A 56,021-nucleotide genomic window follows, 5' to 3' on the forward strand; every position below is an offset into this window, starting at 1 on the left:
CGCCCAGCGAGGCGCCACCCTTGGCCACCGGAGCGACGCCGGCAGGTAACGGTGCCGACCTCGAGCTGGCGCTCGACGTTCCGGGCGCCGCCTGGTGCGCCGTCGACCTCGTCTCGGAAGCCGGCGAGCACTATCTCGGCTTCGGCGAGCGCTTCGACGGCATCGACAAGCGTGGCCGCGAGGTGCGCGTGGAGGTCGTCAACGGCGCCTCGGGGAACCTGGCCTACAAGCCGGTCCCGTTCTTCATCTCGAGTCGCGGCTACGGCGTCCACGTGGTGACCGACGCGCGCCTTGACGCGCGCATGGCCGTGCCGGACTCGCCGGCGAGCGCCTCGCTGCGCGTGGCGCATTCGTCTGTGGCGCTGCGCTTCTACCACGGCACGCCGAGCGAGGTCCTCGCGGCCTACACGGCGGAGGCCGGCCGGCCGGCCCTGCCGCCCGCTTGGGTGTTCGGTCCGTGGAAGTCCCGCGACTGGACCCTCGAGGACCAGTCGACGGTGCTCGAGGACGTGCGCGAGTCGCGACGGTGTGACCTGGCGAACAGCGTCAAGCTCATCGACGCCAAATGGGAGACCGCCGAGCACACGTTCGCCTTCGACGAGGCGAAGTACCCGGACGCGGCGTCCATGGTGCGCGAGATCCGGGAGTCGGGCATGCGCCTGGTCCTCTGGCTCTCGCCGTGGCTGGTGCTGAACGACGACACCGCGGCGGTCCACGCGGCCGCGGCCGCGAAGGGCTACCTGATCAAGGACCGGCGCGGCGAGACGTACGTCCACCGCCTCGGCAACAGCCCGGACTTCGTGGGGAGCTGCGTCGACTTCACCAACCCGGCCGCCGTGACCTGGTGGCAGGAGAACGTGCGCAAGCTCGTCGAGCTCGGCGTGGACGGCTTCAAGACGGACTTCGGCGAGCAGGTGCCCGAGGACGCGGTCTTCTTCGACGGCAGCACCGGCGCGCAGATGCATAACGTCTTCCCCCGGCTCTACAACGCCGTGACCTACGAGGCCATGCAGTCGCGGACGAACGGCGTGCTTCTCGCCCGCTCGGCCTGGCACGGCTCGCAAGGGATCTCGGCCATCTGGGCCGGCGACCAGTCCTCCGACTTCGGTCCTGCCACCGGCCTGCAGAGCGTCATCAGGGCGGGCCAGAACGCCGGCGCCTCCGGCTTCCCCTACTGGGCGAGCGACATCGGCGGTTACTTCAGCCCCCCGACCGACGAGGTCTTCGCGCGCTGGGCGCAGTTCGGGGCGTTCTCGCCCATCATGCAGATCCACGGCATGGGCAAGCATGAACCGTGGCGTTTCGAGCCGCGCACCCTCGAGATCTACCGCGCGTACGCGCAGCTCCACACCGACCTCTTCCCGTACCTCTACGCCGCCGCCCAGGCGGCGAGCGCGGACGGCGTACCCATCATGCGCCCCATGGCCTTCGCGTTCCCCGGCGCCGACGAATGGGGCGACACGCAGGAGCACCAGTACCTGTTCGGCGACTCGCTCCTCGTCGCGCCCGTCTACGTCGGCTTCAACAAGCGCAAGGGCGTATGGCTCCCGCGCGGCGCGGACTGGTTCGAGCTGTGGACGGGTCGACGCTACGCGGGCGGGCAGACCGCCGTCGTCGACGTGCCCCTCGAACGCATCCCCGTGTTCGCCAGGGCCGGCTCGCTGGTGCCGCTGCTCGCCGCGTCGCCTAGGACCCTCGACTGTGAAGGCGACGACCCCCTCGCCGCCTGGCCTGACCTCGACGTCCTCGTCTACCCTGGGAAGGACGCGCGGTTCCGCCTCACCGACGGCACCGAGCTGCGCTGGGACGACGCCGGGCGGCGGCTCGAGGTGACCGGTTCTCCAAGGTCGCGTCGCGTCGCCGTCCACCTGATGGCCGGCGCGGGCCTGGCCATCTTCGACCGCACGCCCGGCACCAGGGCGGTTGCCGGTGGACCGCCGGCCGCCCTGGGAGTAGCGCAACCAGATCGTGTTACCAGCATCCGGTTCGACCACGAGAAGGAGGAGTGAACCGAAGGTAGGCGCGAGAGCCCCAGCCCGGCCCCAGTACCCCTGGCCGCCGGAGACCCTCTAGACGGGAGACTCCAGGAAGATGAAGAAGAAGTCGACGAAGTTGCTGCTCATGGCCGCCGCGTTCCTCACGCTGGCGGTCGCCCACGCCCAGACGCGCGTCAACGTCTGGATCTACGAGACGTTCGCCGGCAACGACTCGCCCATCTCCAAGGCGGCCGCGGAGTTCATGGCGCAGAACCCCGACATCGAGATCAACCTCATCCCCACGGCGGGCACCTCGTCCGCCTACCGCGACCCGTTCATGGTCGCCGCCCAGGGCGGCGGCGGCCCGGACGTGCTCATGGCCGACATCGCCTGGTCGCCGGAGTTCGCCGCCATGGGCATCGTCAAGGACCTGAGCGAGCGCATGGCCGGCAAGGAGGACGAGTTCTTCCCCGGGCCCCTCGACACCCTGCGCTACGAGGGCGGCATCTACGGCGTGCCCTTCTACACGAACGCGCTCGGCATGTTCTACAACAAGACCGCCTTCGAGGAGGCCGGCCTGCCGCTGCCGGACGACGACTGGACGTGGTACGACTTCCGCACGGCCGTCGACACGCTTTCCGACGGCGAGATGTACGGCTTCGGCCTTGAGGGGGCCTGGGGCGGCACGTTCGAGTGGTACCCCTGGTTCTGGCAGGCCGGCGGGCAGCTCCTGAGCGACGACGGCACGACGCCGACGTTCAACTCCGAGGCCGGCCTGGAGGCCACGCGCTTCTTCCTCGACATCGTCACTAACCCGCGCTACGTGCCCGAGGCGGCCAAGACGTGGAAGGGCTGGGCCGAGCTGGCCGCCGCCTTCTCCAACAAGGTCATCGCCATGTACGAGGTCGGCGACTGGGGCATCGCGATGGTCGATGGCATGAACCCGCCGTTCGAGTGGGGCGTCGCGCCCCTCCCGGCCAACGGTCAGCGCGCCAGCCTCGTCGGCGGCGCCAACTGGGTCGTGAACGCCAACACCAAGGTGGAGGACGCCGCCTGGCGCTGGCTCGAGTACATCACGGGCCCGGCCGTGTTCCCCCTGATGGACGGCTACAACCGCGTGGCCGCCCGCCGCGGGGCCGCCGAGGCGCAGGAGATCGTCAAGTCGGACCCGCGCATGCAGGTCCTGACCGCGAGCCTCGAGTTCGCCAAGGCCCGCCCGACCGTGCCCCTCTGGACCACGGTCGACTACGACTGTCTGCAGCCGGCGTTCGTGCGCGTCATCCTCGAGGGCGCCGACGTGACCACCGAGATGGCCAACGCCGAGATGTGCGCTCTGGACGTGCTGAGGTAACGAGCCCGTGCTGAAGCGCGGCGAGCAGGAAGGGTCGGTGGCGCCCCGCGCCACCGACCGCCGCCCGGGCCGGCTGCACCGCAGCTGGCCCGGCTACGTCCTCGTGTTTCCGGCCATGCTCGCGCTCGTAGGGGTGATCGGCTACCCGCTCGTGCGCGCGTTCGTCATGAGCCTCCACAAGATCATCCTGATCAGGCCCCAGCTCGGCCAACCGTTCGTGGGCCTGGAGAACTACGCGACCGTCCTCAAGTCGCCCTATTTTGCCAACGCTATCTGGCAGACGTTCGTATGGACCTCAGTGAACCTCGTGGGGCAGATCGTGCTCGGGCTGCTCATCGCGCTCCTACTCAACTCGGCGTTCTCCGGCAGGGGCATAGCGCGCAGCGTGATGCTCATCCCCTGGGTCATCCCCTCCGTCGTCGCCGTGCTGACCTGGAAGTGGATGTACGACGGCCAGTTCGGCATCGTCAACTCCTTCCTCGTCCGCCTCGGCCTGATCGAGAAGGGGGTCGCGTGGCTCGGCAACACGGGGACGGCCATGGGGGCCGTGCTAATCGAGAGCATCTGGAAGGGCACGCCGTTCGTGCTCATCATGCTCCTGGCGGGGCTGCAGGCCATCCCGGCCGAGCTCACCGACTCGGCGAGCGTGGACGGCGCCAACGTCTGGCAGCGCTTCCGCTACGTCACCTTCCCGTTCCTCAAGCCCACCATCGTCATCGCCGCCACCCTCACGACCATCTACTCCTACAACAACTTCAACTCCATCTGGCTCATGACCGAGGGCGGCCCCCTGCGCGCCACCGAGACCCTGACGATCCTCACCTACAAGCTCGCCTTCCGTAACTTCGACATGGGCAGCGCCACGGCGGCCGGCGTGCTCACCTTCTTCGTGCTCCTCGTGTTCGTGGTCATCTTCGGGCGCCAGTACGTGAAGTCGCAGATGGAGTTCTGACGTGGCCGCCACGAGCCTGCGCCGCCGCACCAGGCAGCTGCCCGCCATGCTGGCGGCGTTCTTCGTCTGCTTCGTGTTCGCCATCCCGTTCCTGTGGATGATCCTGACGTCCTTGAAGCTCCCCTCGGAGCTCTTCACGAGCCCCGTGCAGGTCTTCCCGCGCTCCGGGGTCTACTGGGAGGCGTACACGCGGATCTGGACGGCCGGCCAGTTCGGCCGCTACTTCTGGAACAGCACGCTCGTGGCGAGCATCGCGACCGGCGCGTCCGTGGCGCTGTCCGTCTTCGCGGCGATCGGCTTCGCGCGCTACAAGCTCAGGGGCGGCAACTACCTGCTGCTCGGCGTGCTCCTCAGTCAGCTCTTCCCGCTCGTGCTCCTGGTGCCGCCGTTCTACGCGGTGATGCGCGAGCTGCGCATCCTCGACACGCACTTGGCCCTCGTGATCGCGTACACGAGCTTCTCGCTGCCCTTCAGCATCTGGATGCTGACCGGCTACTTCCGCTCCATCCCGGCCGAGCTCGAGGAGTCCGCCATGATCGACGGCGCGACCCGCCTCGGCGCCCAGCTCAGGGTGATCCTGCCGCTGGCGGGTCCGGGCATCGCCGCCACCGTCATCTACAGCTTCATCCTCGCGTGGAACGAGTTCCTCTTCGCCACGACCTTCATCAGCTCGCCCGAGCTGAGGACTTTGCCGATCGGCCTGCAGTCGTTCATCGGGCAGTACAGCACCGACTGGAACCTGCTCATGGCCGGCGCGGTCGTCACGACCGTGCCCGTCATCGTCCTGTTCGTCTTCCTGCAACGCTACCTGGTGGCAGGGCTCACGGCCGGGGCGGTGAAGGGGTGATCACGAGGCTCTCGCCGCCCGACTGGCGCGCGGCCCTCGCCGTGACCGGGAAGGTCGTCGGCACGTCCCAGAGCGAGCACGCGCACAACACCCTCTTCCAGGCGATCGTGCAGGGTCGCGTGGGGCCGGCCTGCCACCTCGCGGAGCAGCCGATCGCCGACACCATCGGCGTGAGCCGCATCTCCGTGCGCGACGCCATCCGGCAGCTCGAGTCGGCCGGCCTCGTGAGCATCTACCCGCATCGGGGCGCGTTCACCGTCAGCTTCACGCCGCAGGACATCGAGGAGATCTTCAGCCTGCGCGCCGCGCTCGAGTCCCTCGCGATAAGGCTCGTGGCCCAGGCCGCCAAGCGCACGGACATCGCGCGGCTCGAGGACGTCATCGACGAGATGGCGGCCGTCGAGGCGCGCGGCGACCGCTACGCGGGGGCGCAGGCGGACGCCAAGTTCCACGGCATCCTGATGGAGGTGTCCGGCCACGGGCGCGCCTTCGCGTCCTGGAAGCGCATGAGCGCGCAGATCACGATGGCCGTCTACAGCGCGGCCTCCTACTACGACGCCATCGGCAACCTGGCCGGGCGCCACGTGACGATCATCGAAGGCCTCAAGTCCGGCGATGCCGACCGCTGCGAGCGGCTCATCGTCGAGCACATCATCAGCGGGAGCCACCTCCTCCTGGAGGCCGTGGGCCGCCAGAAGCTGCTCGAGGACCGGACCCGCCGCCGTGAGCACGCGGCCAGCGAGGAAGACGCATGAGAATCGACCGCATCACCGCCTCCGTCATCCGCTACCCGCTTCCGCGACCCCTGCGGCCGTCGTGGGCGCCGGGTCGGGAGTTCGGCAGCACCACCTGCACGCTCCTGGAGGTCACGACCGGCGACGGCATGGTCGGCTACGGGGCCGCGCCGGACACGGGTCGGATCGGCCTCGCGACCATCTCCGACATGGTCGCGCCGTACGTGCTCGGCAAGGACCCGTTCCAGGTGGAGGAGATCAGCCCGATCCTGCGCAACGCCGCGCGCGACGGCAGCTACCCATGGGGCTTCGAGACGGCCCTGTGGGACATCATCGGCAAGGCCGCCGGTATGCCCGTGTACCGGCTGTGGGGGGCGCACAAGCGGCGCATCCGAGCGTACGCGAGCCTCGCCGAGCTCACGAGCGTGGAGGAGCAGGTCGAGCGCTTGAGCGCGCTGAAGGCGCTCGGCTTCACGGCCGCCAAGCTGCGCCTGCGGCGCCCGAGCATCCGCGAGGACATCGCCTTCGTGGAAGGGGTGCGCTCCGCCATCGGCGACTCCATGGAGCTCATGGTCGACGCCAACCAGGCGCACGTCATGCCGAGCCCCGGCCCGCACAACTTCTGGCGCTTCGAGGACGCGCTCGCAGTCGCCAGGGCCATGCAGGACCTCGGCATCCTGTGGCTCGAGGAGCCGCTCCACCGCTACGACTACGGGGGCTTGGCGCGCCTATGCGACGCCGTCGACATCCCCATCGCTGGCGGCGAGCTCAACCTCGGCCTGCACGAGTACAAGCTCCTCATCGACCGCGGCTGCTACGACATCATCCAGGCCGACTGCGCCTTCTCCGAGGGCGTGTTCCAGCTGCGCAAGGTGGCCGCGCTGGCCGAGCTCGCCTACAAGCGCTTCATCCCGCACACCTGGTCGAACGGCGTCGGGCTGGCCGCCAACCTCCAGCTCGCCGCCGCCACGCCCAACTGCGACTGGTTCGAGTTCCCCATCGACCCGCCCGCCTGGACGCCGGCCGCGCGCGACTTCATGCTCGACCGGCCGTTCGAGGTGGACGCCGACGGCTACATCACCGTTGGCGACGCGCCCGGCATGGGCATGGAGTTCGACCGCGAGGCCGTGGCGCCGTACGTCGTCGCGACCTGGGATAGCCGGGCGGCGAGTTGAACGGCCGTATGGCCCTGCAGCAGGCGGCGTACGCCGTGGCCGCCGCGCCGGCCTCCGAGGCGGCCGGGCTCGCGGCCGGGCTGCTCGCGGAGTGCGCCCGCCTGGGCGTGGCGCCCGCGCCGGTCGGCACCGTCTACCGCGCCCTGGCCGAGGGGCGGATCGCGCCCCTCACGGTTCCCGCCTTCAACGTGCGGGGCCTCACCTTCGACGTGGTGAGCGCCATCTACCGGCGTGCCACCGAGCAGGACGCGGCCGGTGTGATGTTCGAGCTGGCCCCGTCCGAGGCCGCCGTGGCCGACCAGTCCTTCGCCCAGTACGCCGCCCTCGTGTGCGCGGCGGCGGCCGTCACCGGCTACCGCGGCCCCGTGCTCGTGCAGGGCGACCACTTCTCGGTCGAGGAGGCCGCGGACGCCGTTCGCGTCGAGTCGTTGGCCCGCGACGCGCTGGCGAGCGGCTTCCTCCAGATCGACCTCGACGCGGCCGCCCTCGCCGAGGAGGGCGCGAGCGCGGCGGCGCGCCAGGGCCGCAACGCGGCCGTCACGGCCGGCCTGATGGCGCGGCTCGCGCCGCACGCCCCCGCCGGGACGATCTTCGGCGGCGAGGTGGGGGAGATCGGCGGGGCGAACACCACGCCGGAGGAGTTGGACGTGTTCGTCGACCTCGTGCGGCGCCATGCGGGGGCGGCCGCAGGGCTCTTCGGCAAGGTGAGCGTGCAGACGGGCACGCGTCACGGCGGCGTGACCGACGCGGCGGGCAGGAAAGCGCGCATGCCGCTCGACACGGGCCTGGCGCGCGAGCTGGCCGACGTCGCCCGCGCGAAGGGCCTGCCCGGCATCGTCCAGCACGGCGCCTCGACGCTCCAGAGAGACCAGTTCGCCGCCCTGCCCGGCTGCGGCGTCGTCGAGGTGCACCTGGCCACGAACCTACAGGACCTCGTGTTCGATTCGCCCGCCTTCCCGCCCGAGCTGCGCGCCGAGCTGGTCGCGGCCGCGCTCGGCAGCTCCGTCGGCGCGGCCGAGCGCGGCGCGGACACCTCGGGTGTCGGCGACCAGCTCTTCAGGCAGCGCCGCTGGAGCCTCTGGGGGCCGTTCAAGCGCCGCCTCCTCGACCTCCCGGCCGAGACCCGCGCGAGCCTCGCCGCGGGCGTGGCCGACTGGGCCGGCGAGCTGCTGGTCGCGTTCGGCCTCGCCGGGCGCGCGGCGGAGATACGCGGCCTTTACGCCGACGCCGCGGCCTCGGACGGGTGAGCAGGCGCATGAGGGCTCTCGTGCGCGTATGCGTGCTGACCGACGGCCCGGGGCGAGCGTGACCCCGCGCATGGATGCTCCTATCCTCTTCCTGGGCATGGCCACGCTGGACTTCGTGACCGTCGTCCCGCACCTGCCGGTATCGGACGAGGTGTTCGAGGTCCGCTCGTTGAGCATGCACGGCGGCGGGCCCGCCGCCACCGCCGCCGTGGCCTGCGCCCGGCTTGGCGGCCGCGCGAGCTTCGCCGGCGCCCTCGGCCAAGACTCGGTGGCGGAGACCGTCGCGGCGGAGTTGGTCCGCGAGGGGGTGGACACGAGGCTCCTTGGGCGCGCGCGCAACGCTGCCACGCCTTCCGCCGTGATCCTAGTGGAGGAAGGCCTTGGCCACCGCGCGATCCTCTACTCGAAGGGGACCGCGCCAGAGCCCGAGTGGACAGCGGAACTCGAAGCGTCCGTGCGGGGCGCGGCCATGCTGCACATCGACGGCTTCCATCCGCTCACCGCCATCCGCGCCGCCCGGGCGGCGCGCGCCGCCGGGGTGAGCGTGTCGTTCGACGGCGGCGCCGGCATCCGCTGGCCCCACCTCGACGAGTTGCTGCCCCTCGTCGACCTGCTCGTCGTGGCCCGGTCGTTCGCCGAACGCGAGGCCGGCGAGGGCGACCCTGCCGCGGCCGCGCGGGCGTTGGCGCGGGCGTACGGTGCACGCGAGGTCGTGGTCACCGACGGGGCGCGCGGCGCTTGGTACTTCGTGGCCGGTGAGGGTGTTCGCGGGGGCGGTGCGGCCAGTGGTGGCGCGGCCAGTGGTGGCGCGGCCAGCGACGGTGCTGCGGGCGCCGGTGCGGTCGGTGCCGGCGGTGCCGGTCGCGGTGCGGGCGGTGAGCCCGGCGAGGGCCACGTGCCCGCCTACGCGGTGGACGTCGTCGACACCACGGGCGCCGGCGACGTCTTCCACGGCGCCTACGCGCTGGCGAGGTCCGAAGGGGCGGGGGTGCCGGACGCCGTGCGCTTCGCCTCGGCGGCCGCTGCCCTCAAGTGCCGCGCGCCTGGCGGCAGGGCGGGCATACCGGGCCGGGCCGAGGTCGAGGCGCTGATCGCCGGCCGCGCGCCGGGCGAAGGGAACGGGAGAACATGACCAAGAGCAAGGTCGGACTCGTGTCCGTTGGCGTGCCGTGGTTCGACGTGGCTCGCGCCGACGAGATGGTCGGCGCCACCCGCGCGGCACTGACGCGGGAGTTCGCCGTCGTCGGGCCCGAGCGGACCGTCACGGACGGCGCGGAGCTCACCAGCGCGCTCGCCGCCATGCGGCAGGCCGACGTGAGCGCGGCCGTGTTCCAGCTCGGGACCTTCCCGGACGGCAACACGCCCGCCCAGGTAGCCGAGACCCTCGGCGTGCCCGTCGTGCTGAGCGGCTTCCCCGAGCCCATCGCGGACGGCCGCGTGCCGAACAACAGCCTGTGCGGCCTCAACATGGCTACTTACACGCTGGCGGAGCTCGGGCACCGCTACTCGCACGTCTTCGGCGACCCCCGCGAGGCGCGCGCCGCCGCGCGGCTCGTGCAGCACGCCCGCGCGGCCGCCACGTTGCAGGGCCTGCGCGGCAGCGTGGTCGGCCTCATCGGTTACCGCGCGCCTGGCTTCTACCCCGCGACGTTCGACGAGCTCCTGCTGCGGCGCACGTTCGGCGTGCGGGTGGAGCACCTGGGCATCCAGGAGGTCACGGACCGGGTGAGGGCAGGGTCGTTCAAGGAGCCGCCCGTCGCCGCGTTCCCCACCATCGAGGGTGGCGAGCTCGGGCCGGAGGCCGTCCGGTGGCTGGGGAGGTACTACGGCGCGCTGGCCGACGCCGTCGCGGCCAGCGGGCTGGGGACCGTGGCCATCAAGGACTGGCCCGAGATGGCGCCGTTCGTGCCCGAGATACCGGCCGGCATCTGGCCCGCCCTGAGCTGGCTGCAGGACGACGGCGTGAACGTGGCGCCCGAGGGCGACGTCAACGGCGCCGTGACCATGGAGCTCCTCGCGCGCCTGACGGGCGGCGGGACTCCGTTCTTCGCCGACATCAGCGCGTTCGACGAGGACGCCTCCACGCTCGTCCTCTGGCATTACGGCGGCGGCACCAGGCTGGCGCGCTCCCCGAGCGAGGTCCGGTTCGGCGCCGACGGGCGCGAGCTCGAGTTCTCCCTCAAGCCGGGGGCGGGTGTCCTGGCGCGCCTAGGCTACAGCCGAGGGGCCTACCGGCTACTGCTCATCGAGGTCGAGGTCCTCGGCGAGCGCCTGACCCTGCGGCGGGCCGCGGGCCGCGTGAGGACCACGCGCACGAACGCCGCCGCCGTGGTGGAGGAGCTGCTCGGCGGCGGGTGGGAGCACCACGTGTCGTTCGTGCACGGCGAGGTGGCCGAGGCGCTCGTCGCGTTCGCGAAGCAGGCAGGGTTGCCCGTCACGCGGCTTTAGCGGCCGTCACTTCGGTATGACCCTGGCGGATGCGCGCTAGGGCGGCGTGGCGAGGGCGCAGCCGCCGCTCACTGGCTGCACGCCTGGCTGTACCCTGGCCGCATGATCGAAGGCGCCCGCTACGCACACACTAACCTCGTCGCCCGCGACTGGCGGGTGTTGGCCGCGTTCTACACGGACCTCTTCGGCTGCCGCTTCGTGCCGCCCGAGCGCGACGACGCCGGTCCGCTCCTCGAGGCCGGCACGGGCGTGCCGGGAGCAAGGATGGCCGGAGTCCACCTGCGCCTTCCCGGGCACGGCGACACGGGGCCGACGCTGGAGATATACGCGTACTCGCCGGTTCTCGAGGCGCCCGGTACGGCGGTCAACCGCCCGGGCTACGGGCACCTCGCGTTCGAGGTGGCGTCCGTGGCTGGCGCGCGAGAGCAGGTCCTGGCGGCGGGCGGGTCGCCCGTCGGCGAGATCGTCACGCTGGCGCGCGGCAACGGTACGAAGGTCACGTGGTGTTACGTGACCGACCCCGAGGGGAACATCATCGAGCTGCAGTCTTGGAGCTAGGGCTACGCTCCATTTCTAGAGCAGGCTAGGTCCAACGAAGGAGGTCGGCGATGGCTGGTACCATGTTCGTTCCTACCCGCTCGGCGCCCCCCGTGCTTGGCGTGCGCACCCTCGGCCTCCAGGCCGCCAACGAGTTCGAGGTCGCGGCCCGTATCAAGGCAGGGCTACCAAGCTAAGCCGTCCACGCTCTGGCCAAGGAGCTCGATCGCCCGAGTAAGTACGTTCTGGAGGTCACCGGCATCCCTGAGAGCACCTTCCACAATCACCAGAAGGCGCGCAAACCGCTCTCGCCCGACGCGTCGAGTCGGGTGTACCAGGTGGCCAGAGCGGTGGAGGCGGCCGAGGAGTACTTCGACGGTGACAAGGACACGGCGCAACGCTGGCTCACCCACCCGAAGGTCGCCCTTGGCGGTGAGGTCCCTCTCGAGTTCGCCGCTACCCCACAAGGTAGGGACTACGTCGTCAAGCTCCTGAGCCGCATGGCGCACGGGATCATAAGCTGAGCCGCACGACCTACAGGATCAGCAAAGCGAAGTACCGGGACGGCACCATGATGGACGTCGGAGCGCGCCTCTACGGCGGGCGTTGGAACTCGCCTGGTCACGACGCGATCTACACCAGCGGCAACCTCACTCTCGCGATGCTCGAGGTGCTCGTGCATGTCGACGACGCGGAGGCGTTCGGAAGGATCCCGTACGTCTTCCACGCGGTGAGCTTCGCGGACATCGCCGTCGCCACCCTGGCATCGGCCGACCTTCCCGCGAACTGGAACGCAAGACCTGAGGCCGGCGCCACACAGGTCGCAGGCGACGAGTGGCTCGAGAGCCTCATCACGCCGGTGCTCGCTGTCCCAAGCGTCATCGTCCCGCTCGAGCTCCGGTACGATCCCGCCTACCTCAACTACGTCATCAACCCCAAGCACCCTGACTTCGCGACCCGGGTCGTGTCAGGACCCATCCACGATCTCGTGTGGGATCCACGGTTCCTGGTTCGGGCATCCGAGCCGCGATCAGGGCGGTGAAACGAGTAGGGTCGTGCTAGAGATCACGTAGGACGCCGCGGAGGCGGCTCGTGTTCGGGAGGCTTAGGGTCTATGGAGCGGATCGAGGAGTACTACCCCCACGCGCTGCTGCAACGGTTCGGTGACACCGTCGCGGCAGCAGGGAAGCAGGCCGTGGCAGCGGTGGAGGACGTGATCGGAAGGCTCGATGTGCTCGACCCCGAGATGCTGAACACCCCGGTGGCGCCAGGCAAGTGGACCGCACTGGAGGTTGCCGATCACCTGCAGCGCGTCACCGAGCTGTACGTGCATGGCTTGGCGCGGGTGCGGCGCGGTCAAGAACCGTTCAGGACGGAGAAGGGTTTCATCGCCGAAGACGGCGGTCTAGTGGTGAACCTCCCGGAAGTGGAGCCCGGCGAGGACCTGACGTTGGAAGGGGTGACGGTGGCCCTCAGGCGGTCGACGCTGAGGCTGATCGAGGCAGCCGATGCCGCCGAAGCGGAAGGCCTCAAGGACGCGGTCGTCAACATGAACCCGTTCTTCGGCGAGCTGACGCCACTCGGTAGCGTGCAGATGGCGGCGCTGCACGCTCGACATCACATCAGACGGCACCTGGCGCGCGCCTCGTGACGGTTCGAGTGGGCCGGCGGCAGTTGGCGCCCACCCTTCACCGGGCCGGCATGAACGTTGACACCCCGTCGGAGGTGTCGGTACACTGACCGTCGCCCCGTTAGCCGGGTGGCTGTTTCGCATAAGGCTAGGGGTAGCAAGACCTTCGTCGTGGGGCTGTGGCGCAGTTGGGAGCGCGTCTGAATGGCATTCAGAAGGTCAGGGGTTCGAATCCCCTCAGCTCCACCAAGGAAAGTACGACGGGAACGGCGCTTCTACGGAGGCGCCGTTCGACATTTGGCCGGTTGGTAGCAGGTTGGTAGCAGGATGCACCGCGAACGGGCTCCGGCAGCACATCCCGGAGCTTGATCACGAGCCCTTCGTCATCCGCTCTGGCCTTGAGGATTTTGAACCCGCGAACGGGTTCTAGACCCCGGAAGACCTCAGGAGCTGGGACCACAGTCCGCGTGCTGGCGGCCTCGCCGACGCTCCCGACTAACACGCCCTCCACGCCCAAATCGAGTCGGCCATGTCCACAGTCGAATTTCTGTCAATCGAGTTACCATGTGCAATCGATTCTGGCGGAGGTCTCTTGTTGGGGGAAGATCCAGCAGTTCGCAAACCCGAAGCGACAGGCCCCATCGGTCGCGCTGAAGCCACCGCCACGGCCATCACCTGCCTCGTAGTCGAAGTCATCGTAGTCATCCTCGCCGTCGTCATCTTTGTACTGCTATGAGTTATACGGTAAGGTCTTGCACCGACTACTCAAAGGGTAAGAACGCCGTGATGGGACAAGGTATAGGGTCCAAGAATCAACAACTAGCGGAAGGCTCGGGGAGCCCTAGGCGTACTTCAAGTCGGAACCAGAGGAGAACATATGCGATACCACAGGGGATTCCTTCTCACCCAGCATCCGCGGCTCTGCTTGCTGGAACGGCCCGCACACAGAGCATCAACTTGCTAGCAGGGACGATCGACACCCAGGCCATCTGCGGTCTCACACTCTATGACCTGACGGCAAGCCTGGGACGCCCCTCAGCCGTAGAGGCTCCCAACGCGCTGGTCGCCAAATACATCGGCCCAACCGTGTCCTACCACCAACGAGGCCTCAAGGTTCTCTTCCAACCTGGAGCAACAGGATCAGAGAAGGTCTGGTCCCTATCCGTGTATATGAGCCGCACCTGGGATGAGGACAACCTCCAGACGTTCGAAATCTTCAACGACGCCCTAGAACCACCGCTCTCCGCCGATTGGCGAATTGAGAGAACGTCAGCCACGATCGCTGGAGCCGGGTACGAAGCGATTGATGAAACTCCCGAGTACAAGCAAGAGGAATGGAAGAAGCTGGGCATCCCTGGCTCTGCTAACCCAAGCCACGACCTGCACATTCATCTCATGAATGGCTCGGACGTTGTATTCGTCCATGAACCGGTAACCAGGTGCCTGGAGAGAGCGGCATTTACATGTCCCTGACTTGGCTACCGCAAGCTCGTTGTTAAACGGTATCGGGTTGAGCGGGAGGGCATCGTCCTGTACCCTCTTGCGGCCACCGCCCCGGTGCTTGTGCTGCCGCACGAGGACGACGTGAACATCCTCGGCGTCGTCATCTGGAGAGAAGGGTAAGGCCATGCTCAGGCGTCGCAATCAACCAGGCCAAGAAGCCAAGCCCGTCACGCCGCAAGAACCTGCAGTAGACGGCCTCATCGCGTACTAAGGCCTCACGGACTGGTGGCTCGCAGCCTTCACCCCGGAAGAACGCGACTACATGGAAGCCAGATACCAGCCAATGGGAAGCAGCGGTCTCGTCACGCTCACCAAAGGCCACGCCCAGAACATTGACACCCCCAACGGACAAGCATCGACCCCCACGCACTTCCTCAACGGCCTCGCAACCTGGTTCCGGACCAAGAAGGACGCCTCCATCGGCCTTCGTATAGCAGACCGTGCAAGCAAGGAATCGGGCGTTAAGGCTTGCGATGAGCACTTCCGACTCATCAACTACATACAGACCAGGTACAAGCAGCGCGACACCGACCCAGCCGCGCTCGACGACGTCATCCAGGCATGCAGACGAGCCATCGCTATCGCTCCGAAAGTAATCATTGGATTCAAAGAGCAGCATCGACTCGAAGAGGACCAAGCAGCCGACCTGTACGCGAAGATGGGCGAGCGCTATAAGCGCACACCGTTCCCTGGAGTGCCCAACTCGCCGTTCTACAAGCGGCTGGCCATCATCCTGCGTAAGCAGGGTCGCAAGAAAGAAGCCGCCGCCATCGAGGCCCGGTATGAGACCGAGTGGCTACCCCACACGATTGATCACCGCAGAGCAAAGCAGGGAGCTTCCCGTGGCTAGCGACCGCCAACTGAGCTCGGGAGCGGAGCGCACTGGCGTGCCCATAGGCCAGCGGGAACGCAAGACCAGGTTCGCATCGTCGGAGAGGTCTACGGCCGCATGGATTGTGAGGCCATTCACTAGGGCGGTCAGAACGCTGTGATGGGGCAAGGCGCATAGTGAGAGGATCATAAGAACACACCGCGATTAGCGGCTAGGAGGGGGATGGAATGAAGAAGGTGATTACAGTTCTAGCGGTGGCAGCGGTCGCCGTTCCCGTAACCTACTTCATCATCCAGACGCAAGGCCAAGAACGAGCCAGGCTAGCCGCAGCAGCTGGGCTGCCAGAGAAAGCCGTCTTCACCACCGTCGGGGGAACACCCGTGAACATCACCATCACGAGCGATCCCACTAACGCCATGGTTATAGTCTCCGACCGCACTGTCGGCAGGACCCCGGTCACCGTCCAGGTCGATGCCGGAACCTCCCATACCTACAAGGTCTCAGCCGACGAACCATACGCCGACTACAAGCTGTACAAGCTATTCATCGGCCAGTTCACGGCCTCGGAGCCGACCACCATCAGCGTATGGATCGACAGGACTACTGCCGAGGAACAAGCCGCTGAACGCCAAGCCGCAGAGGACAAGCGCCGCGCAGCTGAAGCAACGAGGCAGGCAGAGGAACAGGCGCGCAAGGCCGCGGCTGAACGCGCTGAAGCCGAGCGGCAACGCCGTATCGAAGCCGAGCGTCTCTACTACAGAATCGAGACCAACTGCCGCTACGGCGCAGACCTCACTTACTCGAACGCCTACGGGGACACCACCCAGCAGTCCAACCAAGGCAACGACTGGTATTACTACTTCGTCCCGACCAAGGGTCAGTTCCTCTACCTATCCGCCCAGAACCAGTGCGACAGCGGGTACGTCCGAGTGAAGCTCGTAAAGGACGGCACGACCATCCGTGAGAACACGTCCAATGGCGCTTACGTGATTGCCACTGTTAGCGGTCAATGGTGAGGTGTACGGACGTGTCGACTACGAGGCGATCCACTAGGCAATCAAAGGCACCCGCTTAGGCATCAGCCCGTTTACGGGTAGATGGAACAATAGGAGAATCAAGAACCCAAGCGCCATCTAGCGACTCTGCCAGCAAGAAGGGAGGCCCGAGTGCACTCGGGGGTTACGGAGCATCACTGCACAATCCCCACCCCCGACGTGCCGCCCGCAATCGAGGAAGGCCTTGTCCCCAACTCAAGGGGGACACCGGATTTCGGGAAGGATTAAGGGGCTGTTAGATGTCAAGAGGTAGAGCGAGGAGAGCCTGTGCAGCTGCCACCACTCAAGCTGAATGAAGGGGGAGTGTCGCCGACATGAGGCTGAAGACACATCACATGCCAACAATCGAGTACTAAAGTGAAGCCGGTTACAAGGAAGGAGCCCACCGAGGGGATGCCAGGAGACCCACAGCCAATGAGCCCGAATCAGCCCACCGACACGGGCGACATCCATGCCCCTTTCATCTATGCAAATGCCGTCAGCATCGCCGTTGGCGTATATGACATCCAACTCGACTTCGCCGTTGAGATCGATCAGAAGCGGACGCGAACCGCGCGCGTTGCCATGAGTCCACAGCATGCAAGGTCGCTGCAGTTGCTCCTCGAGCGGGTCCTATCCGACTACGAAGACAACGTCGGGCGCATAGCACTGCCCCGGGACTTAGAGTCCCGGCTGCGCGAAAAAGCCCCCGCGAACGAGAATAGCAACGAGGATCCATCATGAAGCCGCCGACATTCAGATTGACTGTCGACAACGTCGAGTCGTCTCCACCTGTCTCTTACTGGTACATCCTAGACTTACCCTCTGTCGTGATGGTGGAGACCGAGGGTTATGAATCCGTCGCGTCGCTCGTTATGGGGGATGTCGACGACATCTTCGGTGCTGGCTCGAACCCCGCTGAAGCCATCGAGGATCTGCGCATCACGCTGCGCGAAGCCCGGACCCAACTGTCCGGTATGCGAGACCGGCTTACTCCGCGGCTGTTAAGGCAACTCAGCGCGCTTGAAACGATGGCTACCTTCACCGGCTTCTACGGACCCACTAGTTCTGCCCAAGATAGCCGCGAGCGAGCGGCCGCCCCGATCACCTCGAACTCAGCTGACTATATTCGTCGATTCAAAGGCTAAACGCGCCATGCCATTAGATGCACGGAGGGTGAGGTCGTGCCTCGAGAACAAGCTGAAGTGCGACGTTAAGGACACCGACCATACGTACTTCAACTTGGTAGAGAATGGCACGGTCATTGCGTGGACGAAGATGTCTCATGGTTCCAAGGAGATCGGCAAGCCACTTGAGTCCAAGATGGCTAAGCAGCTAGGGGTCAGCGTCCAGACCTTCCGCGACTGCGTCTCATGCATGTTAGACCGCGACAACTTCATCGCTGCTCGCCAGGAAAACCCAAACGAGTCTGCATAACTTAACGAAGCGCACAGGCACGTTATGTGGGTGGTCCGGGCGCGCCCATACAGGCGCAATTCAGAGGAGGGATAATCGCCATGCCTCGCAAGCGCAACCGTCGCGCCCCCGGCGAAGGCGCCATCTACGAACGCCCCGAACGCGGCACGTGGATGGCGGCCATCGTCCCAGGGCAAGCTAGGGCAACGACTCGAGCGTCCATGGCATTCAGAAGGTCAGGGGTTCGGATCCCTCAGCTCCACCGTCGTTGTGAGTCGCGGTGTGATTCGCGACATAAGTGACTAAGTAGGCCTCGGCCATCGGCCGGGGCTTCTTAGTTGATTGCCACAGTAGTTCTTGTTGGGGTCGATGACGGTTGCGGTGTCGTTGTCGACGAGGACCTTGACGTGCCTGCCGGATAAGCGCGGACGCGTGTCTCGGGCGGTGCTTTTCCGGCTGTCTATGACCACCAAGGCGAGTTCCAATCTGGCTTACCGAGCGCATGTAAGCCAGGGCCAAGAGCCTAAGGCGGTGGCCCAATCAACTTGGACTCGAAGGTTGACTTTATTCTCGACCGATGAAACACTGCCAGTGAACTACAATCACGTGGGGCGATTCCGTGAATCGGGTGTTTATACCTGGTAATAGAAAACCGTTCACAATCACTCGATTAGGGGCTGCGTCACTGCTTCTGATTGCCCTATCCTCCTGCGTCATCGGTGGGGAAGTGACTCTCCACTTGGTGAACAAACTCGTCACGACGGACGTCGCGACCGCCCCTACGGGCGCCCCTGTCACAGCCACCCTGGAGGTGCGCGGTAGTTGGCGGTTCGGGGCCACGGCGGCCTATGCTGTGGCCGATGGCCGTATCGAGCTATGCGCAGTGCCGTCGCCTAACGATCCTAGCGACTATTGTCGTGAAGCACCATCGGGTCATCTGCCGCCTGACGTCACGTTGCTTCCGGGAGAGACGTTGGGTAAGGACGTGCGCATGCGGGTCGACAGGAAGAACAGAGGTGAGATGCCCGTCGACACGCACACGGTCGCGTTCACGAGTAGCGCGCCGCAAGATCTGATCCTCATCACCAGGTTCAAGGGCGCCGAGGCTGACAACTGGACCTTCCACTTCGAAGGACGACAGGCTACCGTGACCTTCGATCCAGACGACTAGCTCGACGCGATGACCGAAGCAGGAGCCTCGGTCATCGGGCGGGGGCTGAACGGCAACCCGTGGGCGTACCACCCTCGCAAGGTGGTCCGGGATGGGTAACGCAGCGTCCTCAGGCCAACTTGTCCAGCACGGCGGCGATCTCTTCCCACAACACCTCGGTAGGCTCGCAGCCCACGGACAGTCGCACGTAGCCTTCCGGGACGTCGTCGCCCCACCGGGCGCGCCGCTCGGCCGAGCTATGCGTGCCGCCGAAGCTCGTGGCCGGCACGATCAGGCTCGTGCCCCCGATGAACCGTTCGGCCGCGTTCGCGTCGGCGAACGTCAGCCCGATGATTGTTCCGAAGCTCGTCATCTGCCGCTTCGCGACCTCGTGGCCCGGGTGCGATACCAGGCCCGGATAAGTGACGGACCTGGTCGCGGGGTGCTGTGAGAACCGCTCGGCCAGGACGGCGGCCGTTGCGGACATCCGCTCGTAGCGGACCTCGAAGCTCTCGAGCCCGCGATGCACGAGCCAAGCCTCGAACGGACCGGGGATGACCCCGACGAACTTCCGCCAATCCCGGATGGGCTCCAGCAAGCGCGTGTCGCGCGCGGCGACGTGCCCGAACAGGACGTCCGAATGGCCGTTCGTCGCCTTGGTGTCCGACGCGACCACTAGGTCCGCGCCGAGGTCGAGCGGTCGCTGGCCGAGCGGCGTCATCGTGGTGTTGTCGGCGACGACGAGCGCCCCCGCCGCCTTGGCCCGGCCGGCTACGTCTGCAATATCGCAGATGTTCAGCGTCGGGTTGGAGGGCGTCTCCAGGTAGACGAGCTTGAAGCCCGAGAGGTCGCGCGTGGCGTAGTCCGCCGTTGCGCACTGCTCCACCCGTATGCCGTGCGGCGCGAGGTACTTCTCGGCCAGGACGCGGGTCGTGTAGTAGCCGTCGCTCGGTAACAGCATGCGGTCGCCCGCTTCGAGGTGCGTCATGAACACGGCGGCGATGGCGGCCATCCCCGATGGGAAAACCGTGACTTCCGCGTCTTCGAGGACGGAGAGCGCGTCTTCCAGGGCCTGCCAGGTGGGGTTGCTCCACCGGCCGTACTGGTGCTCGGCGCTGGGCATGCCGGGGAGGAAGTAGATGCTGGCGAGCGCCAGCGGCGCGGGAACGGGCTGGCCCGGCTCCAGGTTCCCGGTGCGGCGATGGAGCATCCGCGCGGCGATCCGATCGTTGTGTGAGCTCATGGTCTGGTCCTTCTCCTGCCGAGACGCCGACATATCGCGTTCGAGAGAGTGAGCGTACTCCTAACTTCTCACGACCTTGAAGGGGCGGTTGACGATCGACATGTCGAGGATGGCGTCCCCGCTTCCCGCTTCCTCGAGGGACGCGCTCTCGGGCTTGTAGGGCGGGGAGAAGCTCCTCTCGACCACGAGAGCCATTCTAGTGCCCCTCTCCGAGCTGCCGGGGCGGGCGTCATAGTCAGTTAGGCAAGTGATGGGGAGGTCTTTGCAGCTGTCGTGGTCGTGGACTTCTCGTGTGGTGGATGTAGTTAGATGGGTTATGGCGTCTTCGTTCGAAGGGCTCTCGTGCCATATCGCGATGCCGGAGGGAGTGGTCATGAGAAGCGAGGCGGAAGAACCGGTCCCGATAGCAATGGACGCTAGCGCTTCCAAGGCGACTGAACCGGGCTGTGAACGAGCGAGCCGGATGTCTGCCGGCGGTTCGGGCGCGGATACGGCTTGGCTCGAGGCCTCGGCTGTCGAACTGGGTCGCTCCCTACGAGAGCTGGAAAGTGACCTGCCCGAAGAGGCGATTAGCGAGTGGCTCGCTGCCTTCGAAGAGTAGGCGATGTTCCAGACGGGAGACATCGTCATAGTCGACCTACTGCCGGTCGTCGGCCACGAGCAAGGCTCGCTCGACGCCCGCCCGTGTCTGGTTGTTGCCACGTCCCCGGAAAGATGCGGCCGCTACTATGAACTGCTGACTATCGTGCCCTTCACGACAACACTTACGAGGGGCTGCGGTGCCTTGACGCCGGTCCTGGCGACCCCGACCAAGAGAGATCCGGACCGCCGAAGCAGGGTACTAGTCCCACAGTTAAGATCCATCGATCCTCAACGCGTCAAGCGCAAGGTTTCGTCGGCACCTGTTAGCGATGTGGACACGGTTAGGAAGGCGATGAAGGACTACCTACAGGTCTAGAGTTCTCGGGCACTCAGTGCGCGAGACGATCTCGCCTATCGCGAAGACCCTGACTAGAAGCCCGAGGCTCCCAGCAACTCACCGAGCTCCGCGAACGTTGCCTCCACGTCGTCCACCGGACACGTGCGCCCGAGGACCTGCCTGAGCGTCATGTGGTTGAGCGCCGCGCTGTGGCAGCGCTGCAGCGGGTCGACGCCGCGACGCCGCAGGACCGAGCGCGCCTCGGGGACTTCGGCCAGGAGTCGGCCCATCTTCATCGAGGTCAGGTCCTTGGTCACGGAAGCAGGGTCGCACTGCCGAGGGCGGGGCGCCAGGACCTCGGTCAAGCTGGCTGCAGCTCAGCCGTACCAGGGCAGGTAGCTGCTGTATGCGTTGATGGCCGACACCTTGCCTATAAGCACGTAACGGACGCGGGAACCGGCGTGGAAGTAGCCCTTGCGCATCAGGTCGATGAGGCCCCGCATCGACCTGCCCTCGTACACGGAGTCCGTCATCATCTGTCACGCGCGTGTCAGCCCCCTGCGCCAAGGCCTCGGGCGTGGCGGCATCGGTGGGACCCTGGGATCAGTCGCTGAAGGCGAACCAACAGATCGAGTTGCGCCTCTGCTGGCCCGCCATGCGGAAGCGCTCGACGAAGCCCAGGCGGAGATAGAGTTCCGCCACTCGCTCGACGTTACTCGCGTACAGGAGCGGGAACGCGCGTAGAGCCATGCGCTATCCTGAAACCGCTCGGACGCCTGACGCGGTGCTCGTCGCGCCCTTCCTCTACTCGGTCTCTCTCGCAAGTCCGGTCGCGAGCTCCGTCGTCCCGGGCTGGCGCCGACTGGTGGCGGAGACCCGCTGCCCCTAGGAGGAACCACGTGGGCAAGGTGTACTGCGACATCGCGGTATCGGCGGACGGCTTCGCGACGGGTCTGAACCAGCGCGAGGAGGCGCCTTTCGGCGACATCGACGACGGTTGGTTGCACCGCTGGATGTTCGACACCTACGAGGAGAACCGCGCCGAGGTTGACGCGATCCTCGACTCGGGCGCTACCATCATGGGGCGCAACATGTTCGGCCCCGTCCGCGGCGAATGGGACCGCGACTGGCGCGGGTGGTGGGGCAAGGAGCCGCCGTACCAGGGGCCAGTCTTCGTGCTCACGCACTACGCGCACGCGCCTATCGAGATGCTGGGTGGCACTACGTTCTACTTCGTCACGGACGGCATCCATTCGGCACTCGAGCAGGCGCGCGCGGCCGCCGGTGAGCGGAAAATCTCCATCGCCGGCGGCGCCCGCACCGTCAATCAGTACCTCGCGGCCGGCCTGCTGGACGAACTGCGGCTCCATGTCACAGCTTGCGTCCTTGGTGCGGGAGAGCGGGTGTTCGACGGCGTGCCGCCGCAGCAACTCGAGCGCGTGTCCGTGAGGGCCGCTTCGCTCGTGACGCACGTCACGTATCGGCCGGTGAGGCGTTAGGCAGGCCGGACTCGGGCGGCGTTCATCTGGGCCTTGGTGAAGCCGGTCGGCGACATCACCGCGCCGGGTAGATCATGGTCATCCCCGCGACGGTCGCCCGGTCGAACCGCGGCAACAGCTCGGCGGCCTCGGCGAGACCGATGGTGCGTTCTATCAGTCGCTGCGGCTGCAGGACACCGCGTTCGATGAGCTCGAGCATCTTCGGGTAGTCGACTGCGGCCATGCCGTGGCTGCCTAGCAGGTCGAGTTCCCAGGCGATCGCCCTGGCCATCGGCACCCGGGGGTGACCGGCGACGGGCGGCAGGAGGCCCACCTGGACGTGACGACCCCGGCGCCGCAGGCTCAGGATCGAATCGGCGCACGCCTGCTCGTTGCCGACCGCGTCCACGGCGACGTGGCTGCCGCCGTCCGTCAGCTCGGCCACGGTCGTGGGGATGTCGGTTCCGTCCGTGGTGAGGACGTGGTCGGCGCCGACTCGTTCGGCGACCGCCAAAGCCTCGGCGTTGCGATCGACGGCTATCACGTGGGCACCCATGGCGTGGGCGATCATCACGGCGCTCAAACCCACTCCGCCGACGCCGATGACGGTCACCCACTCACCCTCGCGCACGCGGGCGCGGGCGGACAGGGCGCGGAAGGCGGTCGCGAACCGGCAGCCAAGGCTGGCCGCGGTCGCGTACTCGACCTGCTCAGGGATGGCCACGAGGTTCGTGTCTGCGGCGTGCAGGGCCACGTACTCGGCGAACGAGCCCCAATGGGTGAACCCGGGCTGCTGCTGGTCCGGGCAGACCTGCGCGTTGCCCGACTCGCACCACTCGCAGCGGCCGCAGCCGCACACGAACGGCACGGTCACCCGGTCGCCCGGGCGCCAGCGTCTCACCTCAGGGCCCGTCTCGACGATCACCCCGGCCAGCTCGTGGCCGGGAACGTGCGGGAACGCGATGTCCTCGTGGCCCGCCCAGGCGTGCCAGTCGCTGCGGCACATGCCCGTGGCCATCACCCGCACCACCACGCCGTCGGCGGGAACCGCCGGCTCGGGTACCGAGCGGACCTCCGGCCGGGCCCTTACCGCGTCCAAGACGATCGCGCGCATACGCCCATCCTATCCAGGCGCCGCGCGCGGTGCTCGGGCCTTCAGCAGCACGCCGGCGACGCGGTCGGTGTCATAGCGGCATCACGGCCACGATCTCGTCGCCGTCCAACTCGCCGGTCTCCCTGAACCCCAACTGCAAGTACAGCGCCTTGGCGATGTCGTTGCCCGGCACGAAGCTCGTGGCGACGTGGCTTCCAGGACCGAGGGGCTTGGTGCGCAGGATGGCGATGGCCTGCTCCAGTGCGCGGCGGCCGATGCCGCGGCGCTGGTGACGCCGGTCAACCATGAACCGGTACATCTCGTAGAACGGCTCGTCGCCCTCGTTCTCCGCGGGTTGGTGAGCGATGGCGATCAGACCCACCACGTCGTCGTCCAGGAAGATCCCGTAGACGCAAGGAACGAACTCGCCCGTCGTCAGCGCGAGGTACGCCTCCGCCAACGTGTACTCGTTCGGGGCCACGAACTTGTCTTGACCCTCGGCGAGTTCCAAGGCGAGGACCGCGGAGAGGTCGTCGGTCGTCAGCGTGCGTAGCGATACTTGTGGCTCCATGGTGGACGCATGGTGCACTGCGGCGCGGCTTCCAGGCAAGGGGTCAAGTCGAGACCCAGGGGCCGGCGGTCGTGAGCCGCCCGAGGGGGCGACGGCGCCAGGCCACGCCCTGGCCTCAGGGGCGACGCTTGCGTGCTAGAGGAGCCCGGCTGCCGGCGATAATGCCGAGGATGGTCGGGAGGACGCTCATGGACGGCAACACCCGCGAGCCGAGCTACCGACCGCCTTGCCTGCCCGAGCCCGCCTACATGCTCGCGGTTCTAAACCCCCGAGCGGAGGAGAAAGCGTGACGGAACTGCTGGTCGTACTGGTGACGGGGTTGCTGGTGATCGCCGGGGCGACGGTCATCGGCCCGCGCTTCGGCGTCGCGTCTCCGCTCGTGCTGGTGGCCATCGGCGTCGCGGCCAGCTTCCTTCCCATGTTCGGGGCGTTCGAGATCGACCCCGAATGGATCCTGGAAGGGCTACTGCCGCCGCTGCTGTACTCCTCGGCCGTGTCGTTGCCGACGATGAACTTCCGCCGCGACTTCGGGACGATCAGCGGCCTGTCCGTGCTCCTCGTCGTCGGCACCGCGCTCGTGCTCGGCCTGTTCTTCATGCTCGTCGTGCCCGGCCTCGGGTTCACGTGGGGCGTGGCGCTCGGCGCGATCGTCAGTCCGACCGACGCGGTGGCGACCTCGATCGTGAAGCGCTCCAACGTGTCTAGGCGCGTCGTGACGATACTGGACGGCGAGAGCCTCCTCAACGACGCGACCGCCCTCGTGCTCCTGCGCACGGCCATCGTCGCCACGGCAGCCTCGTTCTCCTTCTGGGGCGCCGTCGGGACCTTCGCGTACGCCGTCGTCCTCGCGCTACTGATCGGCGCGGCCGTTGGCGCGCTGAATCTGGCCGTCCGCAAGCATGTGACCGACGCGACCGTCAACACGGTGATCTCGTTCGCCGTGCCGTTCGTGGCCTCGATCCCGGCCGAGCTGCTCGGCGCGTCCGGCCTCGTGGCGGCCGTGGTGGCCGGCCTGATCACGGGCTTCCGAGCGCCGCGGGTGCTGTCGCCGCGCAACCGGCTGTCCGACTCGCAGAACTGGCACACGGTGGAGCTCGTGCTCGAGGGCACCGTGTTCCTGACCATGGGGCTGCAGCTGACCTCGATCCTGACGCACGTGCATAACGACCATGCCGGCATCGGCACCGCCGTGCTGGTGGCCTCGGGCGCCTTGCTCCTGACGATCCTCGTCAGGGCGGCTTACGTGGCCCCGCTGCTCGGCATCCTGTCGGCGCGCGGCCGCATCTACGGCAAGATGCGGCCGCGCTTCCAGGGCCTCCAGGAGCGCATCAGCACGCAGGAGGGCAGGCAACGGACGCTAGACAGGCTGAACGCCGCGGGACGTAAGGCCACGGAGCAAGACCTCGACCGGTTCGCTGTGAGGGTCACGCGCGGGCTCGCCGACATCCAGTACCTCCTGCGCGCCCCGCTCGGCTGGCGGGAAGGAGCCGCCGTCGTGTGGGCGGGCATGCGGGGCGCCGTCACGGTGGCTGCGGCCCAGACGCTCCCCGCCGACACCCCGCAGCGGTCGGTCCTCATCCTGATCGCCTTCGCGGTCGCGGTCGCGTCGCTCCTGCTGCAGGGCGGCACCCTCGGCCCGCTGCTGCGGGTCATGGCGCCGAAAGGGGGTCAGGCGGCGCTGGCGGAGGATACGGCCGCCGAGCGCGCCAGGATAGTGGCTCTCATGCGCGAGACCAGCGAGGCCGTTCCCGAACCCGCCGTCCCGGACGGCGCCACCAGACAGGAGCAGTTCGCGCTGTCCACCGGTCATCGCTTGGCCGTGCTCGACGCCCAGCGGTCCACCTTGCTCGACGCGCGCGACAACGGGGTCTTCGACGCCGACGTGCTGGAAGACGCCCTGATCGACCTGGACGCCGCGCAGATCGCCATCGAGCTGCGGGGAAGGTACGCGCACTGACGGCCTACCGACCCGAGACGGTCGAGTAGGCTCTATGACCATGCGCAGCCCGCTGGTCAACCCAGCCAAACCACGTCCGGGCGACAAGGTGGCGGTCCTCTCGCCGTCGTTCGCCGCCCCGGCCGTCGCGCCCGCGGTGCATGAGCAGGCGCTGCGACGCCTGGCCGAGGTCACCGGGCTCGTGCCGGTCGAGTTCCCGACCACGCGCAAGGTCGGAGCTTCTCCGCGGGAGCGCGCCGCCCAGCGCGACGCGGTGCTCGAGGAGGCGAGCGCCTACAACCCCGAGGCCGTGGTCTGCGTCGGGCCGCCCTTCGGCCACACCAGGCCGCAGTGGATCCTGCCGTACGGCGGCGAGGTCACCCTCGACGGCGTGAACCGGCGGGTGACGGCTTCCTACGTATAGTCGGCCCGTCGCGGGCGTCCTGCTGCGCGTAAGTAGCTGCGGATCGGCTTCCTAACATGACGTATAGCGCTCACCCTGGCCGGTCCCGGCCGCTACGCCGTAGTGCCGGACGCGAGCACCGTTCAGCTGGCGGCGACGGGCTGCCTGAGGATCGTGCGCAGCCTGGCGGGGGCGACCTTGCGCAGGTCGCTGAGGTAGATCTCGTGATGCTTCCCGGTCATGCGCAGGCCGTGCGCGGGGATGAACTCGTCGTGCATCCGAGTCAGAACGCCCGCCTCGTCGTCGAACGAGCCGACGTGCAGCGTCTGCACGCACCGGCCCTCGGACAACGTTTCGAGGCGGACCTCGCGGAGGCGTGCCGGCGGGGTCTTGGCCCTGGCCTGCTCCACGGCGGTCTCGAACGCGCCGCGGTCGAGCCAGTCGGGGACCATGAGCATCACCGTCCAGTCCCAGCGCGACTTGTCGCGTGACGTCGTGAAGGCGTTCATGCTCTCGGCCCACCACAACCCTTCGGGCGGCGGCACGACGTAGTCGCGCCCGAGCTCGCGCTTGCTGAGGAACTTGAGCTTGTAGGCCACCGGGTACAGCGCCTCGAGGGCCGCGGCGAAGGCGGGCGACGTGTTAGGGTCCCCGTGCCCGTCGACCATCAGGTACTGCATGTCGGGCACCTCGACGAGCTCGAACCGGTCGGGTCGGGCTTGGTAGCTGTCTAGCGTCTTCTTGAAGTCGATCTTCTCAGCCATCTCGTATCCGCGCTCCCGTCACGTGCCACCACCATTCTGTGTCCAAGAGGCTCCGGTGAGCGAAGGGGCGTCGCCCCCTTCCCGAGTACCGGCTTCGCCCTGGACGACCGGCAGCCCCTGCGCTACGCGGTGCGTGAACTGCTTGGGGAGGGACCGGCGACGCGCGCGGAGCTCCGAGCCCACCTCGTCAAGAGCCCGACCTTACGCCACCTTGCTACCGATGCCACCGGCGCTGGCGCCGACGCCCTGTACAAGCCGCTGCACTGGCGGGGCGACATCTGCTTCGGACCCACGAAGGCCGGGCAGACAACTTTCCGCCTCTTGAGCAACGACCCGGCTTGGCCGGGCCTCCCCGCCGTGGGCGAGGCCGGACGCCGAGCGATCGAGCTGTACTTGCGGAGTTACGGCCCCGCGACGCTCGCCAACCTCGCCTACTGGCTCACCGAAGGGCTCAGCGTCCCCCGCCGCCGTCTCACGACCTGGATCGCCGACCTCGGAGGCGCCGTGACCACGGTCAGCGTCGCAGGCGTTCAAGGGTACGTTCTGACCGAGGACCTGGATGGACTTGGCTCGGTCGAGCCCACCGACGTCGTTCGGCTGCTGCCCGGGTTCGACCCGTGGCTTTTCGGTCCCGGCACCGCCGACCAGCGCCTGCTCGCGCCGGCGTGGCGGGCGCTGGCGACGAAAGGCTCGAACCTGGTCATCCGAGGCGGCGTGGTGTCGGGCACCTGGCGGGCTCGTGGCACCGACATCGAGGTGGCTTGGTTCGACGAGCTAGGACCCGAGCCGACCGCTGCGCTCGAACGCGAGGCGGAGCGGCTCGCGACCGTCCTAGGACGGGCCGAACGCGCGCCGCGAACGGTTTAGGCGCTGCTTAAGCTGCAGCCTCTGATCCGAGGGACGGTACGCCCTCAGGCGTTCGGCCACCCGTCGGGCAGGCTGTAGAACTCGTCGCTGAGCTCGTGTATCGACGGGCACCCGAGCAGCCTGAGCATGCGCTCGAGCCCGGAGCGCAGGATCTGGATGGTCGCCGCCACGCCCGCCTTCCCACCGGCGGCGAGGCCATACGCGTACGCCCTGCCGATCAGCACGGCCCTGGCGCCCACGGCGAGCGCCGTGGCCACGTCGGCGCCGCTCCTTATGCCGCCGTCTAGGAGGACCTCGACCTGGTCGCCAACGGCCTTTACGACTTCGGGCAGGGCGTGCAGCGAGGGCGCCACGCCGTCGAGCTGCCTGCCGCCGTGGTTGGAGACGACGACCGCGCTCGCGCCCGCGTCAACGGCTCGCCGTGCGTCATCCGCGACGTGGACGCCTTTGACGATGATCGGCCCGTCCCACAGCTCCTTGATCCAGTCGAGGTCGGTCCACGCCACCGCCGCGGCGGCGAGCTGGGCGCCGATGTCGCCGTACTTCATCGGGCCGTCCGGCAGGACGACGTTCGGGAAGTTCATGACGCCGCCCTCCTGGAAGAAATCGAGGAGCCACCACGGTCGCGCGATGACCTGCGGAACGTAAGGCAGCATGGCCGGGAACTTCCTCGCGATGAGCTGAGGCGCGCCGTCGCGGATGTCGCGCTCGCGCATGCCGGCCACGGCCGTGTCTATCGTCACCACCAGCGCCGAGTAGCCGGCCGCCTTGGCACGCGCTATGGCGCTCGCGGCCACGTCGCGTCCGCCGCACAGGTAGAGCTGGTACCAGCACGTGCCCTGGCTGGCGGCCCGCACGTCTTCCAGGCGCGTGCCGGACAGGGTGGAGAGGGTGTAGATCGTGCCCGCTTCGCCGGCCGCCGCCGCTGCCGCCTCCTCGCCGTGCGGCCAGAACATCCGCGACGACCCGACGGGCGCGAGGATGATGGGGAAGGGCAGGCGCTGGCCTAGTACGGTCGTGCCGAGGTCGACCTCGCCGAACTTCACCGCGCCCCTCGGGCGCCACACGATGTCCCGGAACGCCGCGGAGTTCGAGCGCATGGTGCGCTCGTTGTCCGCCCCACCGTCGATATAGTCGAACACCATGCGGGGCAGCCTGCGCTTGGCCCGGCGCCTCAGGTCCTCGATGCTTGCTACTCCCGCCGGCAACCCGCTCACGACCGCTTGCCTCGGTTGGCAGACACGCTCATCTTCCCGTCCTTCCGACCCTCGCCTTCACGCGGCTCACGCCCCGGCGCCGCGTACGGGGGACGCCGCATGGTAACGCCCGGTCGCCATGAGCAGCGGCCCCGCGTCCGGGGCCGCTCGGAGCCTGCTCTCCAGTGGCTTGGGGGTTGGGGCCGGTTCGGCCTCAGTGGTACTGGACGATGCGGATGTGGTTACCGAAGGGGTCGCGGATGCCGAAGTCCGTGCCGTAGTCGCGTTTCGTCGGCTCGTCCGTGATCTGGACGCCTTTGGCCTTGAGGGTCTCGTACATCGCCTGGGCGTCCGTGGTTATGAAACCGACCGTGAAGCCCGTGGCGCCCTTCGTGACGATCTCCCTCACTTGAGCGGCCGTCTCCGGGTCCATGCTGGGCGGTGCCGGCACCTCCAGAAGGATCTCCGGGCCGCTGCCGCCAGGTACCCTGACCGTCAGCCAGCGCATGAACCCGAATTCGACGTCGTTGCTCACCTCCAGACCGAGCTTGCCGACGTAGAAGTCGAGGGCCTCGTTCTGGTCTAGGACTAGCACGTTGGAGATGTTGATCCCTTTGAGCATCGGTCTTCCTCCCGGCCGCTCGCGGCGGCGTCGCTCGTGGCGAACGCTTGACTCTAGCCGTCCCCGTCGGCAGGCGCTTCTCCAAAACTGCTCGGACGGGCCCAGGCCTTGAAGAAGCACGTCGGGACGGCGACGGGCGGGTAGAGCCCGCGATACTCGGAAGGGGAGACGCAGACGATCTCCTTGAACGTGCGGCTGAACGTGCCGAGGCTGTTGAAGCCGACGTCGAAGCAGACGTCGGTGACGCTCCGCCGCGACTGCCGCAGCGCGAACATGGCGCGCTCGACGCGCCTGCGCTGGAGGTAGCGGTACGGGGTCTCGCCGAACACGGCCTTGAACGTGCGGATGAAGTGCGCCTCGCTCATGTCGATGCTCGCTGCGAGTCCGGGCACGTCGAGGGGCCGCGCGTAATGCCTGTCCATCGCGTTGCGCACCCGCAACATCAGGCGGTTGCGGGCCTCGGCGGGAGCCGGCGCGCTCGTGGACGTCGCGGTTGGCGTCGGCATGATGGCGCTTAGGGTAACGGAAGAGGGCTACGGGTGGCCACGCTTGGGCTCACCAGATCACGCGTACGCCGAGGTCGGAGAACGCCGGATCGCGCGTGATCAGGTGGAGGTCCTCGACCTGCGCCTGCGCCGCCAGCATGCGGTCGAACGGGTCCCTATGCGTGCCGGGCATGGAGCCGGCCAGAACGGCGTGCTCGTGACCGATGGAGATCAGGCTCGCTCGAAGATCGGCGAGCACGAGTTCGAAGGACTCGAGGAGTTCTCCGCCTTGTGGAAGCTTGCCGATGCGCTGCTTGGTCGCTATCTCCCACGACGTTGCCGAGCTGACGAACAGTCGGTTGACCGGGTCCAGGAGGGTTGTCGTCGCGGTCTTGGAGAGGCGCTCCGGGTCGGTGGCGCTCCAGACGAGCACGTGGGTATCCAGCAGGAGTCTCACGCCGTCTGGCCCCCCTCCCAAGCATGGAGCTCTTCCTCTGGTAGGGCGTCGAAGAAAGCGGAGTCATCGATCGGGGGTATGAGCCCCACGAGGCCTCCCAGCACGCGAGGTTCCGTTTCCGGTGCCTCCAACGGTACGAGTCGCGCGTAAGGCTTGCCCGCCTTGGCAAGGATTATCTCCTCGCCTGCGTGCGCGCGTTCCAACAGCCTGGACAGTTGGGTCTTGGCCTCGTGCACGTTCACGACCGGCGGTTTCATGCTGCCCCTCTTCATATCCTTAGTTTAGTCTAGCTAAGTCTATCTACCACAACCATCATGTCTTGATCGCCACCACCAGGGTCTTGCGCGGGGCTCGTCTTCGCCAGCGACCGAAGCCTAAGGAGCGTCGGCGTGGTTCCAGCCAGCGCGGTTGTCCGCGGCTGCGTTCCGGCCCCCGCGGTTGTCCGCGGTCGCGTTCCAGCCCCCGCGGTTGCGTTCCGACCCGCGCTGCCCTAACGTTTAGGCATGGCTAAGGAGCGCAAGGCGGTGAACGAGGCCGAGGCGAACGGGGTCGCGGCGGACGCGGGCGCCGTCCTCGCGTCAAGCCGGAGCGGTGGCGAGGAGATGATCGACCCGGCGGACGCCGCCGCGGCCCAGCACAAGGACGACGGCGCCGCCCGCCTCTCCAGCTCCGTCGGCGACTACCTGAAGGCGATCTGGTTGCTGGCCGGCGACGGCGTGGCCGGTACCGGCGAGATCGCGCGCGAGCTGGGTGTCACCGCTCCGTCCGTCACGGCCATGCTGAGCAAGATGAGCGGCGCGGAGCTCGTCGCGTACGAGCCGTACCGCGGCGCCTCGCTCACGCCGGCCGGGCGCCGCGAGGCGCTGCGGCTGGTCAGGCGCCACCTGCTCCTCGAGATGTTCATGGTCACCCAGCTCGGCTTCGGTTGGGACGAGGTGCACCAGGAGGCGGAGCTCATGGAGCACGTCGTCTCCGACGTGTTCGCGGAGAGGCTGGCCAAGCACCTCGACGACCCGGAGTTCGACCCACACGGTTATCCGATACCGAGAGTGGACGGCAGCGTGCCCGTAGCCCCGACCACGCCGTTGGCCGACCTCGCCTTGGGTGGGCGGTTCCGCGTCCATCGGCTCCTGACCCGCGACCGCGCCGTGCTCGCCTATCTCGAGTCGCGCTCGGTCGAGCCGGGTGCCGAACTCGTGCTCCGTTCGCTCGAGCCCGGCGGCAACCTGCTGCACCTGGAGTTCGTCGGCATCGGCGACGGCGCGCGGGGGCGCAAGGTCGCGCTGTCTCGCGAGCTCGCCTCGCTCGTTCTGGGCGAGAACCTGGTCATCTAGCGGCCTTCGACACGCCTGCGAGTGGTCTTCGAAAACGTAAGGCGCGCGGGTCATGCCCGCACGCCTCCGGTCGGTGAGGCGTGCCCGCCGAGGGCGCTTGACGCGCTCGAACCGGCACGCTAGATTAGGCGAGGCTAAACCGCGCACTAGTCGCGGCGAAGAAACTGCCGGACCGGCAGCCGGCGTGAGCCGAAACCACTGGAGGCAAGATGCGTAGCCCGTCCCAACACGCTCGACCACTCGCCCTGGCTCGCGCGGTCACCTTGAGGCTGGCACTGCTCGGCGGCTTGGTCTTCCTAGGCGCCTCGACGGCGTTCGCCCAGGAGCGGTTCAAGGTCGTCACCACCTTCACGGTCATCGCCGACATGGCGCGCAACGTCGCCGGCGACGCCGCGGTGGTCGAGTCCATAACGAAACCCGGCGCCGAGATCCACGACTACCAGCCCACCCCCGGCGACGTGCGTCGGGCGCAGGACGCCGACCTCATCCTCTGGAACGGCCTCAACCTGGAACGTTGGTTCCAGCGCTTCTTCGAGAACCTCAAGGGCGTCCCCAGCGTCGTCGTCAGCGACGGCATCGAGCCCATCGGCATCTTCGAGGGGCCTTACGAGGGCCTCCCCAACCCGCACGCCTGGATGTCGCCGACGAACGCCCTCCGTTACGTCGACAACATCCGCGCCGCGCTGGTCGAGCACGACCCGGCGAACGCGGCCGTGTACGAGGCGAACGCCGAGGCTTACAAGGTTCGGATCGAGGGCGTCATCGGCCCGATCAGGGAGTCGCTCGCTGCCGTACCGGAAGAGCAGCGGTGGTTGGTGACGAGCGAGGGCGCGTTCTCGTACCTGGCGCGCGACTTCGGGTTCAAGGAGCTCTACCTCTGGCCCATCAACGCCGACGCGCAAGGCACCCCGCAACAGGTCAGGAAGGTCATCGACGTCGTGCGCGCGAACGCCATCCCAGTGGTGTTCTCCGAGAGCACCGTCTCGGACAAGCCGGCGAAGGAAGTGGCGCGGGAGACGGGCGCGCGTTACGGCGGCGTGCTCTACGTCGACTCGCTCACGGACGCCGGCGGCGCCGTGCCCACCTACCTGGACTTGCTACGCGTGACCAGCCAGACGATCGCCAACGGTTTCCTGGGGGAGTAAGAGGCAGGTATGACCGCAGGATCCGAGACGACAAGCGACCACGGTGCGAGCGCCGGCATCAGGGTCGAGGACGTGACCGTCACGTACCGTAACGGTCACACGGCCCTCAGCGGCGCCAGCTTCGCGATCCCGGTGGGGACCATCACGGCGCTCGTGGGGGTGAACGGCGCGGGCAAGTCCACGATGTTCAAGGCCATCATGGGCTTCGTCAGGCCGGCGCGCGGCGAGATCAGCGTCCTGGGCCGCTCCGTCGCGAAGGCGTTGCGTCAGAACCTCATCGCGTACGTTCCGCAGGCCGAGGAGGTCGACTGGAACTTCCCCGTGCTCGTCGAGGACGTCGTGATGATGGGGCGGTACGGTCACATGGGCGGCCTGCGCATACCGCGGCGCGCCGACCGGGAGGCCGTGGGCGCGGCCTTGGAGCGGGTCGGGATGAGCGAGCTCCGCAAGCGCCAGATCGGCGAGCTCTCCGGCGGCCAGCGTAAGCGCGTGTTCCTCGCCAGGGCACTCGCACAGGACAGCCGCGTGATCCTGCTCGACGAGCCGTTCAGCGGCGTGGACGTCAAGACGGAGGAGAGGATAGTCACCCTGCTCGCCGAGCTGCGGGGCGAAGGGCGCGTCATGCTCGTGTCGACCCACGACCTGGCTTCGGTGCCCACGTTCTGCGACCACGTCGTGCTCGTCAAGGGCACCGTCCTCGCTTACGGCCCGACTGACGTGACGTTCACCAAGGAGAACCTGGACCGGGCGTTCGGAGGGGTGGTCGGACGGCGGTCGCCGGACGGCCCGTTCTTCGGGGCGCTGGCGGGCATGGAGGAGCGCTCCGGGGGGCCGGCACTCGACGGCGCGCGGCTGGGACGCACAGAGAACTGATGACGACGCTGCTCGAGCCGTTCACGTACGGCTACATGCAGAACGCCATGTGGGTGTCCGCCCTAGTCGGTTGCGTGTGCGCGTTCCTCTCGTGCTACCTGATGCTCAAGGGGTGGTCGCTCATCGGCGACGCGCTCTCGCACGCCATCGTGCCGGGCGTGGCGGGGGCGTACATGTTCGGGCTGCCGTTCTCCGTCGGGGCGTTCGTCGCCGGGCTGTTGGCGGCCGGCACGATGTTCGTGCTCAACCAGCGCACGAAGTTGAAGGAGGACGTGGTCATCGGGCTCATCCTCGTCACGTTCTTCGGGCTCGGGCTCTTCATGGTGTCCGTCTCGCCCGTGCACGTGAACGTGCAGACCATCGTGCTCGGCAACGTCCTCGCGATCACCCCGACGGACACGCTCCAACTCGCCGTCATCGGGTTCGTGTGCCTGGCCGTGCTCCTCCTCAAGTGGCGGGCCTTGGTGCTCACCTTCTTCGACGAGAACCACGCCCGCTCCGTGGGCCTGCGGCCGGGCAGGCTCAAGGTCATGTTCTTCACGGTCCTCGCCGCCGCTACCGTGGCGGCGCTCCAGACGGTCGGGGCGTTCCTCGTCATCTGCATGGTCGTGACGCCCGGCGCCACCGCCTACCTGCTCACGGACCGCTTCCCGAGGCTGCTCGCCATAGCCGTGAACATCGGGACCGTGACCAGCTTCGTCGGTGCCTACGCCAGCTACTTCCTCGACGGCGCGACGGGCGGCATCATCGTGGTGCTCCAGACGGCGATCTTCCTCACCGCCTTCACGTTCGCGCCCAAGCACGGCGTGTTGGCGGCCAGGCGGAGGGCGCGCCTGGCCCTGCGCGGCGCGGCGCAACGGGGCTCGGACGCGCAGGCGCTGCGAGAGGCGGCCGGTTGAGCATGCTCGAGGTCCTCCTGGCGCCGTTCCGGTTCGAGTTCATGAACGAGGCCTTCCTCATCACGACGCTGGTGGCCGTGCCGGCCGCCCTCCTCTCCTGCTTCCTCGTGCTCAAGGGGTGGGCGCTGCTGGGCGACGCGGTCAGCCACGCCGTCTTCCCCGGCGTGGTGCTCGCGTACGTCCTGGGCTGGCCCCTCGCCGTCGGGGCGTTCCTGGCCGGCATGTTCACGGCGGTCGCCACGGGCTACCTCGGGGCGAACAGCCGCATCAAGCAGGACACGGTGATGGGCGTGGTGTTCGCCGGCATGTTCGGGCTCGGCGTCGTCATGTTCGTGAAGGTCAAGACGGACGTGCACCTGAACCACATCCTCTTCGGGAACATGCTCGGGGTGAGCTGGGGGGACGTTGTCCAGACCGGAGCCATAGCCTTGGTCGTGACGGGGCTAGTCGCGTTCAAGTGGCGCGACCTCCTCCTTTACGTCTTCGACCCGGCCCAAGCGCGCGCGGTCGGCCTGAGGGTGCAGGTCCTGCACTACGGGCTCCTAGCCCTCATCGCGCTCACCATCGTGGCCGCCCTGCAGGCCGTCGGCATCATCCTGGCGGTAGCCATCCTCATCGCGCCGGGCGCCATGGCCTACCTGCTCTGCCGCACGTTGCGCGGCATGCTCGTCTGCGCGGCGGCGGTCGCCGCCACCGGCGCGTTCCTCGGCGTCTACCTCTCGTTCTTCATCGACAGCGACCCGGCCGCGACGGTCGTGCTGGTCCTGGCGCTCGGCTTCGTCGTTGCGTTCGTTCGCAGCGCCGTGCGTGTCAAGCGCATGGAGCCCGGGACCGCCGGTAGCGGAGCGCGAAGCTGAGAGCGGCGCCCGGATAGAATCCCCCGTGGACCCAAGAGTCAACTTCATAACTTTGGCCGTCGCCGACGTGGGCGTCTCGCGCGCGTTCTACGTCGACGGTCTCGGCTGGCAACCCGCGTTCGAGGCCGCAGGCGAGGTCGTGTTCATCCGGCTCTCGCCCACGCTCGTGCTCTCGCTCTGGAGCGCAGCTGGTTTCGAGGCCGAGGTCGGCCCGCTCGGCCCTCGCGCGGGCCATCCGCCGTTCACGCTGGCCCACAACGTGCCGGCTAGGGAGCTCGTCGACGAGGCTCTGGCAGCTGCACGAGCCGCCGGCGCCACCATCCTCGAGCCTGCCGCCCAGCGCGATTGGGGCGGTTACTCCGGCTACTTCGCCGACCCGGACGGCTTCGCGTGGGAGGTCGCCTACAACCCGGGCGCGGTGGGGGTGGCCCTCATGGACGCGGTCGCCGCCGAAGCAGAGCCGACCGCGGAGCCGACAGCGGAGCCGACCGCGGAGCCGACCACGGTCGACGTGATCCGCACCCGCCGCTCCGTCCCGCAAGCGAAGCTGACCGGCGGGCCGGCGCTCGACCATCGCGAGGTCGTCGCGGCCGTCGAGTCCGCCCGCTGGGCGCCGAACCACAAGCGCACCGAGCCGTGGCGCTTCTACCTGCTGGACGACGAGCGGATAGCGCGGCTCGCCGGGCTCTGGGGCGAACAACTGGAGCGGACCGGTTCCAAGCCCGACCGGGTGGAGGCCAAGCGCCGCGACTGGGCCGAGGTACCCGGCGTGCTCGTCGTCACCTGCACGAGCGCGGAAGGTGCCGATGAGACCACGCGGCGGGAAGACTACGCCGCCGTGGCCTGCGCCGTGCAGAACCTCTGCTTGCACCTGTGGTCCAAGGGCATCGCCACGAAGTGGTCGACGGCCGCCGTGACGGAGCATGAGGGCTTCTGGCCGCTCCTGGGCCGCGAGCGCGCGCCGGACGGCACGCGCGTCGTGGCCCTCATCTTCTACGGCCTGGCGGAGGAGCTGCCGAAGCCCCACCGCAAGCTTCCCGTCGAGCACGTCCTCGTCGACCACCGCCATAGGGCAGGCTGACGGGAGCGCCGGCTCCTCACGCCAACTGCGCCCGCTTGCCCGCGACAGCCTCAGCAGATGACGGCGAAGCGCAGTACCACGTAGTCCTCGCCCACGCTCCCCTGCGCGTCCGTCACCCTTACCCGCAGCCGGATGAGCGTGTTGACTTCGCAGACGTTGCCTTCGAAGCCCGGGAGCTGGGAGACGCTCCACCTGCCCTGGTCATCCGGCACCACCGCATAGAGGGCCGTGCCGGTGCCGGTGCTCGGGTCGTAGCCGACCAGCGCGTCCCAGACCGTGCTCACGAGGTCGTCGCCCTCCGGGTCAAGGGCGTCGAAGCTTAGGGTCAACGGCTCGAACTGCGGCGCGTAGCTGTAGTCCTGCGGGCTGGTGATGGTGACCCGCGGTGGGTAGTTGGCGGGCGCGGGGCCGATGGCCAGGCTGACTTGTGCCGTGCTGACGGCGCCGTGGCTGTCGGTGGCGGTGAGGGTGACCGTGCGGGCCCCTTGCGTGAAGCCGTCGGTCACGGTCAGGGTGCAACCCGTCCCCAGCGCGGCTCCGGCGCTCCAGGCGAGCTGGTCGCAGGGCACGGCGTACTCCTCCTCGTTGGGGTCGTAGTTGAAGGAGCGGAAGCGCACCGGCTGGCCGGCGTAGAAGGTCTGACCGTTGTAGGGCGCCGTGATGGTCAGCTCCGGGGCGGTGTTCTCCACGCCGAGCGTGACGGTCTTGGTGGTCTCCTTGCCGCCCGAGTCGACCGCCTTCACCGTGATCGTGCGGGTCCCGGTGGTGGCGAAGACGACGGGCACCTCCGGCGTCGGGCCCGTGGCCGTCCCCAGGAGCCCAGAGGCGCCGTCAGTCGGGTCGCTCGAGCGGAAGGTGGTGGAGCAGCACGCGTTCCCGTCCTCCGCGTCGCGAACCGAGGCTCGGAGGTTTATGCCGTTCGGTCCGACCTGCACGGGCCCCTGGGTCAGGATCGTCAACTCGGGCGCGGTGTTGTCCGACTGGGCCACCTGCCACTCCAGGTCGATGAGCTTGGCCTGCCAGTCCTTGCTGAAGAGCCAGACGTCGATGGTCATGCCCGCGTTGGCCGCGAGGCCCGCGGTGAGCTTCCAGATGGGCGCGCGGGGGTAGGCGATGTCGACTCCCACGGACGGCACGATCTCCGCATAGGTCCCGACCATGCCGTAGAGCAGCAGCTCGCCGCGGATGGCGCCCTTGAGCTTGGCCTTGGCCACCACTTGGACGAACGACGGGGACTTCACGGGCTGCGCCACTTCCTCGTGGCTGGCGTCGCTGATGTTCGACCACTTGCCGTTCTTGTACTGGCCGCCGGCCTTCAGCGTCAGGGTCTCCTGCACCTCGTAGCTGACGCTGAAGCCGATGGAGCCGTCGATCCGCAGCTCAAGCTTGAGCTTGGGGACTATGACGACCGGGACCGGCCCGATGGAGAAAGTGATGGCTTTGCCCGTGATGGTCGCGAGCGGGATGGCCTTGCTGAGCGTGAGCCCCACCGGCGTCTTGCTGTCGAGCGCCAGGCGCGCGATCACCTGAGCGCCCACCTCGAACTTGAAGTAGGGGTTGGTCTCGAGGCACAAGTAGCTGCAGTTCAACGCGAAGGCCAGGTCGAAGATGGGCTGCGCGCCAACGTCGCCCTTGACCAGGACCTGGTCGCTCTTGGTGCTCAGGTTCCCGTCCGCGTCGTAGACGACCAGGTCGTCGAAGCTCCAGCCGATGAAGCCGGACGGCAGGGAGAGGGGCGAGAGGCCGTCCGCTGCCGCTGCCGCCAGCCGCTGGCGCTCGGCCGGCTCGGCGGGGTCGAACAGGCGCAGGCCGTCGACGTGGTACTCCACCGTGGCGACGTCGTCCGGCGTCATCGCGAAGCTCTCGTAGAGCGAGCCGGACTCCAGCGCCATGTCGAGCGACGCGAGCTCGGTCTGCAAGGTGAGCTCCCCCGCCACGGAGTCGTCGACGCCGGTGACGCGTCTCAGGATGCCGTTCGGGGCCGCGGCGGTCGGTTCGGAGACGACGACGTTACCCACCGCCAACGCCGGTAAGTCTGCGCCGGAGAAGACCAGCACTCCGCTGTCCTGGTCGTAGGCCTGTAGGGCGTCACGAGCGGCCGCGTCGAGGACCCTGGTGTCCGCGTTGGGCACGGCCGGGTAGTGCGGCTCGTCGTCGGGCGGCGTGGGGGCGCCGCAAGCGACGAGCAGCGTGAGCACCGCGACCGCGAGCCTGCCGAGGGGGCGTTTCTTCATGCCTGCGCTCCTTGCTTACCTGACTGGAGGGACGTGCCTATCCCGGGTTCGCCGCACTGGAACGAACCCGAGTAGGGTTGCGGGGTGGACAGGATGAGGCGCCCGGCGCTGCCCTGCTCGTAGACCCTGTCGAGCCGCCAGACGTAGGTCGTACCCGTGCAGTTGTAGTTGCTGGGCGGGTAGTAGGTGATCGTCAGACCGTCGCCGCTCAGCTGCACCCTGGCCTGGGTGATGGTGTCGAACAGCGCTCCGCTGCCGGTGCGGACCTCGCCCGCGATGTTGTCCACCTGCACGGGCTCGCTGAACGTCCAGGTGATCGGTTGGCTCGGGTCGTTCGTCCGGGGCGGGAGGCCGAGCCGCGACGGCGCGGGGGTGAAGCTGACCAGCCGCGGCTTGAAGTTCAGGGTGTCGAAGTCGCCGTTCCAGGGGGCCGTGAGGCCGTTGCCCATGAGGTCGCGCGCTTCCACCGTGAACTGCACGGCGTAGCTCTGCAGTTGGCGCAGACCGGCGACCGTGCAGCTCGCCTGGGCCGGTGTCGGCCACGCCCAGGCGCAACTCATGGCGGGGGCGCTGACGAAGGCCGCCTCGGCGGCGGTCTGGTCCATCGGCTCGCTGAAGTCGAAGGTGAGGACGCCGCGGCCCGTGTCCACGTCGACGTCCTGGGTGAAGCCGAGCACCTCGGGCGGGATCACGTCGGGCACGAAGCCGGCCATGAAGGAGACGGTCGTGGGGGTCGGCAGCGCGTTGCCGGCCAGGTCCTCGGCCACGAGTTGGAAGCGGTAGGCCTTGTCGCTCTCTATGAGGTCGGGGGCCACGTCGTCGAACTCGACCAGCGTTCCGCTGGGGCTCCAGGACGGGGCACCGAGCAACGTCGTGTCCAGCGTTGCCTCGACGGGCGCTCCCGGGTCGAGAGGGTCGCCCTCGGCGGGCGCCTGCACCTGGTAGAGGAAGACTTCAAGCGAGCCTGGGTCGATGGGTTCGGAGAACGCGAAGCGCACACGCGTCACCAGTCCGACGCCCCGCAGTCCGTCGGACGGTTGGCTGGAGACCAGCGTCGGCGGCGTGGTGTCACCCGGGGTGGCGGTCAACGTCGCCGAGGGTGTCGAGCGGTTGCCGGTACCGTCCTCCGCCACCAGGTAGACCGCGTACGTGGTGCCGTTCTCGAGCGGCGTCAGTACGTGCTCGGTCGGCGCCGTCGGCAGGGCCGCGACGCCCGTCGGCGCGTCGGGGTCCTCCCCCCAGAAGAGGAGGTAGCCCGCGAGGTCCGGTTCGGTGTTGGCCGTCCACGTGAGCCGGATGGCGCCGTCCATGGCCTCGGCCGCCAGTCCGGTGGGCGCCGCCGGCGGCTCTTGGTCGTCGAGCGTGGTGAAGCTCAGGTCCAGGCTGCGGGTGTTGCCGGCGTCGTCCTCCGCGACGATGGCGAAGCCGAGCGCCGTGCCCGCCGGCCAGGCGGGCGCCGGGGCGATGGTCACCACCCGACGCGCCTCGTCCCACACTGGGGCGGCCAGCCCCACGAGCGGCGAGGGGGTCACCTGCAGCTTCTTCACTGGCTTGCTGAAGGTGAGGACGACGGCCTCGTTCAGAGCGACGTCCGTGGCGCCGTCGGCGGGCGAGGCGGAGAGCAGCGTCGGCGGCGTGGCATCGCCGCCCTGCGGGCCGCAGGCGGTGAGCCAGGCGAGGGCTGCCAGGCTGATGAGGACGGTTCGGATACGCAAGGTCTCTTCCTCACTCGACGCGCTTACTGGGGGCGCCGGCCTCGAGCTTCTTCCCGGAGCACATCCTGCCCGCCTGGTGCCACAAGGGCGCCACAAGGCGCGGGGCCGGGGCGTGCCGGATCGCGGCCGCTCACGAGCGTCTGGTACGTTACTGGCGTGATACCCGCCAACCCCACCCCGGAGGCGCTCCTGGAGGTCAGGGACCTGAGGAGGAGCTTCGGCGCCTTGCAGGCCGTGCGCGGCGTGTCGTTCACCGTGGCAAGGGGCGAGACCTACGGCCTGCTCGGTCCGAACGGGGCAGGCAAGACGACCACGATCTCGATGGTCGCCGGCATCTTGAGGCGAGACGGCGGCGCCGTCGTGCTGGACGGCGAGCCGGTCGCGGCGACGAGCGTCGCCGCCCGCCGGTCCATCGGCCTCGTGCCACAGGACCTGGCCATCTACCCGGACCTGAACGCGCGCGAGAACCTCGCCTTCTTCGGCAGGCTGTACGGGCTCGGGGGGAAGGAGCTCGCGCGGCGGTGCGACGCCGTGCTCGACACGGTCGGACTGCTAGACCGCGCCGGTCAACTCGTTCGCGAGTACTCAGGGGGCATGAAGCGCAGGCTCAACATCGCCGCCGGGCTCCTCCACGAGCCCAAGCTGCTGATCCTGGACGAGCCGACCGTCGGCGTCGACCCGCAGTCGCGCAACGCCATCCTCGAGACGATCGAGCTGCTCGCGGACGGTGGCCTCGCCGTGCTCTACACGACCCACTACATGGAGGAGGCGGAGCGCCTCTGCGACCGGATCGGCATCGTGGACGACGGCCGCCTGGTGGCCGAGGGCACGCGCGCCGAGCTCGTGCGGCTCGTGGGCGGCGAGGACGACGTACGCGTGAGCGCGACGGGGAACCTCGCCGCTGCCGCCGAGCGCGTGCGGGGCGTCGAGGGGGTCTCGCGCGCGGACGTGGCGGACGAGGGCCTGCGGCTGGCGGCGAAGGGCGCGAGCGGCCTCCTCACGCAGCTGGTCCACGCGCTGGACGCCCCCGGCGTCAACGTCACCGGCATCGAGGTGAGGGAGCCGGACCTCGAGGCCGTGTTCCTCAGCCTCACGGGCAAGGCCCTGCGGGATTGACATGAACGCCGTCCTCCTAATCGCCTGGAAGGACCTCAGGCAGCGGCTGCGCGACCGCTCCTTCTTCATCTACGGCGTCGCCGCGCCGCTCGCCCTCGCTTACGTCTTCAGCCTTCTCCTCGGACCGCTGGCGCGGGGCATCCCCGATCCGCCGACCATCGGTCTCGTCGACGCTGACCGCTCCGCCGTCTCGGCCGGCCTGCGCTCGTTGCTCGGCGCCGTTCAGGACGCCGGCGTCATCTCATGGCGGGAGGTGGCGCTCCCGGTCGGCGCGGTCGAGCCGGCCCCCGCGGACCTCGCCAGCGCGGTCGAGGGCGAGGCGCGCCGAGCGCTGGCGGCGGGCGAGCTGGACGCGGTCATCGTCGTGCCTGGGGGGCTGCTCGGGGCGCTGGGGCGCGAGCCGGCCACGGTGAGGGTGCTGGGCACCACGAGCTCGCTCTTCGGGACCCAGCTCGCCGAGACCCTGGCGGATTCGTTCCTCGCCCGGCTCCGCGCGGGCACCTGGGCCGTCGCCGCGCTGAGCGAGCGGGGCGGCGTGGTCCTCGCGCCGCTCGTCATGGCCCAGGTCGCCTCGGCGGCGCAGCCGCTCGTGCTCGTCGACCGGCGGACGTCGGAGCGCCAGCTCGATCTGGTCACGTACATGGCAGCCGGCATGGCCGTGTTCTTCGTGTTCTTCATCGTGCAGATGGGGGTGGCCGGCCTGCTCGACGAGGAGAAGGACGGCACGCTCGCCCGCCTCCTGGTGGCGCCCATCGCGCGGCGCTCCATCATCGGCGGCAAGGTGCTCGCCAGCGTCTGCGTCGGGGTGCTGAGCCTGCTCGTGCTCTGGGGCGCGAGCACGCTCCTCATGGGCGCCAGGTGGGGCGAGCCGGCCGCGGTGCTCCTGCTCGTCCTCAGCGTCGTCGCCGCGGCCGCCGGCGTGCTCATGGCCGTGGCGGCGTTCGCGCGCAGCGCCGAGGCGGCGGGCAACGTCCAGTCGATCGTGGCCATCACGCTCGGGGTGCTCGGCGGCACGTTCTTCCCCCTGCCGGAGGCGGGCGGCGCCTTGTCGCTCCTCATGCGCGTCTCGCCGCACTTCTGGTTCTTGCGCGGCATGGCGGACGCGGCGGGCGGCGGCGTCCAAGCCGCCCTGCCCGACGCGCTCGCCATCCTCGTGTTCGCCGCCGTGGCGGGCGGGCTCGGCTGGGCGGCCTTCGGCAGGAGGCTCACGCGGTGACCAAGGTCCTCGCGATCGGCATCAACAACCTCAAGCGGTTCCTGAGGGACCGCTCCAACTACTTCTTTGCCCTGCTCCTGCCCATCGGACTGATCTTCATCACGGGCGTGACGTTCGGCGCGCAGACGCGGGCGCGCATCGCCGTCCATGGCGACGGGCGGCTCGTCGAGCGCTTCGCCGCCGCGCTCGACGGGCGCGAGGGCCTCGAGGTCGTGCGCGTGCCCGACGAGGCCGGGCTACGCGAAGGGGTCGAGCGGGGAGGCTACGTGGTCGGGGTCGCTTTCCCGACCGGGCTCGACGACCTCGTGGCCGGCGGCGCCTCGGCCGAGGTCGCCTACTACGGGCAGGCCGGCGGGACCGGCCAGAACTACCGCCTCGACGTGCAGGCGGCGCTCGAGTCGGCCACCGCCGACGCGCTCGCCGCCGGTCACCTCGCCAGGCGCACGGGCGAGCCGTTCGCCGAGGCGCTCGGCGCCGTCCGCGAGGCAGCGGCGCGTGTGCCGGAACTGAGCCTGGACACCGTCATCGTCGACGCCGGCGGCGCCCGCAGGAACTACCTCGGCTTCGGGCTCGTCTCCGCGGCCGAGTTGGTCCTGTTCGTGTTCCTCACGGGCCTGACGAGCGCCACCAACCTGGTCGAGAGCCGCAAGCTCGGGGTCACTAGGCGCATGCTCGCCTCCCCGACCGGCTCCCTGACCATCGTGGTGGGGGAGGGGCTCGGGCGCTTCCTCGTCGCCCTGTTCCAGGGGATGTACGTGGTCGTCGCGTCCAACCTCGTGTTCGGCGTCGAATGGGGCGCCCCGCTCGCCGTCCTCGTGCTCCTGGGCGCGTTCTCCGCGGTGGCGGCCGGCGCCGGCATGCTGATCGGCTCCGTCTTCTCGTCCGCGCAGCAGGCCGGCGGCGTGTCGGTGATGCTCGGGCTCGTCCTCGCCGCGCTCGGCGGCTGCATGGTCCCGCTCGAGCTGTTCGGCAGGACCATGCGCGAGGTCGCCAAGGTCGTGCCGCACTCCTGGGCGCTGGAGGGCTTCAACGTCCTGGTGCGCCAGGAGGGCGGCCTCGGGGCCGTGCTGCCGTACGTCGGCGTCCTGCTCGGCTTCGCCGTCGTGCTCTTCGCGTTGGCGGGTTGGCGGTTGCGCGCGGCTATCACGCAGGCCTAGGCGCGCACATCGAGGCCAGGTTGACGCGGTGGCCCACAGGCCTGGGCGCGTGGCGCGCGCTCCTGAAGGTCGACGCCCTGGCGCCCGCGAAGCGGGTCCGGATCGCCACCAGGACGCGTATGCTCGTGCATGCCAGCACAAGGCCTCAAGGACCTGGACGCCGTCGTCGAGCAGTACGCCACCGGCAACTTCAGCCCCAGCGGTATCGTCACCGTCGCGAAGGGCGGCGAGATCGTCGAGACGCGTACCTGGGGCGGCGACGGCTACGACGTCACGACCCCCTTCCGCATCGCTTCCTGCACGAAGAGCTTCACGGCCCTCGCCCTCCTGATCCTGCGGCGCGAAGGTCGGCTTGGGCTCGACGACGAGGTCGTCCGGCACGTCCCCGAGCTGCAGGTCGTGGCGCCGGAAGGGTGGCCGGTGCTGCGCCTCCGCCACCTCCTCGCCATGTCCGGAGGCCTGGCGACCGACAACCCGTGGGGCGACCGGCAGGAGTCGCGCTCGCGTGAGCAGCTGAGCGCTTGGCTCGCGGGCGGGTTGCGCCTCGACTCCCCTCCGGGCGACGCGTACGAGTACTCGAACCTCGGTTACGCGGTCCTCGGCGAGGTCATCACGCGCGTGAGCGGGCAGGACTTCAAGGAGTTCGTTCGGGAGCGGATCATCGACCCGCTCGGCCTGTTGGACACGCGCTTCGCGGCCGACGACCTCCCCACGACCGCCCGCGGCTACCACCGCGAGCCCATGCTTCCCGGCCAGCCGGGCGGCTGGACGGTGCAGCGGGCCTCCGGCCCCGGCGTCTTCTCGCCGATCGGCGGCCTGTACTCGAGCGCGCGCGACCTCGTGGCGTGGGCGCACCTCCACATGCACCAGGCGGTCCCCGTGGGCGCCACGTTCACGGCCGCCGACCTCGCCGAGGGGCAGCAGCCGCTCACGCACGTCGAGACCTCCCACGCGCCGCGGCCGCTGCGCGGCCTCGTCACCCGGGCCTACGGCTACGGCCTCAACGTCGAGCGGTTCACCGACCACGGCGTGCTCGTGTCCCACGCCGGCGGCTACCCCGGCTTCACCGCCTACATGTGTTGGCACGCGGACTCCGGTCACACCGTGATCGCCTCCGCCAACGGCACGCACTCGGGCGTGCCCGACCTGGCGCGGCGCGTGATGTTCCCGCTCATGGCGGCGGGCGGCGGGTCGCCCGCCGCCATCGAGCCCTGGCCCGAGACCCTCGCGGCGGCCAGGGCGGTCGACGACCTCGTCCGCGAGGCGCGGACCGGCTCACCCGCCGAAGTCGCCGAGCGCTACGCGCGCGTGTTCGCCGAGAACGCCGAGCTTGACTTCCCGCTCGCGCGGCGTGTCGAGTACCTGCGCCAGGCGTTCGTGAACCTGGGGGAGCTCCGGCCGCGGGGCGAGCCGGCGCTCACGCACGAGCGGCCCGCCCGCGCCGGTTGGTCCGTACCGGCCGAGTTCGGCAAGCTGGAGCTCTACATCGAGCTGGCGCCCGTGGCCCCGTTCGGCGTCCAGACTTTCGAGGTGGTGGTCCAGAACGGCTGGGGGAAGGTGGAGCTGTTCTGAGTCGCGTTCGTGCCCGGACGGCGCTCAGTCGCCCCGCGGCGCCGAGCGCACCACGACGAGGACGCTGAGCACGATCACCGTCATGCCGGCGAGCGCGGGCAGCGTCAGGCGCTCGCCGGCGAACCAGGCCCCGAGCAGCACGGCCACCACGGGGTTCACGTACGCGTAGGACGTCATGAGCGCGGGCCTCACGCGCTGGTTCAGCAGGTAGACGTACGCGCTGAAGCCGATCAGCGAGCCGAACAGGATTAGGTAGGCGAGCGCTAGCGCGGGGCCGACCGACGGCCATGCGCCGAGGCTCTCGCCGCGTAGGAGCCCGAGCGGAACGAAGAGCGCGCCGGCCGCCAGCATCTGCGCCGCCGACCCCATCCCGCCCGGCGCCTGCGGCAGCTTGCGGCTGAGCGCCGACCCCAACGCCCAGGAGAACGGCGACACGAGCAGCAGGACGGCCGCCAAGGGGTTGCTGCGCAGGCCGCTGTCGAGGTTGAGCAGCAGCACGCCGACGATGCCTAGGCCCATGGCCACGTAGTCGCGCCTGCCGGTCCGTTCGCCGCCTAACGCCAACAGGAGCGTCAACCAGAGGGGCATGGTGGCGATCATCACGGCCGCGAGTCCTGACGGCGCCCCGAAGGCCTGGGCCAGGCCGACGCTGCCCATGCCGCCGACGAGCAGGAGCACACCGACGGCCGCCGAGCCGAGCCACTGCAGTCCTGACGGGTGCGGGGCGCCGCGCGCGCGGGAGAAGACGTACATGATGGCGCCGGCGCTGCCGAAGCGCACCGCCAGCATGAGGTACGGCGGCAGCTCCTCGACGGCGATCTTGATGGCGAGGTAGGTCGAGCCCCAGACGAGGTAGAGGATCGCCAGCGCCGCGGCCACCTCGAGCGGCACCGCCCCGGGCGCGCGCCTACGAGGACCCCCGGTGTCAGGCACGAGCCATTCTACGTTCGGGGCCGCACCTCGCTCGAGCCCTCGGGTCTGGTCGGGTGGCCCGCCGGTCCCATGAACGACTCTGGCGGGCTCGCCGAACGGCCTCTCTCCGGGCGGCTAGGTCACTTGTAGAACCCCTCGCGCAGGTTGATGCCGTGTTCGACCCACGCCTTCAGCGCCGCCAGCATGCCGGTCCAGCCCTCGCAGTTGCCGAAGGCGCTCTTGGCGCCCGCCTGCGTCCCCAGCCAGGCGGCCTCGGTGATGGTGACGAGCGTGCGCGCGTTGCCGTCGAGCGGCTCGAAGTCGAACGTCGTTCTGGTCTTGCCAGTGGGGTCGAGCGTGTTGTTGCCGCCCCACTCGATGACGATGCGGCGCGGCGGGTCCGCCTCCAGGACCGTGACGGGGAACGCGCCGGGGAAGTCGTGGAAGTCCCACGTCACGTCGCCGCCGGCTTCGAGCCGCCCGCGCGCGCCGCCGGTCGTGAAGTACCTGGAGAGTTGGGCAGGGTCGGCCACCGCCTCGTAGACCTCCTCGCGAGGGCGTGAGACGCGCGCCGAGACCGTGAAGGACAGGCTTTCCAACCGCTCCGAGTCTGTCATGTTATAGTTATATCACATGTTGCCGGCCGACGGTAGCGACCAGCTCGACGACTCCGACGACGACCGCGTGTTCAAGGCGTTGGCGTCAGCCACGCGGCGGCGGATGCTCGACGCCCTGCGCCGCTCGTCCATGACGACGGGCGCCCTCTGCGACCTCCTCCCGAACCTCGACAGGACGACCGTCCTGCAGCACCTCCGCGTCCTGGAGCGCGCCGAGCTCGTGATCGGCCGCAAGGTGGGGCGTGAGCGCGTCCTCACGCTGGCGCCGCTGCCCATCAAGCGGATCTACGACCGCTGGATAGGCGAATACGCACGCGCGGCCGTCGAGCTGCTGGAGCGGTTGTAGGCTTTGACGCATGACAGAGGACGCCGTGCCAGGACCCGACCCCGCGGCCGCCGCCGTGGCAGCCGCTTACGACCACCTCAGCGACGCGAGCCACGACGGCTTCACGCCCTTCGACAGGGCCCTGGATGGCCTGAGCGGCGAGGTGGCCGTCAGGAAGCCGGCAGGGAGCCCGTACAGCCCGGCCGAGGTCCTCGCCCACATGCTGTTCTGGCAGCAGCGTCACCTGGCCATCCTGGACGGCGCTCCGCCCGTGCCCGTCGCCACCGCCGCCGTCGGCTGGCCCAGCGCGTCGGCCGCGGACTGGGACGGCATGGTCGAGAAGTACCAGGCCGGCCTGGCCCGCTACCGCGCCGTCGTCGCGAAGCCGGCGGCGGTCGCACGTCCGGTGCGGGAGGGGAGCAGCGTGTCGGCTGCCACCAGCACCATGTCGATGTTCATCCACGACGCGCACCACCTCGGCCAGATCATCCTGTTGCGCCGCATGCTAGGCGCCTGGCCCCCGCCCGGGGGCGGCGACACCTGGTAGGACCGGCGCAGGGCGGCAAGGCCTGATGAGACCGCCGCTGGGCGGCTAGGCGCTCTCCTGCGAGGTGGCAGCCGGTCCGGCCCGGTGACCGTCCGACCGGGGAGCGGCGCGGGCCAGCCGGTCGAGCGCCAGGTACAACGTCACGCCGAGGGCCAGCACCCCCGCGCACACGCCCCAGGCCGCCGCGATCGAGGTCGCCTGGGCCAACGGCGTCAGGACCAGGCTGCCTAGGAAGCTACCCGCGAACCCGGCCAGCGACAGGACGGAGAGCATGACCGAGCGGCGCGCCGCCGGCACCGCGGCGTTGAAGAGCGCCAGGTGTGGCGAAGACCAGCCGGAACGCGCCACGTAGGTCAACCAGAAGAGCGCGGTCGCGCCCGCCAGACCCGTCTGCCGGGCCAACAGGCCGAACGCCGTCGCCTGCAGCAGCTGGAGGAGCCCGGCCGCTAGGGCGTCGCGCCCCTTCAGGAACCGGGTGAGCCGTGTGGCCATGACGTTGCCGAACACGCCCATGGCGAAGCTGCCGCCGAGCACGAACCCGAGCGCACGCGCGTCCGCGGCGGCCGTGGTGCCAAGGAGCGCGCCGACGAGCCCCGTGACACCGGGTTGGGCGGCGCTCGGTCGGGCGTCGTGCAGCAGCCCGGCTAAGAACGGCTGCCAGAGCGTCTCGGAGGTCATGAGCGCGATCCCCACCAGGCACTCGCCGGCGAGCAGCAGCCGGAGCGGTCGACTGCCGCGCGCGAGGGCGGCGGCGTCGGCCACCACCGTGCGCACGGCGGCCAGCCCGGCTCGCCATGCGAGCCGCTCCGAGGCCGGCCGCGGGTCGCGCACGAGGAGCGCCGTCAGGGCGATGACGGCGGCCTGCATCACGCCGGAGGCCACGACCGTCACCGACAACGGGGTGAGCACCGCGGCGCCGTCGCTCGGCAACCATGCGAAGAGGCCCGGCAGCAGCGCGCCCGTCACCGTGCCGGCCGCGAGCCCGATGAGGTTGTAGGAGCCCGCGGCCGCGAGGGCGGGTTGCAGCGCGGCGCCCGGCTCGCGCTCCTGGAGGGCGTCGATGAACCACGCGTCGAGCGCCCCGGAGCTCAAGGCCCGGGACGTGCCCCAGAGGAGCGAGTAGAGGACGAAGCCGGTCAGGTCGAACGCGCCCAGGAACAGGACCTTGGCGAGCAAGGCCAGGACGCAGGCGAGCAGGTACGTGCGCTTGCGTCCGAACGTGTCGGCCAGCGCCCCGGACGGGAGCTCGAGCAGCACGATCGTGAGGGTGTACACGGCTCCGTACATGCCGACCTGGCTCAACGACAGCCCCCGCGACTGCGCGAGCAGGACGGAGACGGCCATCGGCACGACGTTGGCGAACCAGTTGAGGGAGCTCACCAGGTAGTAGGTGGCGCGAACGTTCATCGAGAAGAGCGTGGCGGTTACTCTACTTGTGATGACAGAGGCGGATTCAGGTAGGAGAGACCCCTCCGTGGTGGGGCTCGCGGCGCCGGACGCCCCCGCGCCGGGCTCCGCCCGCGACCGCGGCGCCGCCGACCGCGACTACCACCGCGTCACGGACCCCGAGCAGGCGCGCCTGCTCACGGAGCCGGCGTTCGAGGACGCCTTTCGGCCGTTCCTGGCGCGCGAGCGTTCCGTGAGCGAGGCCGCGGCCGAGGCGGGCACGACGCTCGACGCCATGCTCTACCGCGTGCGCGGGCTGCTGAAGGCCGGGCTGCTGGAGGTGGCGCGCCTGAGGCCGCGCGCCGGGCGACCCATCAAGCTGTACCGCTCCGTGCACGACGCCTACTTCATCCCGTACGAGCTCACGCCGTTCGCGTCCTTGGAGGAGCGGCTCTGGCGACAGTTCATGCCGGAACTGAAGGAGCGACTCGCCATCCAGGCGCGGCGGCTGCGCGCGCGGGGCTTCGACGGCCAGCGCCTCTACCGCAACGACTTCGGCGAGACGTTCATGGAGTCCGCGCCCGACGCCGTGAGCCAGCTCCACTTCCTCGACCCACAGCGCGAACCGGCCACCGACTACTGGACCAACCTCGAGTTGACGGAGCCGCAGGCGCGCGAAGTGCAGCGCACGCTCTACGACCTCTGGCGCCGCTCACAGGCGCTCGAGGCTGGCGGGGCGGAGAAGAAGCGCTACCGGCTGGCCGTGGCGTTCGTGCCGCTCGACGACTGAGCCAGCCACTTCCTGACCGAGCCCCTGATCGCGTACAGGTGGCCCGCCTCGTGCTCGATGAGGTGCCACACGATCCATTCGGGCGTCACGGCGTACTCCTCGCCTGCCGGCTCGCTCATGCGTCGCCATGCGGCCGGGTCCAGCCCGCCGACTATCTCGAGGAAACGCGCGCGCGACGCGTTCAACCGGGCGACATGCTCGCTCAGGGCGACGCCGGGCACGTGCTGGAGGGCGCCCTTCGCATCACGGTCAGGGTAGGGGAAGAGCTCGTGCACGTAGGGTGGGAACTCCTGCATCAGCAGGTCCGTGTACAGCCAGCCGAGCTCGACGCCGGCCACGTGGTAGAGGAGCGAGCCGACCGAGTTGTCGTCGCCGTTCACGCCGCGCCAGTCGATGAACTCCTGGCCCAGGCCGCCGGCGTCGATGCGCTCGACCGTGCGGAGCAGGGCCTGCCTGATGCGCTGCAAGCCCCCGAGCCACAGGCCGGCCTCCGGCGTGACGCTCGGGTAAGGCTCGATGAAGAGCTGGGTCCGTGCTCCTGCGTCCATGTGTCCTCCGCCGCGTAATATAGCGGTCGCGGCGGGCCGGACGTTCGAGCCCCGCACACGGCGTTCGCGCCGGAACACAGCTCGGAAGAAGGCTTCGATGAACCGCTACAACTGGCTGGGGCTGGCACTCGCTTTGGCTTCTTCAGCCGCGTTCGGCACCTCAGGGTCGTTGGCCAAGGGGCTACTGGTGGCCGGCTGGTCGCCTGCGGGAGCCGTGACCTGGCGCGTCGGCCTCGGCGCCCTGGCGCTGCTGCTGCCGGCCGCCCTGGCCATGCGCGGCCGCTGGGGGTCGCTGGCGCGCGGCTGGCCCACCGTCCTGCTCTTCGGCCTCGTGGCCGTCGCCGGTTGCCAGCTCGCCTACTTCCTGGCCGTCGAGCGCCTCTCCGTCGCCATCGCCCTCCTCCTCGAGTACCTGGGCGTGATCCTCGTCGTCGTCTGGCTCTGGCTGCGGCGCGCTCAGCGCCCCCGGCCCCTCACCCTCGTCGGCGCCTGCCTGGCCGTCCTCGGCCTGGTGCTGGTGCTCGACGTGTTCGGCGCCGTCACCATCGACGTCGTCGGCGTCGTCTGGGGCCTCGTCGCCGCCTTCGGGCTGGCCACCTTCTTCGTCGTCTCGGCCGACGACCGCAGCGGTCTGCCTCCCATCGCCATGGCGTCTGGCGGCCTGCTCGTCGGCGCCGCCGTGCTCCTCCTAGCGGGGTGGGCCGGGGTCGTGCCGTTCGCTTGGAACACCTCCGATGTCCTCCTGGCCGGGTACCGGGTGCCGTGGTGGCTCGACATCGCTCCGCTCGGCCTCTTCGCGGCGGCGTTCGCCTACGTTGCCGGCATCTTCGCGGCGCGGCGCCTCGGGTCGAAGCTCGCATCGTTCGTGGGGCTCTCCGAGGTCCTCTTCGCCGTCCTGTGGGCCTGGCTGCTCCTCGGCGAGCTCCCCGTCGCCGTCCAGCTGCTCGGCGGAGCGCTCATCCTCGCCGGCGTGATCCTGGTGAAGCTCGACGAGGGTCCGCGTCGGGAAGGCGCTACCGCAGCGGCCGGGACCGCTCCGCGCTGACGGACGCCGGTCGCCACCTGACCACGGTCGCTCCCGATGCCCGTCACGGACCCCTTGCCGGCTCCGGCCCGCCTCCAGCCTGAGAAGCTATCCTGGTCGGGACAGTCGGCGAGGAGGCGCGACATGCAGAAGGTGACCCCGTTCCTATGGTTCGACGACCAAGCCGAGGAGGCTGCCGCCTTCTACTTGGCCGTCTTCGACGACGCCCGCAAGGTCTCCAACGTCGTCGACGACGCGCGCCAGGTCTCCCTGGACGGGCGGCCGGGCAAGGCCTCGGGCATCACGATCGAGGTGGGCGGCCAGCGCCTCTTCCTCTTCAACGGCGGCCCCTACTTCAAGCTCAACGAGGCCTTCTCGCTCTTCATTGACTGCGGCACCCAGGCCGAGGTCGACTACTACTGGGAGCGGTTGACGGCCGACGGCGGCCAGGAGTCCCAGTGCGGCTGGCTGAAGGACAAGTTCGGCGTCTCCTGGCAGGTCGTGCCCGAGGTCCTCACGCGTGGTCTCTCCGATCCGGACCCGGAGGTAGCCAAGCGCGTCGCCGCGAGCATGATGACCATGACCAAGCTGGACGTCGCGGAGCTCGAGAGGGCCTACGCGGGCTAGCTCTCGGTCGAAGCGCCTTCGGACGACTCGAGCCTGGGCGCCCGCCCGCGCGCACGACCCGCTGGCCTGGCGTGCCTCACGCCGCCGAGGCGCCGCCCGCGTGCCGGCCCGGCGCCCGGATGCTAGATTCTTCACAGGGAGTCGCTACTTCCACTCGTTCCAGCGAAAGGCAGGTTCCAGATGACCTGGTCGACCGTCAAGCGCGCGCTGTTCGTCTTCGCCGCGCTGCTACTAGCCGTACCGGCCGCAGCTCAGGAGACGCCCGTCAAGGGCGGCACCGCCATCGTCGTCCTCGGCTCGGACCCCGAGCACCTCAACGTCGGCATCAGCACCAGCTACCCCGTCGCCGCGGTCGGGGCGAACATCTACAGCGGCCTCGTCAGGTCGCGCGCCGATGGCCGGCCGGAGGGCGACCTCGCCAGCAGCTGGACGGTGTCGGACGACAACCTGACCTACACCTTCAAGCTGCGGCAGGCGAACTTCCACGACGGCACGCCCGTCACGAGCGCCGACGTCGTCTACTCCATGCTCCAGATCGAGGCGCCGAACCACGGCCGCTTCAAGACGGCCTACGACCAGATCGCCTCCATCGAGGCGCCGGACGCGGAGACCGTCGTCATCACCCTGAAGGTGCCTTACGCGCCGCTCCTGAGCCTCCTGACGGTGTTCGACGCCCCGGTCCTGCCGAAGCACGTCTTCGAAGGCACGGACCCCCTCACGAACCCGGCCAACGACGCCCCCATCGGCAGCGGCCCCTTCAAGTTCGCGAGCTGGGTGCGCGGCGAGCGTGTCGAGATCGTGCGCAACGACGACTACTTCCTCGACGAGGCCCTCCTCGACAAGATCATCTTCCGCATCGTGCCGCAGGATGTAGCGCGCTCAACGGCCCTCGAGGTCGGGGAAGCCGACCTCCTGTGGGGCTTCTACATGCCGCCGGCCGACCTGCCGCGCCTCGCGTCCGACCCGAACCTCAACACCTGGACGGGCATCACCATCCCGGCGCTCTACTTCGTCTTCATCAACACGAACACCCCGGGCTTGGACGACGTCCGCGTCCGCCAGGCCATCATGTACGCCGTCGACCGCGAGCAGGTCGTCGAGCAGGCGCAGGGCGGCCTCGGCCAGGCCGGCTCCGGTCCGTTCGGCGCGGGCTTCGCGTACGCCTACGACGAGTCGACCGACTACCGCACCAGGTACCCGTTCGACCAGGAGAAGGCCAAGGCGCTCCTGGCCGAGGCGGGCGTGAGCGGGCTTCAGCTGCGCTTCGTCTACGACTCCGCGCGCGGCGCCTTCGCCGCCGCCGGCGACATCATGCGCGACCAGCTGCGCCAGGTCGGCATCGACCTCGTGCTGCAGCCGGCCGAGCGCGCCGTGATGGTGGATCGCGTCTACAACGGCGACTACGACCTCACCATGCAGTCGTTCACGTCGAGCGGCGACCCGACGATCGGCTACCACCGCATCTACCGCAGCGCCGCTCCGGGTACCCCGTTCGTCAACGCCACGGGCTACTCCAACCCCGACATCGACGCGTGGCTCGACCAGGCGGGCGGTCTCGCCGATCAGGACGCTCGCGCCGAGTACTACGCCAGGATCAACGAGGTGCTGGCGAACGACGTGCCCGTGATGGTGATGTTCGACGAGCTGGCCTCCGAGGCCTCCTCGGGGAACCTGCGCGGCATGCGCACGCTCCTCGACCAGCGCGACGGGCTCGAGTTCCTCTGGTTCGCCCAGCCCTAGCGTAAGTCGGGGAGGTGGCGCGACATGGCTGCTGAGGGCGGCGGCAACGGCCTGGCGCTCTACGCGCTGCGCAGGCTGATCAACGCCGTGCCGCTCGTCCTCGGCGTCGTCGTCGTCAACTTCGTCCTCATCGCCCTCGCACCGGGTGACCCCGTCATGTCGCTCATCGGCGAGTACCCGGCGCCGGCCGAGTACGTGGAGCGGGTGCGGCAGGACTTCGGGCTCGACAAGAGCGTCCCCGAGCGGCTCTGGCTCTACCTGGTGAACGTGGCGAAGGGGGACCTCGGGTTCTCCTTCGCCAACCGCCAGCCCGTCCTCGACCTGCTCCTCCAGCGGCTCGGGCGCACCCTGGTGCTGATGTTGAGCACCGTGGTGGTCGCCTCGACGGTTGGCCTCTTCCTGGGGGTGATCGCGGCACGCAAGCCCGGTTCGGTCACGGACCGGGGCGCGACCGGCTTCGCGCTCGTCGGCTACGCGGTGCCGGAGTTCTGGCTCGGGCAGATCCTCATCCTCGTGTTCGCCGTGCTGCTCGGCTGGTTGCCGGCCGGCGGCTTCCGCAGCGTCAGGGTCGAGTACACGGGCCTGGCGGCCGGCCTCGACATGTTCAGGCACATGCTCCTGCCCATGGCCGCGCTTTCGTTCAGGTACATGGCCATCACCACGCGCCTCACGCGCGCGTCGCTCCTAGAGGTGATGAGCTCCCAGTACATCGTGGCTGCGCGGGGGCGGGGGCTGTCGGAGAACACCATCCTCTGGCGCCATGCGCTCCGCGCGGCCGCCCTGCCCGTCGTGACGGTCATCGGCTACAACTTCGGCTTCATCGTGGCGGGCTCGGCGCTCGTCGAGACCGTCTTCGGCTGGCCAGGGATAGGCCGCCTCATGTACGACTCCATCTACACGCGCGACTACCCCGTGCTCCTAGGTATCTTGCTGTTCGTATCCATAACGGTCATCGCCGTCAACCTCATCACCGACGCGTTCTACGCCGTCCTCGACCCGCGGGTGAGGTACTGATGGAAACCGCTGCAGCTCCCGCCGCCGGGCGCTCGAACGCCAGCGCGGCCTGGCGCCGCTTCAGGCGGAGCAGCTCCGGCGTCTTCGGCCTCGCGCTCGTCGTGCTCCTCACGCTCGTCGCCGTCCTGGCGCCCGTACTCGCGCCGTACGACCCGCACACGACGTCGCGCGCCGCCTTCGTGCCGCCACTCTCCACCGGTCACGTCCTCGGCACCGACAACCTCGGCCGCGACGTGCTCAGCCAGGTGATCTGGGGTTCGCGCGTCTCGCTCATGGTCGGGCTCGCGGCGGCGGCCACGGCGACGCTGATCGGCGTCCTCGTCGGCGCCCTCGCCGGCTACCTCGGCGGCTGGTTCGACGAGCTCCTCATGCGCATCACGGAGTTCTTCCAGGTGATCCCGCGCTTCGTGCTCGCGCTCATCGTGG

At 69.0% G+C, this 56,021-nt stretch carries 59 protein-coding genes, 1 tRNA gene and 1 pseudogene (2 of these 61 cut by a window edge); 43 read left to right on the forward strand and 18 right to left on the reverse strand.

What is annotated here, in order from left to right; genetic code table 11:
* The 20 genes from M9914_05890 to M9914_05985 all read left to right on the forward strand — a co-directional run.
* On the forward strand, positions 1-2,009 hold the 3' portion of the coding sequence (locus tag M9914_05890; GenBank protein ID MCO5173708.1) for a hypothetical protein. Its footprint begins 205 nt before the window's first position; 2,009 of the gene's 2,214 nt are visible here — the last part of the coding sequence; the start codon falls outside the window, past its left edge; it ends in the stop codon at positions 2,007-2,009.
* 82 nt (positions 2,010-2,091) lie between these two features.
* A complete protein-coding gene (locus M9914_05895) occupies positions 2,092-3,327 on the forward strand; it encodes a sugar ABC transporter substrate-binding protein (GenBank protein ID MCO5173709.1) in 1,236 nt (411 codons plus the stop codon).
* 7 nt (positions 3,328-3,334) lie between these two features.
* A complete protein-coding gene (locus M9914_05900; GenBank protein ID MCO5173710.1) occupies positions 3,335-4,279 on the forward strand; it encodes a sugar ABC transporter permease in 945 nt (314 codons plus the stop codon).
* Between the two features lies 1 nt (position 4,280).
* On the forward strand, positions 4,281-5,126 hold the full coding sequence (locus M9914_05905) for a carbohydrate ABC transporter permease (protein ID MCO5173711.1): 846 nt from the start codon (positions 4,281-4,283) through the stop codon (positions 5,124-5,126).
* Entirely contained in the window at positions 5,123-5,881 is a 759-nt protein-coding gene (locus M9914_05910) for a GntR family transcriptional regulator (protein ID MCO5173712.1), read from the forward strand. Before M9914_05905 ends, M9914_05910 begins: the two co-directional genes overlap by 4 nt.
* The gene (locus tag M9914_05915; GenBank protein MCO5173713.1) at positions 5,878-7,035 is read left to right on the forward strand and encodes a mandelate racemase/muconate lactonizing enzyme family protein; all 1,158 of its coding nucleotides are present in this window, start codon (positions 5,878-5,880) and stop codon (positions 7,033-7,035) included. The genes M9914_05910 and M9914_05915 overlap by 4 nt, the downstream gene beginning before the upstream one ends.
* Before the next feature lie 8 nt (positions 7,036-7,043).
* On the forward strand, positions 7,044-8,282 hold the full coding sequence (locus M9914_05920) for a class II fructose-bisphosphate aldolase (GenBank protein MCO5173714.1): 1,239 nt from the start codon (positions 7,044-7,046) through the stop codon (positions 8,280-8,282).
* A gap of 70 nt (positions 8,283-8,352) precedes the next feature.
* The gene (locus M9914_05925) at positions 8,353-9,414 is read left to right on the forward strand and encodes a PfkB family carbohydrate kinase (GenBank protein ID MCO5173715.1); all 1,062 of its coding nucleotides are present in this window, start codon (positions 8,353-8,355) and stop codon (positions 9,412-9,414) included.
* On the forward strand, positions 9,411-10,730 hold the full coding sequence (locus tag M9914_05930) for a hypothetical protein (GenBank protein MCO5173716.1): 1,320 nt from the start codon (positions 9,411-9,413) through the stop codon (positions 10,728-10,730). Before M9914_05925 ends, M9914_05930 begins: the two co-directional genes overlap by 4 nt.
* Positions 10,731-10,832: 102 nt before the next feature.
* A complete protein-coding gene (locus M9914_05935) occupies positions 10,833-11,288 on the forward strand; it encodes a VOC family protein (GenBank protein MCO5173717.1) in 456 nt (151 codons plus the stop codon).
* Positions 11,289-11,527: 239 nt separating this feature from the next.
* Positions 11,528-11,791, forward strand: coding sequence for an MbcA/ParS/Xre antitoxin family protein (locus M9914_05940; protein MCO5173718.1), 264 nt, complete (start codon positions 11,528-11,530; stop codon positions 11,789-11,791).
* A 47-nt stretch (positions 11,792-11,838) separates the two neighbouring features.
* Positions 11,839-12,309, forward strand: a complete 471-nt coding sequence (locus tag M9914_05945) for an RES family NAD+ phosphorylase (protein MCO5173719.1) — start codon at positions 11,839-11,841, stop codon at positions 12,307-12,309.
* Between the two features lie 72 nt (positions 12,310-12,381).
* Positions 12,382-12,918, forward strand: a complete 537-nt coding sequence (locus M9914_05950) for a DinB family protein (GenBank protein ID MCO5173720.1) — start codon at positions 12,382-12,384, stop codon at positions 12,916-12,918.
* Between the two features lie 152 nt (positions 12,919-13,070).
* A tRNA-Ala gene (locus M9914_05955) sits at positions 13,071-13,146 on the forward strand.
* A 483-nt stretch (positions 13,147-13,629) separates the two neighbouring features.
* On the forward strand, positions 13,630-14,370 hold the full coding sequence (locus M9914_05960; protein ID MCO5173721.1) for a hypothetical protein: 741 nt from the start codon (positions 13,630-13,632) through the stop codon (positions 14,368-14,370).
* A gap of 292 nt (positions 14,371-14,662) precedes the next feature.
* Positions 14,663-15,250 (forward strand): hypothetical protein, encoded by a 588-nt coding sequence (locus M9914_05965; GenBank protein MCO5173722.1) that lies wholly within the window; start codon positions 14,663-14,665, stop codon positions 15,248-15,250.
* A 209-nt stretch (positions 15,251-15,459) separates the two neighbouring features.
* Positions 15,460-16,248, forward strand: coding sequence for a PEGA domain-containing protein (locus tag M9914_05970; protein ID MCO5173723.1), 789 nt, complete (start codon positions 15,460-15,462; stop codon positions 16,246-16,248).
* A gap of 453 nt (positions 16,249-16,701) precedes the next feature.
* Positions 16,702-17,010, forward strand: coding sequence for a DUF3467 domain-containing protein (locus M9914_05975; GenBank protein MCO5173724.1), 309 nt, complete (start codon positions 16,702-16,704; stop codon positions 17,008-17,010).
* A gap of 86 nt (positions 17,011-17,096) precedes the next feature.
* A complete protein-coding gene (locus M9914_05980; GenBank protein MCO5173725.1) occupies positions 17,097-17,414 on the forward strand; it encodes a hypothetical protein in 318 nt (105 codons plus the stop codon).
* A gap of 1,241 nt (positions 17,415-18,655) precedes the next feature.
* Positions 18,656-18,853, forward strand: coding sequence for a hypothetical protein (locus tag M9914_05985; protein ID MCO5173726.1), 198 nt, complete (start codon positions 18,656-18,658; stop codon positions 18,851-18,853).
* Between the two features lie 109 nt (positions 18,854-18,962).
* Here the strand turns inward: M9914_05985 and M9914_05990 are convergent, their stop codons facing one another.
* Positions 18,963-20,075 carry a cystathionine gamma-lyase gene (locus M9914_05990; protein ID MCO5173727.1) on the reverse strand — a complete coding sequence of 371 codons (1,113 nt, stop codon included), beginning with the start codon at positions 20,073-20,075 and terminating at the stop codon, positions 18,963-18,965.
* Positions 20,076-20,679: 604 nt separating this feature from the next.
* Here M9914_05990 and M9914_05995 point away from each other — a divergent pair.
* Positions 20,680-21,033: a type II toxin-antitoxin system PemK/MazF family toxin gene (locus M9914_05995; GenBank protein MCO5173728.1), complete on the forward strand. Its 354-nt coding sequence runs from the start codon at positions 20,680-20,682 to the stop codon at positions 21,031-21,033.
* Positions 21,034-21,086: 53 nt separating this feature from the next.
* Here M9914_05995 and M9914_06000 read toward each other — a convergent pair whose 3' ends face one another.
* From M9914_06000 to M9914_06010, 3 genes are all read right to left on the reverse strand, one after another.
* Positions 21,087-21,311 (reverse strand): hypothetical protein, encoded by a 225-nt coding sequence (locus M9914_06000; GenBank protein MCO5173729.1) that lies wholly within the window; start codon positions 21,309-21,311, stop codon positions 21,087-21,089.
* A gap of 60 nt (positions 21,312-21,371) precedes the next feature.
* Positions 21,372-21,527, reverse strand: coding sequence for a hypothetical protein (locus M9914_06005; protein ID MCO5173730.1), 156 nt, complete (start codon positions 21,525-21,527; stop codon positions 21,372-21,374).
* 70 nt (positions 21,528-21,597) lie between these two features.
* Positions 21,598-21,744 carry a hypothetical protein gene (locus tag M9914_06010; protein MCO5173731.1) on the reverse strand — a complete coding sequence of 49 codons (147 nt, stop codon included), beginning with the start codon at positions 21,742-21,744 and terminating at the stop codon, positions 21,598-21,600.
* A 149-nt stretch (positions 21,745-21,893) separates the two neighbouring features.
* On the opposite strand from M9914_06010, the gene M9914_06015 reads away from it, so the two are divergent.
* Positions 21,894-22,493, forward strand: a complete 600-nt coding sequence (locus M9914_06015) for a dihydrofolate reductase family protein (GenBank protein ID MCO5173732.1) — start codon at positions 21,894-21,896, stop codon at positions 22,491-22,493.
* Positions 22,494-22,548: 55 nt separating this feature from the next.
* Here M9914_06015 and M9914_06020 read toward each other — a convergent pair whose 3' ends face one another.
* Entirely contained in the window at positions 22,549-23,586 is a 1,038-nt protein-coding gene (locus tag M9914_06020; protein MCO5173733.1) for a zinc-dependent alcohol dehydrogenase family protein, read from the reverse strand.
* 70 nt (positions 23,587-23,656) lie between these two features.
* A complete protein-coding gene (locus tag M9914_06025; GenBank protein ID MCO5173734.1) occupies positions 23,657-24,136 on the reverse strand; it encodes a GNAT family N-acetyltransferase in 480 nt (159 codons plus the stop codon).
* Between the two features lie 286 nt (positions 24,137-24,422).
* On the opposite strand from M9914_06025, the gene M9914_06030 reads away from it, so the two are divergent.
* Positions 24,423-26,093 carry a cation:proton antiporter gene (locus M9914_06030; protein MCO5173735.1) on the forward strand — a complete coding sequence of 557 codons (1,671 nt, stop codon included), beginning with the start codon at positions 24,423-24,425 and terminating at the stop codon, positions 26,091-26,093.
* Between the two features lie 40 nt (positions 26,094-26,133).
* Positions 26,134-26,496 carry a hypothetical protein gene (locus M9914_06035; protein ID MCO5173736.1) on the forward strand — a complete coding sequence of 121 codons (363 nt, stop codon included), beginning with the start codon at positions 26,134-26,136 and terminating at the stop codon, positions 26,494-26,496.
* Between the two features lie 122 nt (positions 26,497-26,618).
* Here the strand turns inward: M9914_06035 and M9914_06040 are convergent, their stop codons facing one another.
* Positions 26,619-27,239, reverse strand: coding sequence for a GyrI-like domain-containing protein (locus M9914_06040; protein MCO5173737.1), 621 nt, complete (start codon positions 27,237-27,239; stop codon positions 26,619-26,621).
* 129 nt (positions 27,240-27,368) lie between these two features.
* On the opposite strand from M9914_06040, the gene M9914_06045 reads away from it, so the two are divergent.
* Complete coding sequence (locus M9914_06045; protein ID MCO5173738.1) at positions 27,369-28,106, forward strand: winged helix DNA-binding domain-containing protein; 738 nt, start codon at positions 27,369-27,371, stop codon at positions 28,104-28,106.
* Between the two features lie 44 nt (positions 28,107-28,150).
* On the opposite strand, the gene M9914_06050 is transcribed toward M9914_06045, so the two are convergent.
* The 5 genes from M9914_06050 to M9914_06070 all read right to left on the reverse strand — a co-directional run bounded on the left by M9914_06050 (position 28,151) and on the right by M9914_06070 (position 31,138).
* The gene (locus M9914_06050; GenBank protein ID MCO5173739.1) at positions 28,151-29,323 is read right to left on the reverse strand and encodes an alpha-hydroxy-acid oxidizing protein; all 1,173 of its coding nucleotides are present in this window, start codon (positions 29,321-29,323) and stop codon (positions 28,151-28,153) included.
* 193 nt (positions 29,324-29,516) lie between these two features.
* On the reverse strand, positions 29,517-29,924 hold the full coding sequence (locus M9914_06055) for a VOC family protein (protein MCO5173740.1): 408 nt from the start codon (positions 29,922-29,924) through the stop codon (positions 29,517-29,519).
* Positions 29,925-29,977: 53 nt separating this feature from the next.
* Positions 29,978-30,430, reverse strand: coding sequence for an AraC family transcriptional regulator (locus M9914_06060; GenBank protein MCO5173741.1), 453 nt, complete (start codon positions 30,428-30,430; stop codon positions 29,978-29,980).
* A gap of 49 nt (positions 30,431-30,479) precedes the next feature.
* Positions 30,480-30,866 (reverse strand): type II toxin-antitoxin system VapC family toxin, encoded by a 387-nt coding sequence (locus M9914_06065; GenBank protein MCO5173742.1) that lies wholly within the window; start codon positions 30,864-30,866, stop codon positions 30,480-30,482.
* Positions 30,863-31,138, reverse strand: a complete 276-nt coding sequence (locus M9914_06070; GenBank protein ID MCO5173743.1) for a type II toxin-antitoxin system prevent-host-death family antitoxin — start codon at positions 31,136-31,138, stop codon at positions 30,863-30,865. The genes M9914_06065 and M9914_06070 overlap by 4 nt, the downstream gene beginning before the upstream one ends.
* 231 nt (positions 31,139-31,369) lie before the next feature.
* On the opposite strand from M9914_06070, the gene M9914_06075 reads away from it, so the two are divergent.
* The 6 genes and pseudogenes from M9914_06075 (at position 31,370) to M9914_06100 (ending at position 37,055) form a co-directional block, all read left to right on the forward strand.
* Positions 31,370-32,200, forward strand: a complete 831-nt coding sequence (locus M9914_06075; protein MCO5173744.1) for a metal-dependent transcriptional regulator — start codon at positions 31,370-31,372, stop codon at positions 32,198-32,200.
* A gap of 263 nt (positions 32,201-32,463) precedes the next feature.
* Positions 32,464-33,345, forward strand: a complete 882-nt coding sequence (locus tag M9914_06080) for a metal ABC transporter substrate-binding protein (GenBank protein ID MCO5173745.1) — start codon at positions 32,464-32,466, stop codon at positions 33,343-33,345.
* Positions 33,346-33,354: 9 nt separating this feature from the next.
* Positions 33,355-34,110, forward strand: a pseudogene (locus M9914_06085) (manganese/iron ABC transporter ATP-binding protein).
* A 107-nt stretch (positions 34,111-34,217) separates the two neighbouring features.
* Positions 34,218-35,117, forward strand: a complete 900-nt coding sequence (locus tag M9914_06090; GenBank protein MCO5173746.1) for a metal ABC transporter permease — start codon at positions 34,218-34,220, stop codon at positions 35,115-35,117.
* A 2-nt stretch (positions 35,118-35,119) separates the two neighbouring features.
* Positions 35,120-35,974: a metal ABC transporter permease gene (locus M9914_06095; protein ID MCO5173747.1), complete on the forward strand. Its 855-nt coding sequence runs from the start codon at positions 35,120-35,122 to the stop codon at positions 35,972-35,974.
* 25 nt (positions 35,975-35,999) lie between these two features.
* Positions 36,000-37,055 carry a nitroreductase family protein gene (locus M9914_06100; GenBank protein ID MCO5173748.1) on the forward strand — a complete coding sequence of 352 codons (1,056 nt, stop codon included), beginning with the start codon at positions 36,000-36,002 and terminating at the stop codon, positions 37,053-37,055.
* A 50-nt stretch (positions 37,056-37,105) separates the two neighbouring features.
* On the opposite strand, the gene M9914_06105 is transcribed toward M9914_06100, so the two are convergent.
* Positions 37,106-39,289, reverse strand: coding sequence for a hypothetical protein (locus M9914_06105; protein ID MCO5173749.1), 2,184 nt, complete (start codon positions 39,287-39,289; stop codon positions 37,106-37,108).
* Positions 39,286-41,004: an Ig-like domain-containing protein gene (locus M9914_06110; GenBank protein MCO5173750.1), complete on the reverse strand. Its 1,719-nt coding sequence runs from the start codon at positions 41,002-41,004 to the stop codon at positions 39,286-39,288. Before M9914_06110 ends, M9914_06105 begins: the two co-directional genes overlap by 4 nt.
* Before the next feature lie 156 nt (positions 41,005-41,160).
* Here M9914_06110 and M9914_06115 point away from each other — a divergent pair, with 156 nt between their 5' ends.
* From M9914_06115 to M9914_06130, 4 genes are all read left to right on the forward strand, one after another.
* Positions 41,161-42,120, forward strand: coding sequence for an ABC transporter ATP-binding protein (locus M9914_06115; GenBank protein ID MCO5173751.1), 960 nt, complete (start codon positions 41,161-41,163; stop codon positions 42,118-42,120).
* 1 nt (position 42,121) lies between these two features.
* Entirely contained in the window at positions 42,122-43,336 is a 1,215-nt protein-coding gene (locus M9914_06120; protein MCO5173752.1) for an ABC transporter permease, read from the forward strand.
* Positions 43,333-44,493 (forward strand): ABC transporter permease, encoded by a 1,161-nt coding sequence (locus M9914_06125; protein MCO5173753.1) that lies wholly within the window; start codon positions 43,333-43,335, stop codon positions 44,491-44,493. Before M9914_06120 ends, M9914_06125 begins: the two co-directional genes overlap by 4 nt.
* Before the next feature lie 129 nt (positions 44,494-44,622).
* Entirely contained in the window at positions 44,623-46,065 is a 1,443-nt protein-coding gene (locus M9914_06130; GenBank protein ID MCO5173754.1) for a beta-lactamase family protein, read from the forward strand.
* Between the two features lie 24 nt (positions 46,066-46,089).
* Here M9914_06130 and yedA read toward each other — a convergent pair whose 3' ends face one another.
* Positions 46,090-46,998: a drug/metabolite exporter YedA gene (yedA, locus tag M9914_06135; GenBank protein ID MCO5173755.1), complete on the reverse strand. Its 909-nt coding sequence runs from the start codon at positions 46,996-46,998 to the stop codon at positions 46,090-46,092.
* A 119-nt stretch (positions 46,999-47,117) separates the two neighbouring features.
* A complete protein-coding gene (locus M9914_06140) occupies positions 47,118-47,594 on the reverse strand; it encodes an SRPBCC family protein (protein MCO5173756.1) in 477 nt (158 codons plus the stop codon).
* Between the two features lie 16 nt (positions 47,595-47,610).
* Between M9914_06140 and M9914_06145 the strand changes: the two genes are divergently transcribed.
* Positions 47,611-47,940 carry a metalloregulator ArsR/SmtB family transcription factor gene (locus tag M9914_06145; protein MCO5173757.1) on the forward strand — a complete coding sequence of 110 codons (330 nt, stop codon included), beginning with the start codon at positions 47,611-47,613 and terminating at the stop codon, positions 47,938-47,940.
* Between the two features lie 10 nt (positions 47,941-47,950).
* A complete protein-coding gene (locus M9914_06150) occupies positions 47,951-48,466 on the forward strand; it encodes a DinB family protein (protein ID MCO5173758.1) in 516 nt (171 codons plus the stop codon).
* Positions 48,467-48,511: 45 nt separating this feature from the next.
* Here M9914_06150 and M9914_06155 read toward each other — a convergent pair whose 3' ends face one another.
* On the reverse strand, positions 48,512-49,873 hold the full coding sequence (locus M9914_06155) for an MFS transporter (protein ID MCO5173759.1): 1,362 nt from the start codon (positions 49,871-49,873) through the stop codon (positions 48,512-48,514).
* A gap of 31 nt (positions 49,874-49,904) precedes the next feature.
* On the opposite strand from M9914_06155, the gene M9914_06160 reads away from it, so the two are divergent.
* Positions 49,905-50,642, forward strand: a complete 738-nt coding sequence (locus tag M9914_06160; protein ID MCO5173760.1) for a helix-turn-helix domain-containing protein — start codon at positions 49,905-49,907, stop codon at positions 50,640-50,642.
* Here M9914_06160 and M9914_06165 read toward each other — a convergent pair.
* Positions 50,603-51,190, reverse strand: coding sequence for a DinB family protein (locus M9914_06165; GenBank protein ID MCO5173761.1), 588 nt, complete (start codon positions 51,188-51,190; stop codon positions 50,603-50,605). The two genes, M9914_06160 and M9914_06165, sit on opposite strands and share 40 nt — an antisense overlap.
* Positions 51,191-51,287: 97 nt before the next feature.
* Here M9914_06165 and M9914_06170 point away from each other — a divergent pair, with 97 nt between their 5' ends.
* The 5 genes from M9914_06170 to M9914_06190 all read left to right on the forward strand — a co-directional run.
* Positions 51,288-52,235: a DMT family transporter gene (locus tag M9914_06170; protein MCO5173762.1), complete on the forward strand. Its 948-nt coding sequence runs from the start codon at positions 51,288-51,290 to the stop codon at positions 52,233-52,235.
* Positions 52,236-52,358: 123 nt separating this feature from the next.
* A complete protein-coding gene (locus tag M9914_06175) occupies positions 52,359-52,841 on the forward strand; it encodes a VOC family protein (protein ID MCO5173763.1) in 483 nt (160 codons plus the stop codon).
* Positions 52,842-53,021: 180 nt separating this feature from the next.
* A complete protein-coding gene (locus M9914_06180) occupies positions 53,022-54,581 on the forward strand; it encodes an ABC transporter substrate-binding protein (protein MCO5173764.1) in 1,560 nt (519 codons plus the stop codon).
* A 24-nt stretch (positions 54,582-54,605) separates the two neighbouring features.
* Positions 54,606-55,595, forward strand: a complete 990-nt coding sequence (locus M9914_06185; GenBank protein ID MCO5173765.1) for an ABC transporter permease — start codon at positions 54,606-54,608, stop codon at positions 55,593-55,595.
* On the forward strand, positions 55,595-56,021 hold the start of the coding sequence (locus M9914_06190; protein ID MCO5173766.1) for an ABC transporter permease. The gene runs 443 nt beyond the window's last position; 427 of the gene's 870 nt are visible here — the first part of the coding sequence; the start codon lies at positions 55,595-55,597; its stop codon lies off the right edge, out of view. Before M9914_06185 ends, M9914_06190 begins: the two co-directional genes overlap by 1 nt.

The sequence above is a fragment of the Trueperaceae bacterium genome, from assembly GCA_023954415.1.
GTDB lineage: Bacteria > Deinococcota > Deinococci > Deinococcales > Trueperaceae > JAAYYF01.

Excerpts from the sequence above, each read along its gene's own strand:
- M9914_05915 (MCO5173713.1), top strand. The coding sequence starts at position 5,878 with ATGAGAATCGACCGCATCACCGCCTCCGTCATCCGCTACCCGCTTCCG.
- M9914_06185 (MCO5173765.1), top strand. The coding sequence starts at position 54,606 with ATGGCTGCTGAGGGCGGCGGCAACGGCCTGGCGCTCTACGCGCTGCGC.
- M9914_06130 (MCO5173754.1), top strand. The coding sequence starts at position 44,623 with ATGCCAGCACAAGGCCTCAAGGACCTGGACGCCGTCGTCGAGCAGTAC.
- M9914_06005 (MCO5173730.1), bottom strand. The coding sequence starts at position 21,527 with ATGACGGACTCCGTGTACGAGGGCAGGTCGATGCGGGGCCTCATCGAC.
- M9914_05950 (MCO5173720.1), top strand. The coding sequence starts at position 12,382 with ATGGAGCGGATCGAGGAGTACTACCCCCACGCGCTGCTGCAACGGTTC.
- M9914_06075 (MCO5173744.1), top strand. The coding sequence starts at position 31,370 with ATGGCTAAGGAGCGCAAGGCGGTGAACGAGGCCGAGGCGAACGGGGTC.
- M9914_05965 (MCO5173722.1), top strand. The coding sequence starts at position 14,663 with ATGGAAGCCAGATACCAGCCAATGGGAAGCAGCGGTCTCGTCACGCTC.
- M9914_05945 (MCO5173719.1), top strand. The coding sequence starts at position 11,839 with ATGATGGACGTCGGAGCGCGCCTCTACGGCGGGCGTTGGAACTCGCCT.
- M9914_06035 (MCO5173736.1), top strand. The coding sequence starts at position 26,134 with ATGCGCAGCCCGCTGGTCAACCCAGCCAAACCACGTCCGGGCGACAAG.
- M9914_06160 (MCO5173760.1), top strand. The coding sequence starts at position 49,905 with ATGACAGAGGCGGATTCAGGTAGGAGAGACCCCTCCGTGGTGGGGCTC.
- M9914_06120 (MCO5173752.1), top strand. The coding sequence starts at position 42,122 with ATGAACGCCGTCCTCCTAATCGCCTGGAAGGACCTCAGGCAGCGGCTG.
- M9914_06090 (MCO5173746.1), top strand. The coding sequence starts at position 34,218 with ATGACGACGCTGCTCGAGCCGTTCACGTACGGCTACATGCAGAACGCC.
- M9914_05975 (MCO5173724.1), top strand. The coding sequence starts at position 16,702 with ATGAGCCCGAATCAGCCCACCGACACGGGCGACATCCATGCCCCTTTC.
- M9914_06060 (MCO5173741.1), bottom strand. The coding sequence starts at position 30,430 with ATGCCGACGCCAACCGCGACGTCCACGAGCGCGCCGGCTCCCGCCGAG.
- M9914_05960 (MCO5173721.1), top strand. The coding sequence starts at position 13,630 with ATGAGTTATACGGTAAGGTCTTGCACCGACTACTCAAAGGGTAAGAAC.
- M9914_05995 (MCO5173728.1), top strand. The coding sequence starts at position 20,680 with ATGTTCCAGACGGGAGACATCGTCATAGTCGACCTACTGCCGGTCGTC.
- M9914_06165 (MCO5173761.1), bottom strand. The coding sequence starts at position 51,190 with ATGGACGCAGGAGCACGGACCCAGCTCTTCATCGAGCCTTACCCGAGC.
- M9914_05930 (MCO5173716.1), top strand. The coding sequence starts at position 9,411 with ATGACCAAGAGCAAGGTCGGACTCGTGTCCGTTGGCGTGCCGTGGTTC.
- M9914_06170 (MCO5173762.1), top strand. The coding sequence starts at position 51,288 with ATGAACCGCTACAACTGGCTGGGGCTGGCACTCGCTTTGGCTTCTTCA.
- M9914_05920 (MCO5173714.1), top strand. The coding sequence starts at position 7,044 with ATGGCCCTGCAGCAGGCGGCGTACGCCGTGGCCGCCGCGCCGGCCTCC.
- M9914_06055 (MCO5173740.1), bottom strand. The coding sequence starts at position 29,924 with ATGCTCAAAGGGATCAACATCTCCAACGTGCTAGTCCTAGACCAGAAC.
- M9914_06020 (MCO5173733.1), bottom strand. The coding sequence starts at position 23,586 with ATGCGCGCGATCGTCTTGGACGCGGTAAGGGCCCGGCCGGAGGTCCGC.
- M9914_06025 (MCO5173734.1), bottom strand. The coding sequence starts at position 24,136 with ATGGAGCCACAAGTATCGCTACGCACGCTGACGACCGACGACCTCTCC.
- M9914_06095 (MCO5173747.1), top strand. The coding sequence starts at position 35,120 with ATGCTCGAGGTCCTCCTGGCGCCGTTCCGGTTCGAGTTCATGAACGAG.
- M9914_05970 (MCO5173723.1), top strand. The coding sequence starts at position 15,460 with ATGAAGAAGGTGATTACAGTTCTAGCGGTGGCAGCGGTCGCCGTTCCC.
- M9914_06145 (MCO5173757.1), top strand. The coding sequence starts at position 47,611 with ATGTTGCCGGCCGACGGTAGCGACCAGCTCGACGACTCCGACGACGAC.
- M9914_05990 (MCO5173727.1), bottom strand. The coding sequence starts at position 20,075 with ATGAGCTCACACAACGATCGGATCGCCGCGCGGATGCTCCATCGCCGC.
- M9914_06155 (MCO5173759.1), bottom strand. The coding sequence starts at position 49,873 with ATGAACGTTCGCGCCACCTACTACCTGGTGAGCTCCCTCAACTGGTTC.
- M9914_05925 (MCO5173715.1), top strand. The coding sequence starts at position 8,353 with ATGGATGCTCCTATCCTCTTCCTGGGCATGGCCACGCTGGACTTCGTG.
- M9914_06175 (MCO5173763.1), top strand. The coding sequence starts at position 52,359 with ATGCAGAAGGTGACCCCGTTCCTATGGTTCGACGACCAAGCCGAGGAG.
- M9914_06180 (MCO5173764.1), top strand. The coding sequence starts at position 53,022 with ATGACCTGGTCGACCGTCAAGCGCGCGCTGTTCGTCTTCGCCGCGCTG.
- M9914_06140 (MCO5173756.1), bottom strand. The coding sequence starts at position 47,594 with ATGACAGACTCGGAGCGGTTGGAAAGCCTGTCCTTCACGGTCTCGGCG.
- M9914_06105 (MCO5173749.1), bottom strand. The coding sequence starts at position 39,289 with ATGAAGAAACGCCCCCTCGGCAGGCTCGCGGTCGCGGTGCTCACGCTG.
- M9914_06070 (MCO5173743.1), bottom strand. The coding sequence starts at position 31,138 with ATGAAGAGGGGCAGCATGAAACCGCCGGTCGTGAACGTGCACGAGGCC.
- M9914_05895 (MCO5173709.1), top strand. The coding sequence starts at position 2,092 with ATGAAGAAGAAGTCGACGAAGTTGCTGCTCATGGCCGCCGCGTTCCTC.
- M9914_06010 (MCO5173731.1), bottom strand. The coding sequence starts at position 21,744 with ATGGCTCTACGCGCGTTCCCGCTCCTGTACGCGAGTAACGTCGAGCGA.
- M9914_06150 (MCO5173758.1), top strand. The coding sequence starts at position 47,951 with ATGACAGAGGACGCCGTGCCAGGACCCGACCCCGCGGCCGCCGCCGTG.
- M9914_05935 (MCO5173717.1), top strand. The coding sequence starts at position 10,833 with ATGATCGAAGGCGCCCGCTACGCACACACTAACCTCGTCGCCCGCGAC.
- M9914_06040 (MCO5173737.1), bottom strand. The coding sequence starts at position 27,239 with ATGGCTGAGAAGATCGACTTCAAGAAGACGCTAGACAGCTACCAAGCC.